This window comes from Nitrosospira briensis, assembly GCF_900115125.1.
Lineage (GTDB): Bacteria > Pseudomonadota > Gammaproteobacteria > Burkholderiales > Nitrosomonadaceae > Nitrosospira > Nitrosospira briensis_A.
In genome coordinates, this window is the sequence record NZ_FOVJ01000009.1 from 1 (window position 1) to 57,671 (window position 57,671).

Consider the following 57,671-nt stretch of genomic DNA (forward strand, 5'->3'; position numbering starts at 1 on the left):
TTCTCTATCTGGTCACGGGGAGTGGAAAGAGTGCTCAAAAAGCTGATCCCTTCTCCTTCGCCCGTCAGGTAGTCATAGCCCCATTTCCACTGGTAACCCGTGGTCTTGATGGTGATGTCCGGGCTCGAGGTGTCCTTCATCGCGATGACGGTCTTGGTGGCGGGATAAGCCATGCCAACCAGGATGAAGAACGGAATGATGGTCCAGATGATCTCGACCGTGGTGCTGTGATGGAAGTTCGCAGCTTTGTAGTTCAGAGACTTGCGGTGCTTCAGCACGGAATAAAACATGACACCGAACACACCAACGAAGATCACCAGGCAAATCCACAATATCATCGTGTGCTGATCATATATCTGCCTGGCTATGATCGTCTGCGGCTCCGGCAAATTCAACTGGTGAGGGTCCGCCGCCGCCATTCCCAGCCCGGAATACAACGCGATCGTCACCATCCCCATTATGCTTGCTGCTGCTTTACTGCTCATATTTTCCCCCACTTGATATCCGAACATCCGTTCCACGACACTGGTCATTCGAGATAATCGGATTTTCTTATCCGGTATGAAATCGTATGACGTACCGGGCTGTGAAACCTTGATAAATGTCAACTTCCGTGCAGTTTCCGAAAGATCGGCAGTTGATCTGCCGGGCAGATGTGCAGTGGCTTGCTACCGTGGAGGGAATGGGTGGGCGGGAAGAACTCGTACCACGCGGCGGGTTTTATGCAACCATCAGTCTCTCCCGAACAGCCCCGGGTCTTGCTTGAGACGCCAGGGACCACGAGGGCTATCACGGCAAACGCCGAATACCAGGGAGGGCGGGAGTGAAGGAAGGGTAAAACGCAAGTCGAAAAACGATACACAAACGGCGTTTCCCGCAAACTCGATTTGATCGAGAACGGGAAAGCTTGCAAACCCGCGAAAACGGGCAAAGACTTCCTGATTCCATGCCTGCCGGGCAAGCATGGCACGAGAGGAGTTGTCGCCAAACTGTTTATACCGCGCCCATGCTGCCGCGGCCGGGGATTGATACCCCGCGTCAATTCGTCCCCACATACCCCGGATTCCGCTTGCCGGTCCGGCTGGCGCGTAGTTTAGCTTACGGCGAAGATTTACCAGCGCGACTTCGTACTCGTCTTTATAGCTGACAATGATCTTCCAGTTGAAAGGCGACAGCGGCTGAGGAAAAGCATGGACTTGCGCGTTTATCAACCCCTTGTTTTCCCTGTAGGCCTCGCCTATCTTTATTGCATCCGAATGCAATACACCCTGAAACCCCACGTAACATCCGAGAACCGCCAAGGACAAGACGGCGGGATACCGGCTATCAGGTCTGGATCTGCCCGCAACCAGGCCTATTGCAATAATCGCAGTGAAATACGGATCGATAATAAATGTAAAAGGAACAGCGAAGGCTTGCCTGGAAAATGGCGCCAGCACCATCGTGCCGTAAGAGGTGATGACGTCGCCCGCAATATGAATGGCAATGCCCAGGGCGGCTGTACCGTAAATTGCCCGCCATGAATAGCGTTGCCGCGAGAGAAAGGAAAGCAGCCAGGCCAGCAACAATGCCCAGCCAGGTAAAAGCAGGATTGAATGGGTAACGCCCCGGTGCAGGGTTACATATGTGAGCGTATCAAACAGGCGCAACACGAAATCACTGTCGGGAAACGCGGCGGCAACGAATCCGACGGTCATGCGCGCGCCTGGGCTCAATGCGCCGGGAACAGGCTTTACCGGGGCAGTTGCCCGCGCCAGCAACGCGCCGCTTAAAGCATGGGTCAAAGTATCCATGCTTCAAGCAATGATGAGATAGTTTGCGAGGTTGAGGGGCTGCGGAGAGCGGACTGCCGCGTAATCAGCTTCAGGTGGATTTGCGCGTGGTTGAGCAGGCCCCGGAACTTCGGGGCTCAAGTGCCCTGTGGTGCTTTTTCGCTACCCTCGCCTTCCCCCGCGTGACGAGCCGTGAATATGGCGCGATCCAGATTTTCCGCCATGGCCAGGCATCCGTCCAGGAATCGGCTGGTCCTGATCGCACCGGCAGAGTTATCGTTCATCCAGTGGATAAACGCGGTCAGATAAATCGTGGTAAGTCCGGTTTCTTCCAGCGCACGCCTGAAATAGGTCGCGTCCCGTCCGGCGGCTTCACGCATCCATTGGACAGTACGGCTGATATGCATCAGGCCGGGAACCTGGATATGGATGTGTCCGGGCTCCAGCTTGCCGTAGATCATCTGTCTCGTTGTCCTGCGGTAAGGATAAAGGGATCCAAGCCACGCCATGATCAACCGGTGCAAACGCTGACGCGGCGTCAGATAGCAAAAATTGGGAGCTTGCGCCACTCGGAGCATGGCGCTATCCGCCCTTTCGAACCAGGCATCAACGATATCCTCTTTTTCACGGAAATGCGCACGCACATCATCCAGGGTAATTCCAAGCGCAGTCGCGACGTCATGCAGGCGCACTGCCTCCCATGATTTCTGTTCGCCTAGTTCAACCGCGGCGTTGACGATTTGATCAGCTGTTGCCATATTCCACCGATGAGTTATTGATTTGGGAGAAAAGAAGGGAAAACCCGGCCCAGTCGAATCGAAAGTAGCGCAAACCCGCGCAAGGTGTCAAGCACATACGGAGCATTATCTCCCCATTGACGTCGAGGGCCTTGCCCGTCGCAGAAGTATCGAACGCAATCTGTAAACCGGTTTTACGGGTTTACAGATTGCAGGCAATTCAAATAGCTTTTCTGCATTTCGTGCTATAGCCTGCCAAGAAAGAGGCTGAGGCCAAAGAAGCAGAGACAGAAGCCAGGAAAGCAGAGGCTAAGGCAGAAGGGAGGTCTGCTGGCGCACCTGACTGATCATTTCAGCAGTGGATCCCGGGGGGTAATTGCTGCCACCGAGGCAGCAGCCGCCGCCACGAAAACAACAGTGAAGGACGGCAACAGCCGAATTGGGCACCTCCCTAATGGTCAGACCGCTCAGTCAAAACGCAAGGTGTAAAGCAAGTCTATCGCATTGTCAAAACCGGCCCTGGTTACGAGGGTGATGTGCGGAGTCAGGGTATAGGTAAGTTTCGTTACGCCGACCACAGCCGTCATTCCTTGCTCGTAGCTGAGATAGGCTCGCTTGGAAAGACGTTTCCCGATAACGCCGATCTGCCCCATCAAGGCATCGCTACCCGCCTGCCGGATGGATAGCTCGTCCACGCCGAGCGCCTGGCTGATTTTGTCCGTGACGCCTCCGGACTGTCCACCTAGAATGGATCCCGCCGCAGCGAGCAATAATGATGCATCGGCTTTGCCTCCAGGGGCGCGGCCGAGCGCAATCCACGACAGCTTCGCCAGATCAGGCACGGCTGGCGTCGATACCAGCCGTACTCTGGGGTGGCGCACGCTACCGGTGACCTCAACGCCAGCCACCACAGGCAATCCCTTGCGCAGGGCCAACACATTCAATCCGGGGTCGTCGATCGGACCCTGGAAATTCACGATACCGCGTTCCACCGTCAAGCGTTGGCCATACGCTTCGAAGTTGGTCTCACGAGCGGTGATCGTCCCGGTGGCGCGGAGTTTCTGCCCAGGCTCGCCGCGGAGATGCAACTGCCCGGCCAGCCTGCCCTCAAGGCCGGAGGCGCGTATATAAAATCTTTCTCCCAGGTCAAGGCTGGCCACCGTGTCGATCCGCAATCCTCGGCGTGCGGGCCGCTGCTGATCCGGCGCGGTCCGGTCCGTAACAATGACATCGTCCGGCAACTGCGGGTGCCCGGCGGCCGGCTGAGCAAGTAACCCTGCATCTGCGGCAAGACCTCCCTTTAAAGTGAGCGTGTTGTTTTCCAGGCTGGCGCCGCCGTTTCCCGAGGCAATAATCCAGCGATCGGGGCGCTGCGCGAGTGGTACAAGATTAGCGGTGATTTCCAAACTGCCGCGCTCGCCCGTCAAGTCCATGACCCCGGATGCCTGCAACCTGCCCGGACCTTTTGCAAGCTTTACGTTTTTCACCAGCGGATCATCAGGCTTAGGCAGGTGGGGTGCGGTAAAGTCCAGGACGTCCATGTGCAGCGATTCCTGATCGAAGCGTGCCGCCAGCTTTCCCTTTTCAAGCCGCACACCCTGGTCCAGCAAGGCTACCGCCAGATCATCGCCTCGTATCTGTCCTTTCAGCCTCGGAGCGCCGTAAGTCCCAATTATATCGGCCCGCAAATGAAGTTCACCTCCGGTTCTGATGTTGTTTTCAAGCGTATCAAGGGCCGGTCCAGCCCAGGAAATATCGTCCATGTCGACTAATATATGGCCTGTCAGAGCCGTATCTGGCAGCACGGTCCACTTCATGGCGGACTCTGCTGATTTGGTTACCGGCATGGTGATATGCGCATTAGCCTCACCGAGACGCTTTCCTCGTGCCTTCAATTCTCCCGTGAAGCGGCCATCCACGGCACGGGCAACAAACTGAAAAGTCTGCAAGCCCAACGGAAGCGGCGGATCCGCCGGCAATACCCAGTCTCCGCTTTCACGCCTGATACTAAGGGCGCCCCTCAATTGGTCGCCGGCTGTTATATCCCATCCGCCGCCCAGACGAAGCGGTTCATTTACCGCTTCAGGCATTTCTTCTCTTTTGACTGCATCGCTGCCAGGGCGCAATCTCACGCCGGAGAAATTCCCTTTGCTACTCCATTTCCGGGAATTCCATTCGGTTTCGCTGATCTGTGCCTTTCCGCCCGCCACCGCAAGCTTTGTCATACCAAGCGATACCTGTTCCGAACTGATCTTCAAGGGTGCAGCTTCTTCCAGATGTAAGGAAAGTCCACCGGTTGCCGACAATTCTGACAACTCTCCAAGCCACTGCGCATCTTGCCATCGCCCAACCGGCCTGCTCAGCCCTCCCATGACTCCCAAGACAAGGTTCTGCCTGTCGTCCAGGCGCGCGTCGACGCGTATATCATGCCGGGACCTGTACCCTTCCACTTCCAGCTTCATGTTTTCCACCCGCTTTCTTGTCTGCATTCCGTAGTCTGTGACCGTTAGTTTCAACTTGATAGCCTCACCCTGCAGGAGACCGTGCGCTGCGAAACCTCCAAGATGATGGTCACCGGGAAAAGCCAGATTTTCCCCTTCAGCGTTAAAGCTCATATCCGGCCACACGAAGCTGCTTTCCTTGAAATTCGCGAACTGACTCGCCAGCAATGCCTCGACCGTAAGCGAACCGCTGTAGCCGTGTCCGATCTGCTCCAGGGCCGGTGCAGCAAGCGCTAGCCGCAGTTGATCGCCTTTGCGGCCGAAGCCGCCGCTTACACTCAATCTGTTGTTACCAAGGCGCAACTCGACTTCTCCCTTGGCTCGGGCCACGGCCTCGAACTCGATTCGGCCGCTGCCGGAAACAGACTGCCCTGCCACGCGGCTGTTTGTCATCGTGAAGTGCGCGGTGCCTGCTGCGCCTCTCGCTGCTCCAGGCTCCAACTCGCCCGCAAGTTTGAGCGTGGCGTTGAGGTCGGTTCGAGGCAGCTGAGCGAGGGCGGAAACATCGAAATGCTGAAGCCTGCCGTCAAAAACAAATGACCTTGGCGCGCTCAGTCCGAGTTTGCCTTTGCCTGCGAGTATGGCCCGGCCATGTTTGAGCTGCATATTTTCCAGCACCAGGCTGTCATTCATTCTCGCAATATGGGCATCTAGATGTAGCGCCCTGTCTTTATCCCGAAGCGACAGGATGCCCTGCTGGTTTTTCGCGTCGCCGCTAAGCTTCACCTTCCCGTTGAGGCTCGCCGGGCGTAAGCGTGTATCCAGCGTGGCTGGGTTGAGCCGGTTGATGAGCAGATCCGCAGACATCGTCCCCTGTTCATGCTGCCAGGCCAAATTTCCGGAGATCGAGCCATCGCCGGGCGCGACTACCGTCAAATCGTCAAGCTGGAGCAATTGAGCCGAGAGTATTGGATGCGCTCGCATCTCAAGCAAAGGCAGTCCACCCTGATCCAGAGCTCCTGGCCTGCTGTTTTTGACGATCAGACTCCCTTCGAGCTGCCCGTCTGCGTTTTCACGTAAATCCGTTTGCAGCGCAAGGCTGGCTTTCGGCGCCGCAGATGAAAAAACATGCGGGTCGAGACCGTTCGCCGACAGCCTAAGCCCGGCGACGATGAAAGGAGCATAGGGATGCAACTCCGCCTCGCCTTTCCCTGACAATCCGGCGCCGTTTCCGTCCAGTTTGACATCGAGCTGCTTCAGATTGCCGGTAATAACGGCGGAAATCTGCGCTTCCAATGCCTCGGACATGTCCGACACCACCGGTATGGCAACCCCCGCCAGCTTGGCCTGCGCAAGCAGAGGGAAAGGCGTGACGCCCTCCAGCTGGCCAGACGCGATCAGTTTGCCGAACTCGAGGTTGGCGCGCAGTTCGGACAACCGGTGCGTCCGGCCGTCGCTTCCCAATCGGGCATGGACTTCCGTGGCGCCGAATACCGGTGCGCCGCCCCTCTCGTGCAATACACGCAGTGCGCCGATATCGACCTTTTGCACGAGCAAGGACAATGGCAATTCCAGGTTATCCGGCAGCGAAGCGGGTTCTGGCGAAGGAGGTGAAACAATCTCCAAATCCTCTGCTGTCAGGTCGACTATTTTTAGCTGCCTGGACAACAGCGCATCCAGTTGCCAGGTCAATTGCACTCCTCGTGCAACGATGCGCAGATCATCTTTCGTAAAATGTACGACGTCCGCCTTGATCGATTGGGACAACTTGCCGTCCAGTCCTTCCAGCACTATGTTGCCCGCGCTCAAGTGTGATGCTGCCGATCCAAGCCATCTGAGTCCGGATGTGCTTGCTGTCAGCCAGGCGCCAATCCCCCCGATGACGACGATGAGCGCCCCAAACAGCAATACGGGCCGCCGCCACCTGATATTCCAGCCGGAATTTTTGGCTTGATGTACGTTTTCAGGTTTCATGTGCTGTCAAAACGCCACGGCAATGGAAAAATGCACGCGTAACTTGCCGTCATTGTGTGCCCGGGCAAGATCCAGGGCGAGCGGCCCGACCGGACTGCGCCAGCGAATCCCGCCGCCATATCCAACGTTGAGGTTCATGCCGCTGACAGTGTCGGCGGCATCGCCAAAGTCGGTAAAAATGGCGCCGCCCCACTCGCGCGTAAACCAGTGATTGTACTCAACGGTGCCGGTGGCCATCACCCGGCCCCCGACTATGGCCGCGCCCTCCCGTACGCCCAGGCGCTGGAAAGCAAAGCCCCGCACGGACTGGATGCCTCCCGCCCGGAACAGATATTCCTGTGGGATGCCAAAACGCGAGGGTGCAAACGTATACCCCGCCTCGCCACGTAAAAACAGCACATGACGGTCACCTACCGGATACCAGAACTGATGCCTTACATAAGTGCGCAGAAAATCCTGATCAGATAGCAGTTGCTTGCTTCCGCCACCGATGCGCACTTCCGTTACGCTGCCGTCGCGTGGAAATAATGGATCGTCCACGGAGCGATAACGCAATTGCCCGTCCAATACGAAAGTTTGATTGACCTGCTGCAACCCGCCTGTTGGTTGCCGGTCTTCACGCTGCCAGTTCAGTGCAAGCCGCGTTTCCATTTTGCCGGAAAGCTGATTACGGCTGACACCTGCTTTCTCACGCAGGGTTTCCAGCTCCTGGATAAAAGTTCTCTCAACCCCTCCCCCCACCGAGAACCATTGGCCCGTCTGATCCGGGATGCTGTCGACCGTAGTGGAGACCGTCTGGCGCTTTTGCTCTATGCGTACCCCGCCGTTCAGCCGCAACGCTCTGTCCAGAAAGTTATTATTCGTATAATTGAGTTCACCCCGCGCGCCGGTATTGGAGCTGTAGCCTGCCCCAACTGATACACGCTGCGCCTGAGCCTCGGATAGCACTACCTCCACTGGCGCTGCCAGGTGGGTTGCCGCGTCCGGCTCGATATTGACGGCGGCTGAACTGAATTGGGGTAAATTCTGTAATTTCGTCTGGAACGAGAGTAACTGGTCCCGACGGTAAGGATCGCCGGCTTTGAACGGCGCCAAGCCGGTAATCAGCGACTGGTCATAGCGATCAAGTCCCTTTATCACCATATCTCCGAATCGGAACGCGGGCCCCGAGTTCAAGACGACCAATAAGCGCGCGCGTGAAGAAGCGGAATCTACCTCTGCCTTGCTTTCCTCTATCTCTGCGGCGGCGTAATTCTCCTCTGCCACGCTGGATAACAATATCGCCTTGGCCTCTTCCCAGATCGGCGAGCGAAATGGCTGCCCGACACCCAGAGACCAGGCAGCGCGCAGCTTTTCGACGCGTGCGTGCCGCCCGGGCTCGTCACTTGCCAGATCTCCCCTGAATTCGATGCTGACCTCACTGACAAAAGTGCGGGGGCCGGGAGTGATCTCCAACACGGGGATTTTACTGGATGGCGCGAGGTTCAAGGTTATCGCAGGCTTGAAATAGCCCTCTGTAGCGAGGAGTTCGCGTATTTCCCGCTGCGCCCGGCGAATGAAAGTAGCACGGGCAGTTTCATCCGCAATTGGTACTGCCGGTAACTTGAAATGACGGGCCAGCAAATCCTGCAATGGTTCCGGAGCAGAAATAATGACATGTGGCGGATTTTTTTTTGCCAGGAATTGCTGTGCCTCAGCCGCGCTATTTCCCAGCCCGGAAAGGACGAGCAACAGGATGAGAATTGATATCCGTATCCGTCCTGAATAAGAATGAGTGAAATATTCTGCGACAGACATAGAAAAATGAGGGTTTACCGGGGGAAACCACCCCGCGATCCCGCTGAATTTTGCCGGCTGCGGTTAGATAGATACCCGCACCACCGTCATTTGGCTGCTAAGCGGAAGAAATATCGGGATTCACAACTGCTAGCAGGCAATAGCCTGCAACGGGATATTGAAGTCAGTGAAAGTGGCTACCGCAGCGATAGCAACAGGACCGAATGCGCAGACTACCGGATGATACCTAGCGACGGCCGCCACCGCAACTTGCCGCAGGTCAGATTTGCAGCTTACCCGCGCAGTCTGAGATCACCTTTTCCAGGAACGCGCTATAGTCCATTTGCTTCATTGCATTCTCGTTATAACTGAAGTATCACTTACTTTTCTGGATGAGCTTGACTAAATGGACTTGAATGAAACTCCCGTAAACTGCCACCTCAGAAAGCTGCTGGCAGGTATGGCAATCGTTCTGGCAATGTGCTTGCAATCAACGGCGTCCGCGGCTTCGCCCTTGCTTCGATGTGAAATCAGCCAAGGTGGCGAAGCCTATACCGTGGATTTCCTGCCGCGCACTGATCCGTACACTGTTGAAGCAAAAAATATCAACGGGAAGTTTCGGTTCAAGGCCATCGTGCTTGGAAATGAGAAGCTTGTTGAATCCGTCAAGATTTATACCTATTATCAGGAACAACATCAGATGGTGTTATTGCATGAAGCCAGGTACATACCGCCATTCAGTCAAAGCGCATCTTCACCTGCAGCCCTGACCGGCATAAATTATCTTTATTCTCCAAGACTGGAGGAAGAATTGCAGTACGGCTGCGCACTTCTGGAAGTTGACTTGTAAGGGATGCCCGGATTTCGGTCTGGGCGCTGGCGGCACTCAGAGGTTCTTGCCGCTTTGGGAAGTCCTGTCTGACGGTTCCGGCGATTCAGCCGTGATGAACCGCTCGCTCGCCCGCCCACGAGCTTACCCTGTTTGATCCCGGTTTATTACCTCCGAGTTAATCTCGGTACAATTTGCAGGTTGCGGCGTGACTTGTATCCAGTTCGATCAGATTCTTCGAAATATCCTCTACCACCCTTGAGACAACACGCCGAACGCCTTGTACCACCCCATCGATGCCGCCATTCACCGATTCGGAGATCGCTGCATAACAAGCAGCGCTACGGCCGTCGGCCGAACGGGTAATCACCCAGCTAAACCTTGCCTGTACCCTCTCGCCCACCACCGCGTCGAATTGACCGAGCTCAATCGCAACGCGATAGCCGCGGTAATCGGGCGCGTGGATTCCGCTGGCTCCGCGCGTCTCTCTTATCGCCCCGGTCTGATTCGCGATGCCGGTAGCAAACGCATCACGCAGTTCATCGTTGAAATGCGATGACCAGCGGCTTTCCTCAAGGATAAAAAGCTGCGATTCCTCGCCCCCGGAGCGCACGACCAGTTGTGGCCGGGCGAGCCGTTCCGGGACAGTTACCGGCAACACTTCAATATAAAACGGCGTCGATGCATCCGGCAATGCCTCCTTCATCCGCTGGGGCGTCGATGGCACTGACAGCGTATAAAACCGCGGTTCCTGGACAGATGCACAGCCATTCAGCAATAATGCCAAAGTCATCCCCAGAACGGCGCGGGACAGCGATGTCATGGGTTATCCTTCCGTTTACCCCGAAGCACCGCTTCAGGATGACGTTCCAAATAATCGGTTAAAATTCTCAATGAAGCAGCCGCGCGCGTCAACTCCTGTAAGGTCTGGCGCAAATCCTGCTGTAGCGGCGCGTCTTCCGCCAAGGTTCGCTCCGCGGCAGTCAAGGTTTTACGCACATCCTTCATCGCCAAGGTGATTTCCGGCGCCACATCGTTGTTCAACTTCTCCGTCAACTGTCCGGCACTATCAAGTGTTCCCTTGAATGATTTTAACGATTGCTGTAACTCGATGGCAATTTGATCGAAGGGCACCTTGCTTAACTTGAGTGCTATCTCTGACACCTGTGTCTGGATTTCGTCGGTGCTACTGGGAACAGTGGGCAATTGCAGTAATGAGCCCGTACCCTCCCTTCCTGCCATGTTTCCAGAGCCTGTTTTTCTCGCCGGGACAAGTTTAGGAAAAAAGTCGAGGGCGACATAAACCTGCCCGGTGATAAGATTGCCGGTGCGTAACTGAGCGGACAAACCTCGATCAATCATGAATTGCAAACGCTGTTGCGGCGTGAATTTTGACTGCCTTTGGTATTCGATAAATTTACGGCCCAGACGTCCAGGATAAATTTCGACCAATACCGGCATACTGAATTCCTGCTGTCCTGAATCATACTCAATCCCTACCGATTTAACCTGTCCCAACACGAGTCCGCGGAAACTGACTTCTGCCCCGGGCGCCAGTCCGCGCACCGACTGCTTGAAATCAAGCAAAACGATCTGCGCCTCCGTGTCTTGCTCCTTTAACGCTTCGGTCTGGCTTTCCGCGAGAACAAAGGCTGTGTTCTCCTTAGCAGGAGGACCGGAAATTTCTTCCGGCGCCTGAAACGAGAGCCCGCCAAGTATAACCGTAGCCAGCGATTGCGTATTCAGCGTAAATCCACTGGCATTCATTTGCATGTCAAAACCGCTTGCATGCCAGAAGCGGGTATTAATGCCGACAAATTTTTCGTACGGCGCATTCACAAATATGCGTACGGTAATGCCTTTGCCATCATCATCCAGATCATATGCGGTCACCTGCCCCACCTTTATGCGGCGGTAATACACGGGCGAACCAATATCCAGGGAACCGATATCCCTGGCATGTAAAACATACTGCCTGCCAGAGGCGTCGCGTGTAATGATCGGGGGCACCTCCAGCCCGGTAAACCGGTCTGCTTTCTCTTTTTGAACCCCCGCCTCGGCTCCAACATAAGAGCCGAATAACAGCGTGCTCAGTCCCGATACGCCTGAACCCACCACACGCGGACGCACAACCCAAAAGCGGCTATCAGCGGCGGTAAAACTTTTTGCCTCTTTCTTCAATAGCACCGTAACCAGTACGTAGGCGTGATCTTCGCTAAGCGTAATGGATTGCACTGTGCCGATGTCGACTTCTTTATACTTGACCTTTGTCTTGCCCGGTTCCAGCCCTTCCGCGGAGCTGAATGTAATGGTGATCTCGGGTCCTCGCTGAATCCAGGTGTTGACCGCAAGGGAAATACCTATCAGTGCCGCAATTATGGGAATCAGCCAGATTAGCGAGGGGATCCAGTCTCTCTGCTTGACCTTTACGGGTTCGGGTATTGCCTCCAGGGACTCACCCTTATTCCCGGTGTTCCCCGTTGTCTCCGTCATGCACGTTTCCCTGCTTTCGTTTTGGCCGCATCCCAGATCATGCGGGGATCAAAACTGAGCGACGCAAGCATGGTCAGCACGACCACCGCGGCGAAAGCTGCTATTCCCGGCCCCGCGTATACCGTGGCAAAACCTTTGATCTGTACCAGTCCCGTCAATAATGTCACGACGAAAACGTCGAGCATCGACCAGCGTCCGGTCACTTCAACAAGACGATATAGCTTTGCGCGCTGGAGGAGACGCCATTTACTGCGCCGTTGCGCCGTTATCAAAAGCAGAATCAGGGCTGCCAGTTTGAATAGAGGCACCAGAAAGCTGGCAATAAAAACGATGGCTGCCAATGCCCAGGAACCCGAAACCCAGAAATAAATGATACCGCTCATGATGGTGTCTTGCTGCTCTCCGAGCAGGGAGGCCGTAGTCATGATAGGCAATGTATTTGCCGGAATATACATTATGCAGGCAGCAATCACGAGAGCCCAGGCACGGTTGGCGCTATCGGGCTTGCGGGCATGCAGTCTTGCGTCACAACATCCGCAACGATCATGGGCTTGCACCTCCTTCCATAGAGTGGCGCAGTGATGACACGCTACCATGCCCAGGTCTGCCGCGGTCTTTGAGGATGGCCCGGCCTGTGCGGTTTGCGAGGCTGATCGCAGTGAATCGGCGGTATTCGCAGTATCGGTTGTTGACATCGTTTTTCTCTACGCTTGCTTCAATAAAGCGATCCGCCAGATATAGCGGGGATTGAATGAAGATACTGCCGCAAGAAGAATGGTAAGCGCACCAAAAGCCCATAGTGCGACTCCCGGTACCACGGTTGCCATGTTTGTCAATTTAACAAGCGCAACAATGACACCTAGCAGAAACACTTCCACCATACCCCATGGCCGGACGGTTTGAAGCAAGCGCGTCAGCAAGTTGAAGGCAGGGTGATATCCGGACCGGGTAACCGCGACAAGTAAATAAATCAGAGCCAGAAGTTGTAACAATGGAAACAGAACCGTTGTGGCCAGGACGAGCGACGCGACGAAAGGCATCCCCTCCGAGTTCAGGAAAAAAACAGAGCCTATGAGCGTAGTTCGACTGGCGATGCCCTGGAGTTCCATTTCAACAATGGGAAAAACGTTGGCAATGACGTACATGAACAGGCTGGCAACAGCCAGCGGTAAAACGCTCGTGCGGTAAGCACTCATATCGCGCTCCAGTTCCGCACCGCAACAGCTACAGAAGGCAACTTCGTTGCGGCCCAGGGTCGGCCGGCGGTGAACCGCATCGCACTCCTCACACGCGAGCAAGTCTGGTACTTCCTGCATTCAGGGTCCTCGGGGTGATTTTCAAGATATCAGCATGCCGGAATTCCCCTATATAGTATCGTTTAAATCATGACTCGCCGCAGGGAAATGGACGAATAAATCCTCGCTTCTTTTGTATCGCCGCGCCGCGCGCGTGCTTGCCGCTTGATTGGGATGTGCTACGCTGAAACAAACAGCTTGCCCAACTGTCTTTAAAGGGAAACTCAGCAAGGATATGCAATGGACAAGAAAACTCAAATCAACTTCTGGTACGTCATTATTGCGGTATTTGGTATTTTGCTGATACAGAATTTGTACTCGCAATATACAAAAGTCGAGCCAATCCCCTACAGCCGCTTCCATACGTGGTTGGACGAGGGCAAGATCGCGGAAATCGCAATAACCGAAAACCATATTTACGGCACGCTCAAGGGAGACGGCTCGGATGGGGTGAAGAATTTCGTTACCACCCGTGTGGAACCCGAGTTGGCCGAAAAGCTGGATGCGCACAACGTTACCTACACGGGAGTAATTCAGAGCACCTGGATTCGCGACCTGCTGTCGTGGCTGCTGCCAATGGCCATTTTTTTTGGCATCTGGTTGTTTATTATCCGGCGCATGAATCCGGGCGGCGTCAGCGGAGGCCTGATGTCGATAGGCAAAAGCCGGGCAAAGGTATTCGTGGAGACGGAAACCAAGGTCACCTTCGCGGACGTGGCAGGGGTCGACGAGGCAAAAGAAGAGCTGATGGAAATCATCAACTTTTTGAAGGACTCCGCAGGATATAGCCGTCTTGGCGGGCGCGTACCCAAGGGAATTCTGCTGGTGGGTCCGCCGGGCACCGGTAAGACTTTGTTGGCGCGGGCTGTGGCGGGCGAGGCAAATGTGCCATTTTTCTCGATCTCGGGTTCCGAATTCGTCGAGATGTTTGTCGGCGTAGGCGCGGCCAGGGTGCGCGATCTGTTCGAGCAGGCGCGGCAGATGGCCCCGGCCATCATTTTTATCGATGAACTGGATTCCCTTGGGCGGGCTCGCGGCGCGTATGGACTGGGCGGCCACGACGAGAAGGAGCAAACGCTTAATCAGTTATTGGCTGAGCTAGACGGCTTTGATCCAAAGAGCGGCGTAGTGCTGCTCGCCGCTACCAACCGGCCAGAAATCCTCGACCCGGCCTTGCTGAGAGCCGGAAGATTCGATCGGCAAGTGCTGGTGGACAGGCCGGACAAGTTGGGCCGCGAGCAGATTCTCGCAGTGCATCTGAAAAAAGTCAGGCTGAATACCGATGTAAAGCCGGAGCAGATTGCGGCATTGACTCCGGGCTTCACCGGCGCGGATCTCGCAAATCTCGTTAACGAAGCGGCACTGCTTGCGACCCGGCGTGGCGGGAAGTCAGTAACAATGGATGACTTCAATAACGCAATTGAGCGCGTAGTTGCCGGTCTTGAGAAACGCAACCGCCTGCTTAATCCGGAAGAGCGCCGCGTTGTCGCGTTTCATGAATTAGGACATGCAATGGTAGCACTGGCATTGCCGGGCGCTGATGAAGTGCACAAGATTTCAATCATTCCGAGGGGGATCGGGGCTTTGGGGTACACGATTCAACGCCCGACGGAGGACCGGTTTTTGATGACGCGGGCGGAACTGGAAAATAAAATGGCGGTACTGATGGGTGGACGCGCGGCAGAGCGTGTGGTGTTCAACGAGATATCGACGGGCGCGACGGACGATCTCGCCAAGGCCACCGATCTCGCGCGCGCCATGGTGCTGCGCTACGGGATGAGCGACGCGCTGGGCAACGTTGCCTATGATCGGGAGCGTTCCGCCTTTCTCCAGCCTGGCGTACCGATGCCCCAGAGCCGGGACTATAGCGAGGAAACCGCAAACGAAATAGATGGCGCGGTGCGTACGCTCGTGGATCATGCTCTGGAGCGCGCAGTTGGCATCCTGAAAGTCAACCGTGCATTGCTGGACAGGACGGCGACGAAATTGCTTGAGGCGGAGACCTTGAACGAGCCCGATATAGAAGCGCTGAAGCGTGAGGTAATCACCGGTTCAGAGCTTCCGGCGATGGCATGACGTCGAAAAGAGCGTAAAGTCGCAGAGTCCGCCGGTTCGGCCTGCGCCTGTGTTTTTATTTTTGTAAAAAATCTTCCTATACGGACGGCGGTTCCTGTATACTCCGCGCTTCGATTAAAATCCCTTATATTTAGTAGGGCTTTTTTTCGGCTCATCGTTCCTGACCTCTCTTCGATTTTCAAGTCTCCAACGGAAATTGTGCGGTACCGTGGTTAGCGGCGATGTTTTATGTGTGCGCCAGCGGTACCTTGCCCATTCGTTTCAGGGGATTCATATCCTGCTTGCGCGCGTAGGTCGCATCTAAAGTTCAGAAATTCCAGACAGACAGGCAGGTACAACATTGGAGGATTTGGACCCAATGCGTATCTCGCGAAGAAGCGTTAGACGGTCGCATTATCTTTCTGATGCAATCGGCAAAATCTTTTGAGCGATGCTGTCAACCGCGGAATCGGGAATTCGGGATGCACCATTTTTTTCATTTAATAGGAAAAAACACGTGTCTTTTGAAAAACTCAATCTTCATCCTCTCATCCTTAAAGCCATTGTCGACTCCGGCTATACGTCACCCACGCCGATTCAGGAACAAGCCATTCCCGAATTACTCGACGGGCACGATGTCATGGCTTCGGCACAGACCGGCACAGGTAAAACTGCGGCCTTCATGTTGCCGGCGCTGCACGGCCTTGCCACACCTGCCAAGGTGCAGAGTCGCGGCCCTCGCGTACTGGTATTGACCCCGACCCGGGAACTTGCTCTCCAGGTATCCGAAGCCGCGGCCAAGTACGGCAAGCATCTGCCCCGCGTCAAAGTGGTGAGCATACTGGGCGGAATGCCTTATCCGCTGCAAAACAAATTGCTTTCGCAACCAGTCGACATTCTTGTAGCAACACCTGGCCGTTTGATTGATCACATCCAGCGCGGGCGCATCGATTTTTCGCGCCTGGAGATGATGGTGCTGGATGAAGCCGACCGCATGCTCGACATGGGTTTCATCGATGACGTGGAGCGTATCGCATCGGCGACGCCAGCAACCCGCCAGACCTTGCTGTTCTCAGCCACCCTGGATAGCGCAATCGACAATGTTGCGGCGCGGCTGCTGAAATCGCCAAGGCGCATTCAGATCGCAGCCCAACAGGCAAAACTGGATAACATCGAACAACGGCTGCATTATGTTGACGACATTTCGCACAAGAACCGGCTGCTGGACCATCTGCTTCGCGACCTGGCGTTGAAACAGGCCATTGTCTTTACCGCCACCAAGCGCGACGCCGATACGCTGGCGGATAACCTTTCCGCCCAGGGACATGAGGCCGCCGCCTTGCACGGGGACATGAATCAGCGCGACCGTACACGTACGCTGACCAAACTTCGCGGTGGCGGGCTGCGCGTTCTGGTGGCGACTGACGTCGCCGCCCGGGGAATTGACGTGGCCGGCATAACCCATGTCATCAACTTCGACCTGCCGAAATTTGCCGAAGACTACGTGCACCGCATTGGCCGTACCGGCCGCGCCGGCGCATCAGGAATTGCGGTTTCATTCGCTTCCGGCAAGGATGGGATCAACCTGAAAAAAATTGAGCGCTTCACCGGTCAGCGGATCGCTTCGCATGAAGTGCCCGGTCTGGAGCCGCGATTCAAGCCGCGGCCCGGTACCAGTGGCCCGTCCAGAAGCGCACCCAGCGTCGCACATAAACGTACCCGTACATGGTCAAACGATGGCCCGCGCCATGCCAATAGCGCTAACAGCTCCAACGGAAACTGGGGCGATAGTGGCGGCCGTTCGGTTGGCGCGAGCCGCGGCGATACATGGGGCAGTAATACACGAGGCAACGCAAGGGGCAATAGCGGCGGTAATACCCGGAGCAGTTCGTTCGGGAACAGCGGCGCTAGCAGTCCTTATATCAGAACGAAGTAAGTAGTCAGTCCATTCTGCAAGCGGCCACATTGCCCCTGAGAGGGCAATGTGGCCGCTTGTTTTTATTCAGGGTGGCAACGCGGGTGGGTGGAGCATAGCAAGGCGCAGGATAGATGTAGTGCAGTGTAACCGATCAAAATGGACGCGATAGTCGCTTATAGCTTTAATTCGCGCCTTTCCAAACATCCAGGTACGTGTGAGAAGAAAAGACCGCGGAATCCGGGATTACTCTATTCCGGCTGATTACGCATGAAATCTGCAGTCTGATCAAACGCCATGTCAAGTTTTTTGCGTAATTCATCATCCAGGCCGATATCCGCCATGGCCCGGCTCATACAGGACAACCACTGATCGCGCTCGGAAACGCCAATAGGAAAAGGCATATGACGGGTGCGCAGGCGCGGCTCCCCATATTTTTCTGTATATAAGGACGGACCGCCGGTCCAACCGCAAAGAAACATGAACAGTTTTTCCCGGGAATGGGTTAAATCCTGTGGGTGAAGCTTGCGGACGCCGTAGTAATCCGGATCCTCATCCATTAGATCGTAAAAATGGTCCACCAACCGGCGTATGACTGTTTCGCCACCTATCCGCTCGAATGATGTCGCGACATGCATTTGACTCTCCTTATTTCTTCCATGCCCCTATACTAAGCCATATCAGGTCATGCGGGAGAAACATGGCCTTATTTACAGTAATGGTGTGCGTTTTCTCAACATGCGCAGGACCCAGTAGATAGCTCCAGCGGCTAGCAAATGCTTTACCGTATGGCCGCTTATCACCTGTCCGAAGTCATAAATTGCCCGATCCGCGATTTCCGCCAATTTGGCAACGGCATAAATTGCAAGCGCGATATAAATATCGGCTCCGCGGGCATATCGCGACCGAAAATAAATCGCCAGCAGAATAATCAGCAGAATCGAGTAGAACTGCGCGACGATATAAAAATTCAGATTGCCGTCGCCGCGCTGTTCGCTCCAATGCCAATGCATCACGCTTCCCAAGCCGATCGCAATCAGAACAGGCAGTAACCTCAGTCCTACCTTTGGGCTGACACGTTCGCTGAGCGTTGCGGCAAGCAGAGCCATTATGCCGATCGCTATTGGCAGCCTATCCCACATTAATCGCTCATTGTCTGGCGCGAGGTGATAATAAGCCGAGCCAATGCACACCATCGTAACATTGAGGAAGAGAACCAGGTAAGGCCAGCGTTCCGACGGCTCGACGAAAGCGTTGGCTGCATGCGCACCGCGGGAGTGAAGTAAAAACCCCAGCCCCGCCATGCCCACAAGCAGAAAAGCGCCATTGGAGACAACATTGAAAAAATTGGGAATATCGAAATAGGAGCGCTGATCCGCAAACTGATGATATTCCACAGGCTGGGGAATAGGCGGAACAAGGGCTGCAAGCAGCAGCATGCCTACCGAGAGAATGCTCAGCATCCATAAGCGGTGCCTGTCACTCATATTTAACCCCGTAAAATCAATTGAACTTGCATATAACATGATTATAGGAGGTGATATGAGAACAAGTATTTCAAAGCGCGTGCAAAATTATCGGGTTGCACGCCTTTGGTCTGCGTTCCGTACAGATTTGGGTCCCGGACACTCGCCGCCCCGGCTTCGCGGAAGAATGCGCCCTCAGTACCGCCTGTTACGCAAGCGACTCGGAAGAGCCGCAAACATCAGCATGGCTATTTACCATTGCTGACATAGACGACGGGAGTGAAGCGGAGGCGATCCAGTCGCAATCGCGGTAGTTCATCGCATTTTTGCAACCGCATCATCCACCCGCTCCACCGCAATAATCTCGATGCCGGCAATTACCTGCTTCGGCTTGTTAGCCTTGGGAACGATGGCCTGAACAAAACCCAGCTTGGCCGCTTCTTTCAGCCTTTCGAGACCGCGCTGGACGGGACGTACTTCTCCAGCCAGCCCCACTTCGCCAAACACCACCATCTTTTCCGGCAGCGGCTTGTTCTTGAGGGAGGAAACAATAGCGAGCAATACCGCGAGATCCGCGCCTGGCTCTGTTATTTTCACGCCACCGACCGCATTGACGAACACATCCTGATCAAAACAGGCAATCCCGGCATGGCGATGCAATACCGCCAGCAACATCGCAAGCCTGTTCTGTTCCAGTCCCACGCTTAGCCGGCGTGGGTTTGGCGCATGGGCTTCATCTACCAAGGCCTGAATTTCAACCAATAGTGGGCGGGTGCCTTCCTGTGTCACCATTATGCAGGAACCCGGCACCTGACCTCCGTGGTGAGAAAGAAATAGCGCCGAAGGATTGCTCACTTCTCTCAGGCCTTTTTCAGTCATGGCAAATACGCCCAACTCGTTCACCGCGCCAAAGCGATTTTTGAAGGCCCGTATCAGGCGAAAGCTGGAATGGGTGTCCCCTTCGAAGTAAAGTACCGTATCTACCATGTGCTCAAGCACGCGCGGTCCGGCCAGTGCTCCCTCCTTGGTAACGTGGCCCACCAGGATAATGCACGTACCGCTGGCCTTGGCGAGCCGCGTCAGTTGGGCTGCGCACTCGCGCACCTGCGCCACCGAACCTGGCGCCGATTGCAATGCTTCGGAATAAATGGTCTGGATGGAGTCGATTACCGCTATATCAGGTTTACGCTCGGTGAGCGCTGCCTGAATCTTTTCCAGCTGGATTTCCGCCAGCAAATGCACCGCCTTTGCGTCCAGCGCCAGGCGTTTTGCCCGCAGCGCCACCTGCCGCGCCGATTCTTCACCGCTCACATACAGCACCTCGCGCACAAGGGACATGTGGCACAGCGCTTGCAGCAGCAGTGTTGATTTGCCGATTCCCGGATCTCCGCCCAGCAATACCACTCCGCCATGCACCAGGCCGCCGCCCAATACCCGGTCAAATTCGGCCACGCCCGTGGAATAACGCTCTTCCTCCCCCGCCTCCACCTCGCTCAGATTCTGTATCTGACCAGTTTCGGCTACGGAGGTGAAGCGTGAAACCACTTTGTCCGCAATGATTTCGACCAGCGTGTTCCAGGCCTGGCAATGCGGACACTGCCCCTGCCATTTCAAGGTCTGGCCGCCGCATTCGGTGCAGGAATAAGTGGATTTGGTTTTTGCCATTCTCAAGAAAATAACCTGTCGTAGTCCGCACAGTTGCCCATCCAGAGCTTCATCAATCCTTTTTCGGTTTCTGAGGATGAGTCCGGAAACGAGTTGATGTGAGATGCTTCAAGCTGTCCCAAGCGGAGCCGTTTTTTCATTTCAGTGTTCACGATACTACAAGCGTCGACGCTCTTCTACCTGGAAAACTTGTTTTGAATAAGAGCTTGCTATTTGGAGTGGATTGTTTATAAATGAACCACAACGCAGGAAAAAGTGAAAGCGTTAAAAACCATCCCTGTCAGCAGCTAAAAGCCTCATCTTTAAACGGTCAGAATCTTTAATGAGCAAGCCTGCGGGCGATACTGCATGGAACCCCTCGATTCCCGGCGCTTACTCGCCTCTCAAGGTTCCAATTTTCCGTGCTTTCTGGTTTGCCTCGTTCGGTTCCAATATCGGCACCTGGATCAATGTGGTGACGTCCGGCTGGGTGATGACCGACCTGTCCCCTTCGCCGGTCATGGTATCGCTGGTGCAGGCGGCGACTTCGTTGCCGATGGTACTGTTCGCATTGGTTGCCGGCGCGCTTACCGACATTGTCGATCGCCGCCGCTACTTGATGGCAACGCAAATATGGATGGCGGTTTGTGCCGCGATGCTGGCTGTTCTTGCCGGCACCGGCCAGATCGATGCATGGAATCTGCTGATCCTGACCTTTGCGCTGGCCGTTGGCGCATCGATGGCGACTCCGGCACTGAACGTCACTGCACCCGAACTCGTACCGAGAGCGTTGCTGCCGCAGGCGGTTGCCCTTAGTTCGCTGTCAATGAATCTCTCGCGCTCCGTAGGCCCTGCCATAGGCGGCCTGTTGCTGGTGCAGCTAGGCGCATGGGCGGCCTATAGCATTAACGCAATATCGTTTATCGGCATGATATTGATGCTGTGGTACTGGAAGCATGAACCGGCTGAGCGATCGCTGCCGCCGGAGCGGTTCTTCCAGGCCTTGCGTGCCGGCCTGCGCTACGCGCACATGGCATCCCCTTTCCGTGCCGTGCTGATTCGCGCAACAGCCTTCATTGTCTTCGCGACCTCAGCATGGGCGCTGCTTCCGCTGATTGCACGGGTTGAACTGGCGGGAGGACCTGGAACGTACGGACTTCTCCTGGCTTTCGTCGGCATCGGGGCGGTTACCGGTATTCTTGTTCTCCCGCGGCTACAGGCTTATATTTCCCGCGATAGCCTGGTACTCGTCGCGAGCATAGTTTACGCGTTGACGACCGTGGCACTGGCTACCATCCGCAGCGAAATGATCTTGTATGGCGTCATGGCTGCTTGCGGCGCAGCGTGGGTCAGTGTCCTCTGGTCGCTGCAAGTGGCTGCGCAAATTTCTGTTCCGGCCTGGGTGCGGGGACGCGCATTGTCCCTTTATATCATGGTCTTCTCCACAGGCATGACGATTGGTAGCCTGCTGTGGGGCTGGATTGCCGGGCAGACAGGCATACCGTTCGCATTGTTGCTGTCAGCTGCCGGTGCTGTAGTAACAGCAGTGCTTGTCCGTAAATTCAGCCTCGGTACGCAGGAAGCGCCCGATCTGGCGCCCTCGAATCATTGGGCACCTCACCCCCCTGCAGCGGAGGGGCTGCAGGGGGACCGGGGCCCCGTACTGGTCACTATCGAATACGAAGTTGCGCCAGGCCAGCGTGAAGCTTTCCTGGAGGCAATCCAGCCGCTCGGCGCAATCCGGCGGCGAGATGGAGCATTTGCCTGGGGCGTCTTTGAGGATATTGCCGTGCCCGGACGTTATATTGAATTCTTCCAGCATGATTCCTGGCTCGATCATTTGCGTCAGCACACTCGTGTCACTCGCGAAGACCAGCGCGTCCAGGAAAATGTCCTCGGTTTTCATACAGGCAGCTCGGCACCCAAAGTATCTCATTATGTCGGTGGCGCGCCGGCCGCGACCATGGTCAGTTCAATGACAACCGGCTCATGAAACGGCACGACTATACTCTCGCTTCTTGCTTCCAGGTTCCCGACGAGTCTGCAATCTCTGCTCTTGCCTCTTTTTTGTTATTCATACAAGGAGAACACCGATGATGGAAATACGTCGAGCCCAGGAACGCGGCCATGCCGATCACGGCTGGCTGAATTCCTGGCACAGCTTTTCTTTTGCTGATTACTACGACCCTGGACATACCCGGTTTCGTGCGTTGCGCGTCATTAACGATGATACTGTCGAGCCTGGAGGCGGTTTTGGCACCCATGGTCACCGCGATATGGAGATCGTCAGTTATGTGCTGGAGGGAGCATTGGCGCACAAGGACAATATGGGTAACGGTTCCGTTATTCGTCCAGGCAGTGTGCAGCGCATGAGCGCGGGTACGGGTGTTCAGCATAGCGAATTCAACGCTTCATCGGATGAGCAGGTCCATTTTTTGCAAATATGGTTTCTACCCAATGAAATCGGCATTTTGCCCGGCTATGAGGAAAAGTACTTCGATGATGAGGAAAAGCGCGGCAAACTGCGGCTGATCGCCTCGCCCGATGGAGCGGATGGTTCTGTAAGAATTCACGCTGACGCGAAAATGTTTGCCGGTTTGGTGGATGGCGGCAACCGCGTAGAGCATGATGTTGAGAACGATCGTTATATTTATGTTCACGTCGCGCGCGGAAAAGTATCTCTTAACGGCAACGTTTTGCAGGCAGGAGATGGCGCAAAAATTACCGGCGAAAACCACCTGATTCTTGATCAAGGCCAGAAAGCAGAGGTGCTTGTTTTGGAGCTGTGGTAAAACTGCAGTATCAGATCCGGCGGCCTCGGCTTTGGTGTTTTTTCATTTATTCGCCTGCCATTCCACCATCAAACCCGGCTCTTCTGCTACCGCCTGAAAGGCGCAGTCGACACCCATTCCCGGCACGCATACAAGTTGATTTCCGCTGAATATCAACGGTAACGTTTCCCGCTCCCACGGCGGTAGCGATGCCTCCCTGAGGAGGTTTTTAACACTACGGCGCGGACGCTTTTGGTCTGGACGCAAACGCTCTCCGCCTTGGCGCGGACGAATTGTGACCGGATTCTCGGAAAGCTTTCGCAGGCTGATCCCCGCGCCTTTGCGTGGAATGAACTCCAGGGTGCCGCCGAGTTCGTCGATAACGAGCCGTTTTTCACCATGCCATGCCAGTTCCCACTCCCTCGAACGCGAGCCAAGCGCCCGCTGCTCGTCTATATGACGTACGTGAACAACGCCCTGAAAGCAGCGAACTTCGGCATTTCCGAAACTTATGTTCAATTTGGCATCCTGGCGAGAGGACAGCAACTGTCGCAGAATTTCTTCCAGTCTTGTTGTGCTGGGCAATATCGCGCCTTGCTGCACCAGAGTGTAGCGCAACAGATTTTTAGCCCGCGGAAAACTCAGTTTCCGCAAATCTTCAACGTGGAGCTTTCCCTGGACTAGACAGGCATTGCCATCGGCCTCGGCCAACTCGTCCAGCAGGGTGGATGCCTCCGCCATGTGCCGGCTTGCACGCAGGAAAGTCGTGCGATACGAAGGGAAACGCTTTTCCAAAAGGGGAAAAAATTCATGACGCAGGAGATTCCGGTCGAAAGACAGGTTGTCATTGCTCTCATCAGTAATCCACTTCAATGCATGTTCTCTGGCGTAATCCTCGATTTCGCGCCGCGACACCTCAAGCATCGGCCGCAGTATTCGCGGCAAGCTTCGGCTTGTAACCAACTGTGTTTTGACTTCAATCGCCAGGTTGCGAACTACCGGCATGGCTCCCAACCCCTTCACACCCGCGCCGCGCAGCAATTGAAGCAGCAGTGTTTCAGCCTGGTCGTCGAGATGTTGAGCCAACACTACGTAATCGGTTTTCAGTTCTCCGAATACGCGGTAGCGCTCATCTCGGGCCAGGGCTTCAAGACTGTCTCCCGGTTCCCGGCTGATTTTCAGTGTGACGATTGTGAGCGGAATGCTTCTGGACCGGCATAGATCGAGGCAGAATTCGCTCCATTTATCTGCATTTCCGCTAATGCCGTGGTTGACATGAATAGCAGAAAGCGAGAACTGCATTTGAGCCGACAGTTGATCAAGTAGATCCAGCAGCACTACCGAATCCACCCCGCCGCTGAGTCCTGCGGTCAGATGCGCGCCTGCCTTGATCTGTTCACGCAAAACACTTTCGGCCTTGCGGAAAATGCTACCTGATTTTGACTTCCTTGAATTTGCCATATCCCATCAGCCGCTCAAAGCGCTTCTGCAGCAGCAACTCTTTGGAATGGTCTTGCAACTGCAAAAGCGAATCCTGCAATGCTTTCTTCACGGATTGCATGACGCCCGGGTAGTCTCGGTGGGCGCCGCCCGGCGGTTCGTTGATGATCTTGTCGACCAACCCCATTGTCTTGAGGCGATGCGCCGTAATGCCCATTATCTCGGCGGCTTCCGGCGCCTTGTCCGCGCTTTTCCATAAAATGGAGGCGCAACCTTCGGGAGAAATGACGGAGTATGTGGCATATTGCAGCATTTGTACCGCGTCGCCCACTGCCACCGCCAATGCTCCACCAGAACCGCCCTCGCCAATAATGGTGCAGATAACAGGCACTTTCAATTCCGCCAGAACATAGAGATTTCTTCCGATTGCTTCGGATTGGCCGCGCTCTTCAGCGCCGATTCCGGGGTACGCGCCCGGGGTATCAATAAATGTCAATAGCGGCACCCCGAATTTTTCCGCCAGATGCATCAAGCGCAACGCTTTGCGATAACCCTCGGGCTTGGGCATGCCAAAATTACGGTGAATTTTCTCTTTGGTGTCGCGGCCCTTCTGCTGGCCGATAACCATTACCGTCTGGCCGTTAAACCGCGCCAGTCCGCCGATGATCGAGTAATCGTCTGCAAAATTCCGGTCACCATGAAGCTCTTCGAAATCAGTAAACAGGTGCTGGATATAATCGAGGGTATAGGGGCGTTGCGGGTGCCGCGCGACCTGGGAGATCTGCCAGGGTGTCAGCTTTGCGTATATGCTGTTCGTGAGCGACTGACTTTTCTTCTGCAAACGCAGGATTTCGGCTGAAATATCCACCGCTGAATCGTCCTGCGCAAAACGCAATTCTTCTATTTTTGCTTCAAGCTCAGCGATGGGCTGCTCGAAATCCAGAAAAGTGATCTTCATGGAACACGGGCGGAATTGAAACCCGCAATCATACAGGAATACCGAATCTCCGCGCGACTCTATCTGGAACCGATCAAATTGCACGTGTCGGCATCCCAATTGCGGAACCTCGCAGGCTAATGATGATCAATAGCTGATGCTCGCTGCAAGTCTTGCTTTCCAGCGAACTGGCGGGCGCCGTGGAAATGAATTCGGAATCTGACCGAAGAAACGTATAAAATAGAGGGTTTTTCCAAATCCTTTTTGAGGAAAAAGTTTTGATCACCACAGCCAACATTACTATGCAGTTCGGGGCCAAGCCCCTGTTCGAAAATGTCTCCGTCAAATTCGGCGATGGCAACCGCTACGGCCTGGTAGGCGCCAACGGTTCCGGCAAGTCCACGTTCATGAAAATTCTGGGCGGCGATCTGGAGCCGACCTCCGGCAATGTCAGCGTTGACACAGGTGAGCGCGTGGGCAAGTTGCGCCAGGATCAGTTTGCCTTCGAGGATTGTCTCGTGATCGACACCGTGATGATGGGGCATGAGGAACTGTGGCGGGTGAAACAGGAGCGCGACGCGATTTACGCCAATCCTGACGCCACCGAAGCCGATTATATGCACGCTGCGGAACTCGAAGCGCACTTCGCCGAGTTGGACGGATACTCCGCTGAAGCGCGTGCCGGAGAACTATTGCTGGGCGTGGGTATTCCGTTGTCGCAACACCAGGGGCCGATGAGCGCGATCGCGCCCGGATTCAAGCTGCGCATCCTGCTGGCGCAAGCGCTATTCGCCGACCCGGACATTCTCCTGCTGGATGAACCGACCAATAATCTGGACATCAACACGATCCGCTGGCTGGAAGATGTAATCAACGCCAGTAAAAGTACCATCGTCATCATTTCGCATGATCGCCATTTTCTGAATAGCGTGTGCACGCACATGGCCGATCTGGATTATGGGGAAATACGCATCTATCCCGGCAACTATGATGACTACATGACCGCGTCCACGCAGGTGCGGGAGCGCATGCTGGCGGACAACGCGAAGAAGAAAACCCAGATTGCGGAGTTGCAGTCCTTCGTCAGCCGCTTTTCCGCCAATGCTTCCAAAGCGCGGCAAGCTACCAGCCGGGCTCGCCAGATCGAGAAAATAAAACTGGAGGACGTAAAACCTTCAAGCCGCCAGTATCCATACATTCGGATTGATGTGGACGAGCGTGAAAAGCTGCATCGTCTGGCGGTGTCCGTGCAAAGTATCAGCAAGCATTTCGATGGCATGGAAAAACCCTTGCTCCAAAAATTCAGCCTTAACGTTGAAGCGGCCGAGAAAATTGCCATCATTGGGCCGAATGGCATCGGCAAAACTACTTTGCTACGCTGCCTGGTTGGCGATCTTCCGGCAGATGCAGGAGAGATAAAATGGGCGGAAAAAGCACGTCCCGGCTACTTTGCCCAGGACCACGCCGCAGATTTCGAAGCAGACATGACTCTCACGGACTGGATGACGCAGTGGCGGCGTGAACACGATGACGATCAGGCTGTACGGAGCGTTCTCGGAAGACTGCTTTTTTCCGGAGATGAAGTAAAAAAGTCGGTGAAGGTCATTTCAGGCGGGGAGGAAGGCCGCATGCTGTTCGGCAAGCTCATGCTGCAACGAAACAACGTGCTGCTCATGGACGAACCAACCAACCACCTGGACATGGAATCCATTGAATCCCTGAACGCTGCGCTGGAAAAATACAACGGCACGCTGATTTTCGTTTCGCATGACCGGGAATTTGTGTCGTCACTCGCGACGCGCATCATAGAAATGAAACCGGACGGAATTACCGATTTCAAAGGTAGCTATGAAGACTATCTCCGGGGTCAAGGGGTCGTTTCAGACAGCGTTGGCGGTCGCAGCGGTAATTCGGCACCATCGAAGGAAAAACTCCGGGCGTCGTCCCGGTAATCTCGTCCTTCTCCCTGATAGTACGTCTCGCAGAAAGAACCGAAATCATTCCAAAGCTGTGCGATAACGGTCCCAGTCGAAACAGGGTCCGGGATCCGTCTTCCTGCCCGGTGCAATATCGGAATGCCCGACAATATCATTAATGGGATAGGTCTTCCGCAGTGCCCGAGTGAGCGCCACCAGCGCCCCATATTGAGCATCGGTAAAAGGCGCGGTATCACTGCCCTCAAGCTCCACGCCGATGGAAAAATCGTTGCAGCGGGTCTTGCCTTGCCAACTGGATTCCCCGGCATGCCAGGCCCGCTTCTCGCACGGGACGAACTGGATCGTCTCCCCATTCCTGCGGATGAAAAAATGAGCGGAAACTTTGAGGCCGCAGAGAGTCTGATAAAACGGATGAGCTTCGGGATCGAGCCTGTTGGTAAAAAATTCGGCCACCCCATCGCCGCTGAACTCCTGCGGTGGCAGGCTGATGTTGTGGATCACCAGCAGGCTTATCTCACACCCGGCGGGGCGTTCATCGCAATTGGGCGAAGAAATGACGCGGATGTTGTTCAGGCAATCTGCTGCATCAACTTGCATTGATCGCCCTTCTTATTCTCTGCTGCCCAGTGTTCGTACGCTGCCTTCACGCTGCTTAAATCGCTCTCTGTTTAGTCTGCTTGCCCTGTTTGTCCCGTTTGGAGGAGGGAAAATTTAGGGCTTTAAATGCAAACGCCTGTGCTCATCGCTACAAAAAAAATTGCCTTCCGACGTGATGCTCTCACTCCTGGGTAAATGAACGCCGCAATGGATGCACCGTACCATATCCTCACCCTCAAGGGATGACCGCTCCCTGTGCGCCTCTTCCTGCCGCTTTTTGAGCGCGCGCGTATAGCCCCTTATCACCCAGAAAGCCACTACGGCAAGAAGGGCGAAGAATAACAGTCTACCCAATGTATCGACTCCATTGCCGCATCAGAACGGGCTCCATAATATTTAACCCCATGCGTACATTCTACTACTTGGGGAGCGCCGCAAGTCATGAGTTCCCGCCTTCGCGGGAATGACGGGGGAGCGGTATCAGTTGTTCGTGAGGGGGATGAGTACGGGCTGATCCTGGCCGTGGATCGGGATTGTCCCGACTTTTGCCTACCCGGAGTCTCTTAGGATCGCCTGTCAGACAACCTGGAAATCGTGAAAGATCTATGCGAACAATCAATGGTCGGGGTGAGAGGATTCGAACCTCCGACTCCTGCGTCCCGAACGCAGTACTCTACCAGGCTGAGCTACACCCCGAAAACCACATGATTGGATCACGTGTTACTTAAACAATTGCTGCCCAAGCACGTGGGCAGCAATTGTACGCAGGAAGGAAGGGCCGAGCAATCCGAAATTTTTGTAAAACGATCCGGAAAACGTTCGGTCGCGAAAATAAGGTGAGCGGAACGCCGCTCACGCGGTTGCGTCGGCCGAGGATTCCGATTTCCTCAGAAACCTAATAGTTCCGCGCAACCGCAAATATACTCAGTTGCAACAAGCTTTCCTTGTATTCCGAATCCGGCAGCGAGGAAATTGTTCTTGATGCCGTCTCGGATTCGACTTGGGCCCGTTCCCGAGCGTAATCCAGTGCGCCTGTCTGCTGAATAACGTCCAAAACCGGCTGAAATCCGCCCTCTCCCCCTCGTTCAATTGCATTGCGTATTATTCCGGCTTGAGCACTTGATCCTGTTCTCATCGCGTAAATCAGGGGCAGCGTAGGTTTGCCTTCAGCCAGGTCATCTCCCAGATTCTTGCCGGTTTCGTGGTAGTCCCCCGAATAATCCAGCATGTCGTCGGTCAATTGGAACGCTGTGCCCAGATGCATGCCATAAGCCGCCATTGCCTCCTCCTCAGCCGACGTTGCGTTGCCAAGGATTGCGCCAAGCCGCGTCGCCGCTTCGAACAGCTTCGCTGTTTTATAACGGATCACGCGCAGGTAATTTTCCTCGTCAACGTCGGGATCGCGACAGTTGAGCAATTGCAATACTTCACCTTCCGCAATGGTATTGGTAGCATCCGCCAATACCTGCATGACGCGCATATTGTCCACTTCCACCATCATCTGGAAAGCACGGGAGTATAAAAAATCCCCGACCAGTACGCTGGCGGCGTTCCCGAACAAGGCATTCGCAGTTGCCTTGCTGCGTCGCAATTCAGAAGCATCAACAACATCGTCATGCAGCAACGTCGCGGTATGAATGAACTCCACGATTGCGGCCAAATTGTAATGATATTTTCCGCGGTAGCGGAATGCGCCGGCGGAAAGGATTACCAGCGCGGGCCGCAGGCGTTTCCCGCCGCTGTTGATGATATATTCGCTTACCTGCCGAATGAGTGCTACTTCGGAGTGGAGTTTTTCGCGGATAACGTTATCCACCGCGCCCATATCCTGGGCGATAAGGCTTCTGATACGTTCAATTGACACAGGGGTTCCTGCAAAAAAGATGCCATGGTAGAAACGTCCTTGCCAGTATGTCAAGTTCGGCAAAGGAGACGCTCCCGCATTTTGGCACAAAACTCATTCGCAACAGTCCTTTGACCTTGGAGAAGGGACTATGTATAATTCGCGGCTTACCTCATTTCAGGGTGCTTTCACGAGAGAGCAATAGGGAATCAAATATGTATGCAATCATAAAAACCGGCGGGAAGCAGTATCGAGTCGAGGCCGGGCTAAAACTCAAAATAGAACAGATACCCGCAGACATCGGGAGCGAACTCTCCATTGACCAGGTACTAATGGTCGCCGATGGCGACAATATCTCCGTGGGCAAGCCTCTTCTAACCGGCGCTTCGGTCCAGGCGACGGTACTGGAACAAGGCAGGCACGACAAGATACGCATTTTCAAGATGAAGCGGCGCAAACACTACCAGAAACATCAGGGCCACCGGCAGAATTACACTCAAATTCAGATCACCGGCATTTCCGTCTAGGAGAGTTTACCATGGCACATAAAAAAGCAGGCGGCAGCTCCAGAAATGGCCGCGACTCAAACTCCAAGCGATTGGGTGTAAAAAGTTTTGGCGGGGAATTGATCCCGGCCGGAAGTATCATTATTCGTCAGCGGGGCACCAAGGTTCATGCCGGTGAGAACGTTGGGATGGGCAAGGATCACACGCTGTTCGCCAAGATTGACGGCAAGGTAAGCTTCAGCACGAGAGGTGCACCACAACGTAAAATGGTGAGCATCATCCCGGTATCGGTATAGTTTTTTTACTGATCTCCGCAAGAAGCCCTGTCGTTACGATAGGGCTTTTTTGTTTGTATCGTGATAAATTGAAAAACTATGAAATACATAGACGAAGCGATTATCCATGTAAGCGCGGGTAAAGGCGGCGATGGCGTCGCAAGTTTCCGTCGGGAAAAATTCATTCCCAAAGGCGGCCCTTCGGGAGGCGATGGCGGGCGCGGGGGCAGTATTTTTGCCATTGCCGACCGCAACATCAATACTCTGGTCGACTATCGTTTTGCGCGCATGCATCGTGCTAAAAAGGGAGAAAACGGGCGGGGCTCCGACTGTTACGGGAAGGGAGCGGATGATATTGTCTTGCGTATGCCCGTAGGCACCGTTATTGCGAACGCCGCCACTGGAGAATTGATCGCTGATCTGGAGCGGCATGAGCAAAAGGTGCTGCTGGCCAAAGGCGGCGCAGGCGGACTCGGCAATCTGCATTTCAAATCCAGTGTAAACCGCACGCCCCGTCAATTTACCCTGGGAGAACCAGGAGAAGAACTCGAGCTGAAGCTGGAGCTCAAGGTTCTGGCGGACGTGGGGCTTCTGGGCATGCCCAACGCGGGCAAATCCACGCTGATTCGCGCGGTTTCAGCCGCTCGTCCAAAAGTGGCCGATTACCCCTTTACTACGATGCATCCGAACCTGGGCATGGTTCGCGTGGATCAAAACCGCAGCTTTGTGATGGCGGATATCCCCGGGCTGGTAGAGGGCGCAGCGGAAGGTGCAGGACTGGGGCATCAATTCCTGAAACATCTCACCCGCACCCGTCTGTTGCTGCACGTTGTGGATATAGCGCCGCTGGATGAAAACGTTGATCCAGTGCGCGAAGCAAAGGCAATTGTTGAAGAGCTCAGAAAGTACGATGAATCCCTCTATAAGAAGCCCCGCTGGCTGGTGCTCAATAAGGTCGACCTGCTACCTGAGGATAAGCGGGAGAAAATATGCAAAAAATTCATTCGCAGTGCCGGCTGGAAGGGAAGAAGCTTTACCATTTCCGCATTGGCTGGCGAGGGGTGCAAAGAGCTGACGTATGCGGTCATGGCGTATCTTGAGCAAGCACCCGCGGATGAAAATCAGGAGCCGGCAAAACTTGCAAGCCCGCCTGCTGAGGAACCTGGCGACAGGTGAGACACCTGACCTGGAAATGAGCTTTACCCAGAGCCTTTACTCGGTCTTTGCGAGCATTTTCTTTCGCACCCAGCGTTTCTTCTGCCAGATAATGACCCCGGTGATGGAGAGCATCGCTACCAGCAGCCCCATTGCCGAAATGAAAATGCGCCCGGGCAGGCCGATAATACGGCCGGAGTGCAAAGGGAATTGGGCCTGCAGGAAGATGTCCCCCGCACTGCCCGTGCCGGGTATTTTAAGCCCGGCGAGATTTCCGGTCTTGCCGTCGAAGTACAGAGATGGGTTGCCCAGCCCGACATCGCCATGCTCATGCCCTGGTTCAAAGAACGTTACTCCATAGATTCCGTGCTCAGGCACATAAAATATACCGCCTGGAGGTGTACTCCAGCCAAGCTTTCCAGCTTCAGTAATGGCAAGCTGGAGGATATGTCGTCGGCTGACTACCGGCTCGATGGGTTGATCAGGGGGACTGGGCGTACCCGTAAAAGGACTCGGTGTCAGCGTCGAGAACAGCGATACCAGTGGCCGCATTACCTGCCGATCGAGGTTCATCGAGACAGCGGTGACCGCGAGAAGCAGCAGAAATCCCCACACCCAGACTCCACCGGAGCGGTGCAGGTCAAAATTCAGCTTGGAACGCCCCTGCCGCCAACGGAATGCAAATGATTTAGGCCATGCGTTCGCGTTGGGAAATGAAATCCACAGTGCGATGAAGCAATCCAGAGCCCAGACCATTGCGAGAATACCCATGAACAAAATGCCAAGCTCAACACCGAATCCATCTGGGATGTGCATGCTGTAGTGCAGCTTGTACAGAAAAGGAAGCAGGTTCTCACGGCTGAGCGAAATCTCCCCCCACATCCGCTTTCCTCGCACCTCCCCATCCACGGGATCAAGCGCAATATTATTGAAATCAAGCTCGAGCGCCTTGCCCGTGACCGGGTCGAGGCGCGGGCTCACTGCGAGGGCGAGATTATGCCCGGGCTCAATCGCCAGCGGCAGCCACGTTATCAGCAACCGCGGATCAGCCGCTTCCAGCTGTTCGGCAAGCACTAACGGGGACCGGGGAACACCTTCGCTTTGTGATTCAAATAAATCCGGATTGAGCCACTCATCCAGTTCATGGTCCCATGAGATGATCGCACCGGTAAGACCGGAAATGAACAGGAATAAGGCCAGAAAAAGTCCGGTCCAACGATGCACCACGACGAAAATATTGCGGCCAATGGAAAGTTTACCGGCAGATTGTCTCGCTGGTGATCCGACTGAATCAGGCATCGCAGATGCGATAATTCGTTTCACGGCGTTAAACTATGCTGCCGAGCGCAAGCGGAGGCGCCGTGCCGCTGTTTTTTGTCGCACTGTCTTTCATCGGTCCCCGGCTATTGAAGGTCAAGCATCCGCTTTCCATGCGTACAAGGCGGTCGGCGAGGTGAAAATAACGGTCATCATGCGATATTACCAGTATCGCTTTGCCCATGGCACGCAGTTCGGGAAGCAGCTCACGGTAAAACACTTCCTTGAATACCGGGTCCTGATCCGCCGCCCATTCGTCGAACAGAAAAAACGGACGATTTTCGAGATATGCTATCACCAGGGCAAGACGCTTGCGCTGCCCTTGCGACAGTGCCAGGGTACTAAAAGCGCCATTCTGCACTTTAACCTTATTTTGCAAGTGCAGTTTGGCTAGAAGCCGGTTACCTTCTCTATCAAGATCGGCCGTGCCTACTTCAAGCAAGCGATCGAAAAGATGAAAATCGGAAAAAACCGTCGAAAAAAGCTGCCTGTAACGGTCACGATTGCTCTCATCCACTACGCTGCCGTTCAGAACTATCCGGCCTTCCTCCGGCGGGTAGAGTCCAACCAGAAGTTTAGCCAAAGTGGTCTTGCCGCTTCCATTACCCCCAACCAAAAACGTAATCTCTCCCGGACGAAAATCCAGATCTATAGGGCCTAATGTAAACAATTCATCGCTCTGTTCGTGATAATACCGGTGCAATACTCCCTGAAGTGCGATGGATTGCAAAGCAGGGGAAGATGAGCCGTCGGTCTGCACCTCGGAGGTAACCATTGCCTGTGTTATTTCATCAATCCGCTCAGCAGAAACCTGAGCCATATTAGCTCGTGGAATGCTTAGCAGGAGCGCTTCAAGCGGCCCTATCATGTAAACAAACACAAGCGCGTAACCCGTCATGATGAGCACCCGGTCGGGGCCGTCGCTTACCAGAGCGAATAATACCATTCCAATAAAGGCATATAGCAGGAATTGTGCCCAACCACCCGAGGCGACGAAGACCGACATGCCAAAGGTTCTTTCGCGACGCACGGTTTCGATCGAACTGGAGAGCACCTCGTCATAAAATGCCTTCCGTTTGTGGCGGTTCAACCGAAGCTCCTTTGCCCCGTCCGTTAGTGAACGAAAATAGGAAAATAATTGATCCTGCTCGTTAGCCGCGATATCCAGGTGACGTATTGCGCGCAAATGCGCGAGGTGATACCCCACTGAACCCAGGCCAACAACCACGAGGGCAAGCAGAAACACTTGCCAGGAGAGCCACGCCATATAAAGGAGGCAACCGGCAACAATCACCGCATTCATCAGGATGACCGGAAAGCTGACAAAAAACTCTGCAACTCGCGTGGAATGTTCGGCAAGTGCTGATTGTATACGCGCGGACCCAATTGACTCAAGCTGCCGGTAATCGGCGGCCAGTACGCGTTGTGCCACAAACCTGCGCAATTCCGCATTTGCGCGCTGGCCCAAACGCTCGAAAAGAATGGCCGCACCGACATAGCTCAGCATTACTGCAATGGCAGTTGCAATAAAGATTAGCGCCATTGTTCCACGTTCCGGTTCTGCGGCGGTGAGCGCGGAACTGATTTGCGCAACCAGAAGCACGCTGCACGCGCCATGAAACACGGTCACTAATGAAGCGCCAGCTAATGATACCCTGGACTGGTTGATCAGATACTTGAGCATGTTTATCCCGCAATAAAGATGATATGAGAGAGACGAATGAGAATCATAGTTATTCACGGTTTACCGATTTCTTAATAATCATCGAACAGACATCCTATTGCGACCCAGCTTTCGGATTGCTATTGGATGACCGGTCTATCCATTGCAGCGTCCCAGCTAAATCGTACATTTCCTCAAAATGGCATCCAACTTACTTCTCTTCACTTCCACGTCTCGCACGAATACGCATTAAATGCGACTGCAATTGTAAAAAATAATGTTTCTCATTCGTCTTAAGCAGAATAGCAGCGGTTCTAAAAATACTTGCATTGAGGAAACCATAGATGGGACATATACACGAGCAAGGCCAGCATCTGTTAGCTCGTGCTACGTCCGTTAATTGCCGTCCCGACAGGATCGGGTATGTGGCGACGCTCGATGGGAATACATTGCTTTTACAACCAGTGAGCGGTGCCGAAATTTCGCAGTGGCAACTTGATCATGAAGCGGGCCATCTAACATTGGCATCGATAGGGTCTCACGCTGAAAAACCGAAGCACGTGGAAGTGTTGGCGGCAATTGAAGCCGCCTTCGTGAATTTTCCTGCTGCAGGTAAGCTGGATATCCTGACCCCTTTCGACCAGGTTGAGGAACTGCTTCGGTCCGGGCTTCTAATTCGAGACAAGAGCAATCAGCTCGGGGTCAACATTGAGCTTTTCTGGCAACAGCCCAGGATGTGGCTGGCTTCGCCCCAGTTATATGCTTTTCCCCTGACCTATTTGTTCAGTCACGGCCGTCGGCATCCACTGCGGCCTCCCAAACCGGCCGGCGTGGTCTACCAGCGCCACATACCCTGGCTTGACCGCACCCTATCATTCCGAACAGTGGATCTTCACCGCGACCTCGAGCGCTTCAACCGGTGGATGAACGAACCAGTGGTGGCAGCCTCCTGGCGCGAAGAGGGCGATCCTGCCAAACATCAAGCCTATCTGCAGAATATCGATGCAGATCCTCACGTTACAGGACTTATCGTCAGCCTGGATGAAGAGCCATTTGGTTATTTTGAGGTCTACTGGGCAAAAGAAGATCGAATCGCTCCTTTTTATGATGTGGATGACTTCGATCGCGGCTGGCATGTACTGATCGGAGAACCTCGTTTCCGCGGCAAGCCCTTTGTAACCGCCTGGCTGCCGTCGATCTCCCATTACCTGTTTCTCGACGATTGCAGAACGCAACGCATCGTCATCGAACCGCGCTCTGATAATCACAAAATGATTCGCAATCTTGCAAAATGCGGCTATGCGAACTTGAAGGAGCTCGATTTTCCCCACAAACGCGCCATGCTCGGCATGTTATTGCGGGAGCGCTTCTTTGCAGAACGGCTGTGGGTTCCACGCGATGTCATCGTAACATCCTGTTCCACATCTTCTTTATCCTGAGGATATCGCAATGCAAATACATGATCTGATCGGTATCGGCTTTGGCCCCTCCAACATTTCGCTTGCCATTACGCTGGAGGAAAAGAAGCAGGAAGGGTACGACATAAACTCTTTCTTTATCGAGAAACAGCCCAGTTTCGCCTGGCATGCCAATATGATGCTGGACAATACGCATATGCAGATTTCCTTTTTGAAGGATCTGGCAACCATGCGCAACCCGTCCAGCCATTTCACGTTTATCAATTATCTGCATCAAAAGCAGAGGCTTCAGGACTTTATCAACCTGAAAACCTTTTTTCCCAGCCGCCACGAGTTTAACGACTACCTTGCATGGGCTGCGTCGCATTTCAACGATCGGTGTGCTTATGGCGAAGAAGTTCTGGAAGTGCTGCCTGAGAAGCGAAATGACGAGGTTACGCTACTGCGCGTTCGCTCGCGGGATGCAAATGGGATGATCCGGGAACGATTGGGGCGAAATCTTATTGTTAGCGTCGGCGGGGTACCAAGTATACCTGAGTGCTTCCGTCCACTGAAGGGTGACGTCCGAGTTTTCCATTCGAACAGCTACCTTCGCGAGATCGAACGACACAAGGACGCCAAAAGAATAGCGGTAGTAGGCGCCGGCCAGAGCGCTGCGGAAATTTTCATGGATTTGCACAATCGCCCAAGCGCCCCTCACGTCGACCTCATCATGCGCGCCCGCGCCATCAAACCTTCTGATGACAGCCCTTTCGTCAACGAAATTTTCAATGCCGATTTTACTGATTTCGTTTTCAGCCGCTCTGAGCGGGATCGCGCTGCTCTTCTGGAGGAATTCTGGCATACCAATTACGCCGCACCCGATCTCGTCCTGATCGAACAGATCTTCAATGCATTCTACCAGCAGAAAGTGACCGGTGATGCCCGTCACCGCTTCCTCCGACGCCACGAGGTCGTCAGCGTCCAGGCTTTACCGGAAGAAGGCATTCAGTTGCTGCTGCGGGACCTCAACGCGGGCCACGAGCATTGTGCGACTTATGATGCAATTGTGCTTGCAACCGGCTACCGCCGGGATTATCACAAATCCCTGCTGAATCCACTGTTGCCCTATATGAATAACTTTTCTGTCGATCGCAACTACCGGCTGAAAAGTACCCCGAATTTCAGGCCTGCAGTCTTTCTCCAGGGAGCCTGTGAATCGAGCCACGGCCTGAGTGACACATTGTTGTCGGTAACTGCCGTCCGAACCAATGAGATAGGGCACGCCCTGCTTTCTGAAGTCAATCAACCTGAGATTAAACAAACAGGAACACCCATACGAGCGGTCGCAAGTCGCTAAATTGCCCTTCTAAATCATCTTCCTTAAATGAGAATTATTCCTTAAAATAACTGCGCCCACCTCATCGATATGGTTAAATAGCCAGTCACGTCGGAAATATTTAAAAAAATTTTTCAACTACAGCAACTTCAAAAAATGAAAGCCTATAAAAAAACTATTAAAGGGCGCTGTCCACTTACCCACCGCATCCAACGCACCAAACTCGCAACCGCGCTACAGTATGCCCTCCTTAGCTTGTCCATGGCAGGATATGCCCATGCGCAACAAGCTTCTCCAGAACCGGCCAAGGCTGGGCAGCAGTCCGAAAGGAAAACTCTTCCGGAGGACGGTAGCACCGGACAATCCGCTATAGAACCACCATCTGAATCGAAAGAACAAACCTCTGGAGGGAAGGCCGCACCGGCTGCAAAAGATACTCAAAGGCCAGCTGAATTGGGCAAGCAGGAGGAAACCGTTTTGCCGACATTGGTTATCAAGGATACAGGACTTGATAAAATTGAGTACGGTACGAAAGATACCATGACGGCGACAAAGACGAAGACCCCGATTCTCGAAATACCCCAGTCGATGACCGTCATCACCCGCGATGAGTTGACCATGCGCGGCGTGCAACTCAATTTCACCGAAGCACTGCGTTACATACCGGGCGTAACCGCGGACCAGTTTGGATTTGAGGGGCGAGGTTTCGAGTATGTAAGCATGCGAGGCTTCAACTCCTTGAGCACTGCCAACTTCCGGGATAATTTAAGCCAGCAGGGAAGAGGGCTTTATTTCGCCGACTTCATCACCGATCCCTATTCCCTCGAGCGGGTGGATGTATTGCGCGGCCCCACTTCAGTCACGTTTGGGCGAGGCGACGCCGGGGGTATCGTGAACAGGATAACCAAGCTTCCCACTGCCACTCCTATCCGCGAGATCGAACTCCAGTACGGCAATTTTGACCGCAAGCGAATTGCCGCGGATTTTGGCCTGGCAAATGAAGATGGAACATTGATGTTCCGCCTTGTTACCTCCGCGCTCGATACGGACACCCAGGTACGCTTTCCCAATACAGGCGGGGACCGGGCCCAGATCAGGCGCTTTTACATCTCACCATCTCTGACCTGGCGCCCCACCAACAGAACATCCATTACTCTTTTTGGTGACATCCTGAACAACCGTAGCCAAGCGTCTGCCTTTTACCAAGCTGCGCCAGATGGCCGCCCTACCAACACGCTTCTGGGTGACCCTAACTTTACGCGGTATTCCACCGACCAGGCCTCCGTAAGCTACAAACTTGAGCACCATTTCAATGACAGCGTCACGGCGCGGCAAAACTTCCGTTTCATGGGGCTCAATGGCAGGTACAGGGAGATTGATCCCGGTTTCGATCCTGACACAGAAACCCGATTTGCCGCGGATGGGCGAACTCTGCGTCGCAGTGCATTCGGCACCCGGGAACGAGTGGATCAAACGGTGCTCGATACACACATCGAGGCTCGTGCTCGCACAGGTCCTTTCAATCATACCGCTTTGGTCGGAATCGACTGGAATCGCGTTGAGTCCACCCTCAAATATTTTGCAGCCAGTGCTCCAACCCCTTCCATTGATATTTTCAATCCCAACTATAACCAGCCGATGCCCACACCGGATTTGCTGGCCATCGATGGCGTCCAGAAGATAGACCAGGTTGGCTTTTACGTACAGGATCAAATCAAGTTTGATCAGCGCTGGGTTTTGACTCTAAGCGGCCGCCACGATAAGGTGTCGAGCGTTACTGACGTTAATGTTTTCAACCCCCAGCATACCGCGAGCAAAGATTCAGCGTACACCGGCAGGGCCGGCCTGACCTACCTTTTCTCCAACGGTGTCGCGCCTTATTTCAGTTATTCGCAATCTTTTTTGCCTCAATATGGGCTCAATTTTTTTAATAACAGTCCCTTCGAACCTACGCGCGCTTCGCAGTATGAAGTGGGCATCAAGTATCAGCCTCCCGGCACCAGAAGCCTGTTCACGGCAGCGTTGTTCGAGTTGACCAAAACCAACGTTCTGACTTTTGATCCTCGCTCACCACGTGGTCTTACGGAAACAGGCGAGGTTCGCTCCCGGGGCGCGGAACTGGAAGCAAGGACAGAGGTTTTTCGAGGCCTGAATGCGATTGGTGCTTTCAGCTATGTCGATGTCAAGATAACCGAAAGTGCCGAGGGCTTCGCAGGCAAAATGCCACTCCGCGTCCCCAACCTGACAGCCTCGGGCTGGCTCGATTATAACCTTGGCACGCTGAATGTCGACGCGTTGAGGGGATTCTTCATCGGAGGCGGCGTTCGTTATGTGGGCAGGGTATTCAATGATGATGCAAACACAAGCACCACCCCGTCGTTCACCCTGTTCGACGCGGTCCTTCGATATGATCACGGCCCCTGGCAATTTCTAATCAATGCGAATAACATATTTGATGAAAAATACTTTACTGCAGGTCCTGGCCCAGGCGGCGGGAGCTTCTTCCTGGGGTCGCGACGTACTGTTGTAGGGACATTGAAACTGAGGTTTTGATATGCTGGTAAAACCTTACTGCACGATGGCTGGGAGAACTCTTGGTGGGACTTGACCCTGATCTTGCCGCGTTTCTCGAACTGGTGGAAGTGGGCGCCAGCAATGGCGCCCCTCCCTTGCACGAACTGTCGCCCATGAAGGCTCGGGAGCAATACGACATGTCAACTCTAGTGCTGGACGGCGCCGGCATGGAGGTGGCGAGCGTCAATGCAATCAGCATCCCCTGCCGGGACGGCAGCAGGATCACGGCAAGACTTTATACTCCTATGCTGAGCGAGCCTCTGGAGGTGGTATCCTTTTCTGCCTTGCTTTACTTTCACGGCGGGGGATACTGCGTCGGCAGCCTCGATTCCCACGACTCCCTCTGCAGGGCTTTGGCGGCACTCACGCCCTGCTGCATAGTAAGCGTTGGATACAGGCTCGCGCCCGAATACCCATTCCCGACTGCTGTCCATGACGCCCAGGATGCCTACCAATGGCTTCTTTCTAACGGCTCCGCTTATGGTATCGATACGCAACGTATTGCTGTGGGAGGCGATAGCGCCGGTGGGACTTTGGCAACTGGATTAACGATTACGGCGCGCAACGAAGGCTGGCCCCAGCCCGTGCTTCAGGCGTTGCTCTACCCCTGTACAAGCGCCTGGCAAGATACCGATTCCCACCGCCGCCTGGCAAAAGGGTATCTGCTCGAAGCGCCGACGCTTCAGTGGATGTTCAACAATTATTTACGCGGCGAAAAAGACCGGAAGGATTGGCGTTTTGCGCCGCTGGAAGCATCCGATCTTACAGGCCTCGCTCCCGCATTTATTGCTTTGGCCGAATACGACCCCTTGCTGGATGAAGGTGTGGCGTACGCGGATAAGCTCAAGGCGGCAGGGGTGCCCACCCAACTTAAAATCTATGAAGGAATGACGCATGATTTCGCCCGCCTGGGTAACATCGTAAGCGAAGCGAGCAAGGTGCGTGAGGATATTGCTCGAGGGCTTGCAAGCGCATTTCATAATGGATCATATTAAATAGAGCTGACAACCCTTTCAATTCAATAGCCATCTACATGCGGCCGCGATTTTGCCAGTCTTCCGATTCGTCTTGGCCGTCTTTGATTGATCGCAGGAAGAAACAAGGAAATAGCCTCTCTTTCTAAACGTACCTCTCCGCCTGACCTATCTTTCCAGAAAATCACCCAGTTGAATAACAGGGGACAGACCTGCCTATCCCTTATTACTCTTTGATCAGCCCAGCAGGCAGGTGGGAATAAATCTACGTCGGCAAAAAAGTGCTTTGCGAATAAAGATCCTCCAAAGCCGATTTTATTCCCAGCAATAAAGGGCTAGCTCGCACAATCGCAAAGTGGTCCGTATTGATCTCGTTCGAAACCGGTTCAACCTGATCTATTTGCCGGGCAAGAGCCGATCTGTCCGACAATGGGCGTGCTGCGACCCACCAGCACGAGGGCGGAATGTTCAAGCGACTCAAGCTGGGCGCCTGTGCCGCGAGCGCTTTTAAATGCCGCGCGACAGTGAAGATACGGGCTAACTCCCCCGCTCCCATGTCCGCATAACCGCCAACCTCTGCACTGCTTGACCCCCCTGTGCCTCTTCGTGCCTGCTCCGCTAAAATCAGGGCTTCCAGCAGGCTTGATATTATTTGCTCCGATGGCTGCTCCACGCCGGTCACGTTGTCATTGGAGTAAACGCTACCCACGCCCTCAATTTTCGCCCCAGGCAACGCCACTGAAACAAAATCGAAAAAGTCCTGCCGCCAATCGTCGGGCTCAGGCTCGTCCACATCAGGGATAAAAGGATCGATGAGGCCGAGAAATGCAACCGTTTGAGCCTCCGCCTCAAGCGATGCAGCAATCATGGCGGCAAGGGTGCCGCCCAAGGACCAGCCAAGCAAGTGGTATGGCCCTTCCGGCTGCATCTGGCGGATGATTTGGCAATAATCCGCGGCCATTTGAGCCAGAGAAGTGTCACTATGCGCCGGGTTTGCCAACATGCGGCTGGGTAGTCCGTAGACTGTCCGTTTGCCGTGCAGCTGTCGCGCCAGGGGCTGATAATCAAACACGGTCCCAAATCCCGCATGAATACAGAATAACGGCTCGGCTTTCGCTTTCTCGCCCGGCTGGTTTAATAATAGCAACGTTTGTGTTTCCGCCGGAGCTTGCATGTCCAGGCCAAGCAAATCCGCGATCGAGGGACGCTGCATCAAATCCCGCAGTTTGAAATCGAACTTCGCGCCCGGCACGTTGCGCATACGAGCCATCACTTTCAGGCTGGAAAGCGAATCTCCACCAAGCGCGAAGAAGTTGTCCGTTTCACCTACGCGTTCCACGCCCAGCACTTCCTGCCAGATTTGTGCGAGCAGTCTGGCCTCAGGAGTAGAAGGCACTCGATAAATATCGCTGGCAACAGCACCCGGTTCGGGCAATCCATCGCGGTTCAGCTTGCCGCTTGGCAACCGGGGCAATGTCTCCAGCATGAGAATATGCGCGGGCACCATGTAGTCAGGTAGCCGTTTGGCGAGTTGCTGCTTCAGCTCAGCAGAAAAATCATGCGTGGCTTCGCCTTGAACCGGCGCAGCCGATGCAGCTGCAACGGGAACGACATAAGCAACCAGTTGAGGGCCTGTCGGGCCATCGTAGACCACAACCGCAACGTCCCCTGTTTCGTGGAGTTCGCGTATACATGCCTCGATTTCGCCCAACTCGATTCGAAACCCGCGAATCTTCACCTGGTGGTCGGCACGGCCGATGTACTCGATATTGCCGTCATCCAGCCACCGTACCAAATCACCCGTGCGATAAAGCCTCCCCCCGTTCGCATCAAATGGATCGGCCACGAAGCGTTCAGCGGTCATCCCTGTCCGTCCAAGGTACCCGCGCGCCAGTCCGTAGCCGCCGATATACAACTCCCCGACCACGCCCACAGGTACAGGCTGCATGTCTACATCGAGCACATACGCAGTACGTTCTCCTACCGGCCGGCCGATGGGCGCGTAGGCGCAATCGAAGCTGTTGCTCGCCTCCGTCTTCCAGATCAATGGTGTAACAACCGTCTCGGTCGGCCCGTACCCATTGATGAGAATGCGCGGCCGTAAGGTCTTCCGCACAAGGTCATAGGAGGCCTTGGGCATGGCTTCACCTCCGAACACATAAAGCTCTACCGGCGGCGGATCGCTGCGGGGCGCCGCCCATTCGGCAACTTGCCCCAAATATGCGGGTGGAAACGCAGCATTGGTAATGCCATAATTGTGCAGGGCATCGTACGTCTGTTCCGCCGTCCACAGTTCCTGGTCACGAACCGCCAGCCCTGCACCCACTGTCAATGCCGTTAACCAGCGCTCATGCGCTCCATCGAACGAAAACGACATGAAGAGCAGTTCGCACGAGTGCGGCGTCATGCCATATATCTCAGCCGTAGCGCGACAATGCATGCTTAACGGGCCATGCGCCACTGCTACACCCTTGGGAAGCCCCGTCGAGCCCGATGTATAGATAATATAGGCCAGGTTATGTTCATGGAGGGGAATGCTTGGGTTTTGGCTAGATTCAGCGGTTACGTCCAGTGAATCCAAGGCCAGTGGCCGCACCTTGGCATCACTGCCAAGCTTGCGCAACAATTTCTCTTCAGTCAAAAGGAGCGACATGCCGCTGTCCTTAATCATGAAGGAAAGGCGCTCGGCCGGATACTCAGGGTCAAGCGGCACATAGGCTCCGCCGGCCTTGAGCACGGCGAGCAGCGTGACGATCACCTCGAGTGAGCGCTCCATCGCCACGCCTACCCTTACGTCCGGGCCCATCCCCATACTAACCAGCTTATGTGCGAGTCGATTTGCCCGCATGTTCAATTCGCCATAGCAGAGCTCCCGCTCCCCCATCAGCAGGGCTATCGCTTCGGGTTGTTCAACTGCATTCTGTTCGATCAGGCGATGAACCGGCAGATGCGGGAGTTGAGAAAGTCCGGGAGTGCGGGTAGTCGATCCTAGCGAGAAAAGGTGATCGGGTTTTACTCCTTCCATCCAACCAAGCTCTCCAATCACCCGCTGCGGATGAGCCACCATTTCCCTCATCAGGAATTCCATATGTTCGCGAATCTCCAGCGCGAATTCGTCTGGAATGTTGGCTTGTCCGTAGCAGTACTCAATCTCCAGCATCTCGCCCACAACGACTTGCAAATCCATCGCATACCCGGTAAGCCCCTTGCCCTCTACTTCACCGAAACGAAGGCCATAAAGTTCATTACCGCGCATCGCCTCGTCTATGGGGTAATTTTCAAACACGACAATGCTGTCGAATAAAGACTGTCCAGGCGAGCCCGCCCAACGCTGAACCTCGGCGAGCGATGCATGCTCATGCTCACGCAGTCTTGCATTCGTTTTCTGCAGCAGGCTAAGATACTCTACTACTGTCAGCTCACTGCGGCGCTCGACTGGAACTGGAATCGTATTGATGAATAATCCCAGGATCTCGTCAGCTTTTGGCAGACTCGGCGGGCGGCCCGCTACGGTTGCGCCGAATACAACAGTATCCTTGCCCGTATAGCGCTGCAAAAGCAGCGCCCATGCCGCCTGGATGACCGTATTGAGCGTCACCTGGCGCCGTTGCGCAAATGCTTTCAGTTGGAGCGTTTCCTCCGGATTCAGACGAGTGTAGATCTGCGCAAACCCTGATCTCTTATCTCCCTCCTTCCTCTTGCCCAACCTGTTCGTCGCCTGAGCTAGTATAGTGGCGCCTTCGATCCCTCGAAGTTCAGTTTGCCAAAAAACTTTGGTTGCCTGTACATCCTGTCTTGCAAGCCAATGTACATAATGACCGTAGTCCGGCCCGGGCGCGACAAGCGTTTCGCCGCCGTAGCAACGCAGCCACTCGCTGATCAGCATGGAGTCACTCCAACCGTCCAGCAGGATGTGGTGCTTTGTCCAAACCAGGTGATAGCGGTCGTCAGCAATACGTATGAATGCAAGCCGGACCAGCGGTGGTGCAAGAAAGTCAAATTCTCGCGTCAGGTCTTCCTCAGCGTAAACAGCAATCCGGGATTCCAGTTGATCCAGGCCACGCCAGTCCAAGTGAACAACAGGTACATCGACCTGCTTGAATATAATCTGCAGCGGACGGGCCAACCCGGCTTGCCACAGAAAACCAGTACGCAATACCGGGTGTCGAGCAACCATTGCCCGCCACGCATCTGCGAGCCGCTTGGGTTCAAGACCTTCCACTTCGACACTGATCTGATTCACATAGAGGCCAGTACCCGTCGCTTCTAATGTATGAAACAGCATTCCTTCCTGGGTGGGGGACAAAGGATAAATGTCCTCAATTTCATCATCTGTGAAAGCAAGCATGCTGATTGCTTCGGTTCTCAGATAATCGCGCAGATAACCGCGCTGCCGCCTGGCCACCACTTCGGCTGGTTCCTGTATGGCTTCGGTCACTTTCGATAGTGACGTGATGGTCTGCCGTTCAAACAATTGCCGGGGAGTGATCTTCCAGCCAGCACGGCGGGCTTTGGTGACAATCTGAAGACTGAGTATGGAGTCTCCCCCCAGTTCGAAGAAGTTGTCATTCCGCCCCACCTGCCCCACGCCCAGCACTTGCGCCCAGATCCCGGCCAGCGCTTCCTCCACTTCCCCCTGCGGCGCCTCGTAATCAACCGTACCCACAAATTCCGGCTCAGGCAATGCCTTGCGGTCCACCTTTCCGTTCGGATTGAGCGGCAGGCTCTCCAACACCACAATTGCCGACGGAATCATATAGTCAGGCAAAACTTTCGCCAGCGCTTCGCGTAGTCGCACAATGTCCACATTCTTGCCTGCATGCGGGGAAACATAGCCCACCAGCCTTGCACCGCTTGGCCCTTCTCCAGCGATTACAACAGCTTCCCTGACATCAGGCTGAATAAGCAGTTGTGCCTCTATCTCGCCCAACTCTATGCGGAAACCCCGTATCTTGACCTGATGATCCAGTCGCCCAAGGTATTCAATCTGCCCGTCTGCCCGCCATCTTGCCAAATCCCCTGTGCGGTAAAGCCTCCCGCCCTCCTCATCAAACGGATCAGCAATGAAACGCTCTGCCGTCAGGCCCCCGCGGTTGAGATAACCCCGTGCCAGTAGATCTCCTCCAATGCACAGCTCACCTGGAATCCCCGATGGGACAGGAGTGAGATTGGCATCCAGCAAGTAAATATTGCGGCCCGCAAGCGGCTTGCCGATGGCCACTTTCGTCAGTACTGCCTCGTTACCACGCGAATAATTGCTGCAATCGCAAGCGGTCGCTGTCACGGCTGCCTCGGTGGGTCCGTAGGTATTAAGGAGGGTGACCCCGTCAAATCCAGCATGCTTCCAAGCTATAAGCCCTTCGGGGGACATCGCTTCACCGCCTGCGTGAACCTGCCGCAATAAGCCATAGTCACGCGGTCCGATTCTGGCGAAGTCCTGCACCAGAAGAAACCAATATGCTGTAGTCAGATCCGCCACCGTTATCCGCTTATTGATCAGCTCGTGGTAGAAGGTATCGCTATCCCATAGCATAGGGCCGCGCAAGACAACCCCTGCGCCGACACATAGGGGCGGAAAAAGCTGTTCGATAAAGCCGTCAAAATTGATCGTCGAAAATTGCAGCATCCGGTCCGAGGAAGCGAGACAAAAAAACCCAACCGCAACCTGAGCATGTTCGGCAAGGGCATGATGGGGCACGCCGACGCCCTTTGGCTTGCCGGTGGAGCCTGAGGTATAGATGACATAGGCGAAGTTGTCTCCATGCAGGGATACCGCCGGGTTGCGTTCGGACTCGCCATCGAGGTCCAGCACGTCCAGTTCCAGCACCTCGCATTGCGCCGACTGCGGAATGCGTCCCCTAATATGGCTTTGCGTCAGCAGCAAACCGAGCGCGCTGTCTGTCACCATGTAATCCAGCCGCTCCCGCGGATACTCCGGGTCCAGCGGAACATAAGCACCGCCAGCCTTAAGTATCGCCAAAAGCCCAACAACCATCTCGATGGAACGCTCCACCGCAATGCCCACCCTGGTCTCGGGCTTGACCCCCAGGCTCATTAAGCGGTGCGCCAAACAGTTGGCCCGCCGGTTCAATTCAGCATAGCTCAGCTCGGTATCCCCGAAGATCAGCGCCACCGCTTCCGGCCGCGCTTCAACCTGCCGCTCAATCAGCCTGTGTACAGGCTCAGTATCCCCATAACGCCGATCATTGACACCCCAGGCCCTGAGCTGCCCCCGCTCCGCCTCGCTCAAAATGTCAATGTCGCCAAGTTGCAAAGTCGGGCTTTGTGCGATCTGGCGGAGCAATCTGATGACCTGGTCTCCAATGCAATTCACTACATCCGCAGAGAAGTGCCTGCGGGCATAGCTGTAATGCAGATAAAGCGTGTCGCTCTGCATCACCGATATCGTCATCGGATAATTGGTCGTTTCGCGATTTCTGATTCCAGAGAAAACGAGCCCGCCAGGAGCGGATTGCTGCAAGACCTCGTCAACCGGATAATTCTCAAATACCAGGATACTGTCGAACAGCCCCTGCCCGCTCTGCCCCAGCCAGCGCTGAATCTCGTACAACGGCGTGTGTTCGTGCTCCCGCGAAGCCAGATTCTGCGCTTGCAAATCGCGTAACCACGTACCTGTCTCTTGCTCCGGCTGGAGCATTGCGATCATCGGCAAAGTGTTGATGAAGAGCCCCAGCAATCGCTCGGCTCCTGGCAGATCGGCTGGCCTGCCGGCAACAGTCACGCCGAAGCATACTGTTTTGCGCCCTGTATACCGATTGAGCAACAGCGCCCAGGCTGCCTGCACCAAGGTATTGACAGTAACACGCTCGCGTTTGGCGAACTCGATCAAACCCTCGGTAACAGTTCGCTCAAGTGCAGTAGCATGTTCGCCATAAGCGGTGTTTCCTGCAGAAATAGAGGGGGCTGGCAAAACATCGGCAAGCCGGGTTGGCTCTGCCGCCTCGCGTAATCTTTCCCTCCAGTACGCTTCCGATACCTTCGCATCGCAAGCATGAAGCCATTCAATAAAATCACGATAGCGGCCCCCTGATGCTGGCAGCGCGCTGCCAGCATAGTGCCGAAGTACTTCACCCGTGAGTTGGGAAGTGCTCCACCCGTCCAGCAGCAGATGATGGATCGTCCAGATGAGATGGTGCCTGTTGTCCGCAATGCGTACCAATGCCAGACGCATGAGCGGCGGCTTTGCCAGATCGAAACCGAGAGCATGCTCCGACTGGGCCAGTACCTCAAGATCCCGCTCCTGGTCCCCAGGGAGGCCGCTCGCCTGATTCCACCAGTCGTACTCCACAAACGGCACCTCGACGGTCTTCGCTACCCATTGCAGAGGTACGTCGCCCTGAGCCAGGAAACCTGTTCGCAACACTTCATGGCGATCCATCGCAGCCTGCCATCCAGCTTTGAACCGTTTTACGTCCAGCCCTTCAATATCTACCCTTAACTGGTTAAGGTAGATGCCGGCGTCGGCATCGAATACGCTATGGAACAGTATTCCCGATTGCATCGGAGAAAGTGGATAAAGGTCCTCTAGCTGGGCCGGGGGTACCGGCAAGCGATCCAACTCCTGCTGGGTGATCCCAGCCAGGGGGAAATCCGACGGGGTGACACCGTGAACATCACCGGTGCAATGCGCAATCAGCGCTTCGAGTTCGGCCCGGTAAAGGTTTATAAATACTTCAATCGTCGCTTTCTCGTAGCGTGCCTCGCTGTAGCTCACATCCAGGCTAAGCTCACCTCCATAAACGCTTCCGTTTATGGAGATTTCGTGTTCAAGCGGGGCAGCCTCATCCATTGAGTCCCCGACCGATTCGTCGGCCAGCATCCACAAGGCCTTCTCGTCGAAGCTCGCGTCGAATTGCCCCAGGTAGTTGAACACCACCTCGGCCCTGGGCAGAGATGCCAGCACTTTGCGCTGTTCCGGCGTTCCATTGTATTTAAGCACGCCGTAACCCAATCCCCTGTTCGGGATCCTTCTCAGGCTTTCCTTGATGCGCTTGATTCTCTGATCCAGATTCCCGGAAGGATCGAGCGCCACTGGATAAAGACTGGTAAACCATCCGACTGTTTGAGAAAGGTCGATATCGTACAGATCCTCGCGTCCGTGACCTTCAAGGTCGACCAGAATCTTTTTATGCCCGCTCCACCGGCAGAGAGCGCTTCCCAATGCGGTAAGCAAAAGATCGTTTACGTGAGTGCGGTAAGCCGCGGGCGCCTGCTTGAGGAGTGTCCGGGTCAGTGTCCGGTCCAGCCTGAGCGTTGCGCTGATCCGATGCCGAACAATGTTTGTGCCTTGAGGATTGTCGGCAGGCAGTACAACCGGCCAATCCGCCAGGCTTTGCCAGTAGGCCAGCTCTTCCGTATACTCGCGCGCGCAGCCCTGCAGCCGCCTGGTCCATTCCTCATAGCCGGCAGTGTGCGCAGGTAGCGTGATTGCGTTACTGGTTCGGGCCTGGCTGTAAGCAGTCTGCAAATCCTCGAGCAGAATGCGCCAGGAAACCCCGTCAATTACCAGGTGATGAATAGCCAGTAATAGTCGCTGGCCGCCATCAGGCATATCGATGAGCAAGGCGCGCAGTAGCGGGCCTTCCGTCAGGTCCAGGCTGCGCTGAGCCTCGGTACATAGCGCTTCCAAATCTACCTCGGTGGCAGCCCGGCGAATCCATAGGAGATCACACGCCGCCGATTCTCCAGGAAACTGTTGCCAGTTGCCGCTCTCGTTTTGCGTATAGCGAAAACGAAGCGCATCATGATGGCGCACCACGGCTTCCAGTGCTCGATCGAGATGGCCAGGATCCAGAGGCTGTCGGCTTTTTAGCAGCGCAGCCTGGTTCCAGTGATGTCGTGCAGGAATTTCCTGTTCAAAGAACTCAGCCTGGATGGGCAGCAGCGGCACAAGTCCATCAGCACTGCCTGTGCCTGCTCCTTCTTTCCGCTGCACACTTGCAGCCGCTTCCTGTACGGTTGCCGCAATTGTGGCCAGCGAGGCGATGGTCTGCCGTTCAAACAATTGCCGGGGAGTGATCTTCCAGCCAGCACGGCGGGCTTTGGTGACAATCTGAAGACTGAGTATGGAATCTCCCCCCAGTTCGAAGAAGTTGTCATTCCGCCCCACCTGACCCACGCCCAGCACTTGCGCCCAGATCCCGGCCAGCGCTTCCTCCACTTCCCCCTGCGGCGCCTCGTAATCAACCGTACCCACAAATTCCGGCTCAGGCAATGCCTTGCGGTCCACCTTTCCGTTCGGATTGAGCGGCAGGCTCTCCAACACCACAATTGCCGATGGAATCATATAGTCAGGCAAGGCCTTTGCCAGCGCCTCGCGCATCAGCGCAGCATCCACACTCGCGCCACAATGCGGTGAAACATAGCCCACCAGCCGTGCCCCCCCTCCCGCACCCTCCGCTTCCCGCGCGATCACCACCGCCTCCCGGATTTCAGGCTGCGCCAGCAGTTGCGTTTCGATCTCTCCCAACTCTATGCGGAAACCCCGTATCTTGACCTGGTGATCCAGTCGCCCCAGATACTCGATCTGCCCGTCTGCCCGCCATCTTGCCAAATCCCCTGTGCGGTAAAGCCTCCCGCCCTCCTCATCAAACGGATCAGCAATGAAACGCTCCGCCGTCAGGCCCCCACGGTTGAGATAACCGCGAGCCAGCCCAACCCCACCAAGATACAACTCTCCAGCCACGCCCCCCGGAACCTGGTTAAGATGAGCATCGAGAATGTACGTTTGTGTGTCGGTTATTGGTTGCCCGATCGGCACGTTGCTGTCACCCTTATCAACACATTCCCATTGAGTTACATCAATTGCCGCTTCTGTCGGCCCATAAAGATTGTAGAGCCCGACTCCCGGAAGTTTCCCGAATACCTTTTTCTCCATCTCCGCGGGTAACGCTTCACCGCTGCAAATGATCCGCCTCAAGCTAGTGCAAACCTCAATACCTTCATGCGCCACGAAGGCCTGTAGCATGGAAGGTACAAAGTGCAATGTCGTTACGTGGTGTCGCTGGATCAATGCAAGCAGTCGGGCTGGATCACGGTGATCGCCCGGCGACGCGACAGCCAGCCGCGCTCCATGCATCAACGGCCAGAAGAATTCCCAGACGGATACGTCAAAACTAAATGGGGTCTTCTGCAGCACGGTATCGCCGTGATTTAGGACATGAGCTTCCTGCATCCAGACCAGGCGGTTGTACAGAGAGCAATGGCGATTGCCCACACCTTTTGGTTTTCCTGTGGAGCCTGAGGTATAGATGACATAGGCGAGGTTTTGCCCGTGTAGAGAAACTTGCGGGTTGCTCTCTGGCTCATCCTCAAGATCAAGTACGTCCAGTTCCAGAACCTCACACCCTGACGAATGCGGGATGCGCGATTTGATGTGGCTTTGCGTCAAAAGCAGTCCAATGCCGCTATCCCCCACCATGTAATCCAGCCGCTCCCGCGGATACTCCGGGTCCAGCGGAACATAAGCACCGCCAGCCTTAAGTATCGCCAAAAGCCCAACAACCATCTCGATGGAACGCTCCACCGCAATGCCCACCCTGGTCTCGGGCTTGACCCCCAGGCTCATTAAGCGGTGCGCCAAACAGTTGGCCCGCCGGTTCAATTCAGCATAGCTCAGCTCGGTATCCCCGAAGATCAGCGCCACCGCTTCCGGCCGCGCTTCAACCTGCCGCTCAATCAGCCTGTGTACAGGCTCAGTATCCCCATAACGCCGATCATTGACACCCCAGGCCCTGAGCTGCCCCCGCTCCGCCTCGCTCAAAATGTCAATGTCGCCAAGACTGCGCTCGGGATGCCCGGCCAGTTGCTCAAGAAGATGAAGGTAACGCTCGCCTAACCGCTCGATGGTAGCTGACTCAAACAGCTCAGCGGCATAAGTGAAGATTGCCTCCAGCCTGCCATCAGGGTACTCAACCGTATCCAGGGTCAGTTCAAACTGCGCCGCCTGCTTGCTTAACTCATGGTCTTCCACTGTGAGCCCGGGTAACCGCTCCAATGCCCGGTAGTCTTCGCGCAGGTGGTTGTACATAACCTGAAATAGCGGGTTCTGATTCAGATTGCGTTCAGGTTGCAGGGCCTCAACCAGTTGTTCGAATGGAAGGTCCTGGTGAGTCTGTGCGCCAAGCGCGGCTTCACGGACTTCATTCAGTATGGCCTTCAGGGACATGCGTCCATCAATACGCGCGCGCAGCACCTGGGTGTTCACGAACAGGCCGATTATGTTCTCTATCTCAAACCGGTGGCGGTTGGCAACCGGCACGCCAACACGAATATCATGCTGTTCGCTATAGCGGTGCAGCAAGGCTTGAAAACCAGCCAACAATGCCATGAAGAGCGTCGCCCCCTGGCTTTGTGCCTGGCGCTGCAGGCCTACAACCAGGCCGGCCGGCAGCATGAATATGTGTCTCCCCGCTCGGTAGCTCGCAACGGATGGCCGGGGGTGGTCAGTGGGCAGCTGCAATACCGGATGCTCTTCCCCCAATTGGCTGCGCCAGTAGGCTAACTGCCGATCTTTTTCTCCCGCTTCCAGCCAGTTGCGCTGCCATACCGCATAATCGGCATACTGGATCGTCAACGCCGGCAAGGAAGGTTCCTGCCCCTCTCCCTCCTGCTGCACGCGCAATCGATAATGTGCGGCAAATTCGTCAATGACAATGCGGTTGGACCAGGCATCCGAGATGATGTGGTGCATCACTACCACAAGAAGGTGTTCTTCCGGCGCAATGCGGATAAGGGCTAACCTAAGCAGTGGGCCTTGTGTCAGGTCAAACGGCGTGGCGTTTATCCGGTTCGCTTCTTCGTACCCGCGAACCCTCCCCTGTTCTGCTGATAGATTAGAAAAATCAATCAGCAAAATATCGAGCCCGGACTCATCCTCAATAATCTGCTCAGGCAGCCCTTCCGCGTTGGCCCGAAATACCGTGCGCAGCGATTCGTGCCGCCTTCCCAACGCCTCAAAGCTCGAACGCAACGCTTCAATGTCGAGCTTGCCCACCAACCGCAATCCACCGCTTATATGATAGGCCGTACTCAACGGCTCCAATTGCCATAAAAACCAGTGCCGCTGCTGAGCGTAAGAAAGCGGGGCGGGCCCGGTAGAATCGCGTCGAGGAATGTTTGGTTGCCGTGCCGGAGCATTGGCACCAGTCAAACGTTGCGCCAGCTTCTTCCGTTGTTCGGGGGTCAGGCGTGCACGCCTTTGCGTAAGATCGCTACTATTCATGATGAAGCAAGTGGAACCTGGGAGACACCCCTTGATCTATTGGAGGAAATTACTTCAATAAACCCGAAATTTATGAGCATTCGATCTCGTCCAATAGTTTCGTTTCAACCAATTCGGCCATGCTTGCAATAGTAGGAGATCTGAAAAGATCCGCAGGGCCTATATCGACTCCAAAAGCCAACCTCACCCTGGAAAGCAGTTGAATACCTAGCAAGGAATCCCCCCCTAGCTCGAATAAATTGTCACGAACGCCCACGGCATCCACGCCAAGGAGGCTTTGCCAGATTTCTGCGATACTCTTCTCCAGTTCGCTCTCGGGAGCGACAAAAGCGGTCGGCAATACGGGGCGCGGATAGCGCTGCTGGCCACCCTCCTCAAACTGTCCGTTCTCCGCCAACACGGAAGGCCGCCCGACTAGATCTAACAGGTCTTCCTGGGTTTGGTCGAGCCGGGCATGCAAATCGAGGGTGGACAAGATCACCTGTGGTCGAGCCATGCTGTTGACAATACGCTCGAAAGCACTGGCACCTTCTTTCGGCGCAATTCCCATCCCTTGAGGCATCGCCATATTCGCTGCCATCCCCACTTCTCGCCAACCGTCCCAATTGACGGATATAACGGGAAACGTAGATTCAGGATCCTTCGTACGAGCAGCAGCGCTGGCAAAAGCGTCGAGATAAGCATTAGCGGCGCAGTAGTCTACCTTGCCAAGACCTCCTGCAACTGCTGCCAGCGACGAGCACAACAGCATGAAATCCAGCGGCTCGTCCTTGAATACAGCATGCAATGCTAGTGTTCCCTGTACCTTTGGCGCAAATGCCTTCTCGACCATCTCTTCTGTTTTCTCCGAAATGAGCCCACTGCCGACTTCGCCCGCTGAATGGATAACGCCATGAATGGCACCAAAGCGGCTGCGTGCCTGCGCAACGACCGCCTTCAGCCGGGCTTGAATGGCAACGTCGGCCTGCAGCACCAGCACTTCCGCGCCCAGCGCCTCCAGATGCATCACCTTCTCGATCTTGATGCGGGTTGGATCCGTTTTTTCAACTGTCGAGACCACTTTAGGCCAGTGCTCGCGGGAAGGAAGTGCGGAGCGGCCTAACAACACGAGTTTTGCCCGATGGTTTCGCGCGAGATGCTCAGCCAGCGTCAGACCGATTCCCCCCAATCCACCGGTGATCAAATAAACTCCGTTGTCTCGAAGAGACGTTTTCGTCGGCTGAGGGCAGCGGATGGGCTCGAAGGTTTGAATCCAGCGGTGTGGCCCTCGATAGGCGACCACGGATGTAACAGGATCTGCTTGCGACTCAGCGAGAATCTGCCTGACCATCCGGTTTTTCGCGACGCTGCTTGCCGAGGGCAGTTCGACATCGACAAGGCGGCATGTAAGGTACGGGTACTCTTGGGGAATAACTTTGCATGGTCCCAGCAGCAGCGCTTTATCCGGTCGAAGGGACTCACTGCCGGTGACGTCTTCTAGTTGATTGGTGATAACCGTAATTTCGACACTCGCATCCGTGGGAATAAGTTGCCTGGCGCTTTCCAGCGCTTGTGCAAGGTAGAACAAGATGAAGAAGTTCCTTGCCTGACCTCCCATGTTGACGCTCGGCTCGTCATCGCTGGTCAAGCTCCACAGGTGAAAGATATGACCGATGCTTCTGCCGTCGTTGCGCATGTTGCGCAACAGAAGATCATAGTCGTGCCGTTCTCCTGGCCGCAGGACATAGTGATCCTTATCCTGCCGGCGAAACGCGGCGCCTGTGGAAACGACGATGGGTTTTATTCCGAGGGTAAGCAAATGCCCGATCAGCGCAATGCCGAGATGGCGCTCATCTTTGAAGATGACCAGCGATCCGGCCTGATGAGGAAGACTGCCGTCTAACTCCAGGGTGTCGCCGCGACGCCATGAGGATGTGTAAAACCAGTCGTCCAGCGATCGAGCGGCCGGCATATCTTTTATCTGCAATCCTGAAGTTGCGACGTAGCCGGCAGGGCCGGCGCCCGCGCTTCCGCTCCCAGCGTTCTCGGTCCTCTCTTCGTTTTTGGCCTTGACCCAGTAGGACTGGCGCTCGAATGGGTAAGTCGGCAATGGGATACGGCAGCGACGCTCGTCGGCGTAAAAATTTCCCCAGTCGATACCTGCCCCACTGAGCCACAGGCGCCCCAGGCAAAGATAAAAGTGCGGTTGAGTCAGGTGCGCTCTGCCGGGATGAGGTAAAGAAGAAAGGATGAGTTGCTCCGGTTTTGCCTCCGGGTGCCGCTTTGCGAGGGTGCTTAACGTTTCGCCGGGGCCCACCTCCAGCAAAACCCGATCGGGATTGGTCAATAGCTCGCGCAGGCCGTCATCAAAACGGACTGTCCCGCGCAAATGACGCTTCCAGTAGTTTGGGTCAGTTGCTTCCTGGGAGGTAATCCAATCGCCGCTAAGATTGGAAAGGAAAGGAATCTTCGGCTGGCCCAGCTTGATTCTGGAGACCATATCCATAAATGCGGGCAACATCGGCTCTACCAGTGCAGAATGAAATGCATGGGAGACATGAAGGCGGCGAGTCCCGATACCCTGATTCCCTAGATCGCCTTCCAACGCTTCAATGGCTGTCACCGAGCCCGACAAAACGCACAGCTCAGGTCCATTGACTGCTGCAAGACCGCAGCTTTCGGTCAAATAACGGCTTATTTCCGCTTCAGGCAACATAACCGCGAGCATCGCGCCCGTGTCCATGCCCTGCAGCAAACGCCCTCTCAAGGCCACCAGGCGCAATGCGTCTTCAAGCGAGAATACGCCCGCCAGGCAAGCGGCAACATATTCGCCGATACTATGGCCTATCATTGCGGCGGGTTGGATGCCCCAGGACATCCACAACCGCGCCAAAGCATATTCGACTACGAAGAGTGCGGGCTGTGTGAGTTCGGTTTGCTCCAGCCGCGCTGACAACTCCGCCTTCCTTGCTTCATCCAGCTTTTCATCCGATACTTCGTCCCAAGCGGGGTATAAAAGCGTCCGCAAATCGAAATCAAGGTACGGCTCCAGCAGTTCGAGACACCGGTCGAATTCCCGACGAAAAACAGGCTCGTCCTGGTAAAGATCCCGAGCCATATCGACATACTGGGCGCCCTGCCCCGGAAAAAGAAATGCCACGGGGCGATTTTCGGATGTTACTTGTCCGGTAATAAAACGGTCTGCTGACCGGGTTTCCAAAACATCTATTGCATCACCATTGTCCCGGCAGAGCGCGATCGCCCGGTGGGCAAAACCTTTTCTTCCCGTCTGAAGTGTATAAGCTGTGTCCGGCAGCGATAAATCGCGATGCGTTGCCAGATGGTCATGCGAATGGGCAACCATCGACTCGAGAGCCTTGCTGCTGCGCGCCGACAGCGTGAGCAGTTGCCAGGGGCGGGAGGGGCCGGATGGCTCTACCGCCGGCGCTTCTTCCAGAACCACATGGACATTTGTACCCCCGATGCCGAACGAACTCACACCGGCGCGGCGCGGTGTCGATCCGTTCTGCCAATCCTGGCGCGCGGTGTTGACGTAAAAAGGACTGGCGGGAAAATCGATTTGCGGGTTAGGCTGCTCGAAATTCAGGCTGGGCGGGAGTATGCGGTGTTTCAGCGCCATTACCGTTTTGATCAAGCCGGCGACCCCTGCCGCTGCATCGAGGTGGCCCACATTCGTCTTGACTGAGCCGATGGCGCAGAATCCGCGTCCGTCCGTGCTTTCGCGAAATGCTTGCGTCAATGCCGCGATTTCGATGGGATCCCCTATCGTCGTCCCGGTGCCATGCGCCTCGATGTAACTGATCGTATCGGCAGACACGTCTGCGATAGCCTGAGCAGCCAGAATCACTTCCGCCTGGCCTTCGACGCTGGGTGCCGTATAACCCACTTTGGCCGAACCATCATTGTTGATTGCCGATCCTTTGATCACTGCATGAACCGTATCGCCGTCGGCCAGGGCGTCCGCCAGCCGCTTCAGCACAACAATACCCACTCCACTGCCGATCACCGTACCCGCAGCTCTTGCGTCAAAGGCACGGCAGTGGCCGTCGGGCGAGAGAATGGCGCCGGGCTGGTAACGGTAGCCCCCGTCATGCAACAAATTGACCCAAACGCCTCCAGCCAGCGCCATATCCGCTTCGTGGTTGAGCAGACCGCGGCAGGCCACGTGTACGGCGGCAAGCGAAGTCGAACAGGCGGTTTGCACAGTGATCCCGGGCCCGCGCAGATTGAGCTTGTAGGAGACGGTCGTCGTCATGGAATCCTTGTTATTCCCGTTCATCAGGCCCTGCAGGGAAGAAATATCCT

35 protein-coding genes and 1 tRNA gene (1 of these 36 running past the window's edge) are annotated in these 57,671 nt (G+C 55.0%); 14 read left to right on the forward strand and 22 right to left on the reverse strand.

Annotation, left to right across the window (positions count from 1 at the left end; genetic code table 11):
* The 5 genes from BMZ14_RS13285 to BMZ14_RS13305 form a co-directional block, all read right to left on the reverse strand.
* Positions 1-452: cytochrome c oxidase subunit II transmembrane domain-containing protein (locus BMZ14_RS13285; RefSeq protein ID WP_442756350.1), on the reverse strand; the 452-nt coding region annotated here is incomplete at its 3' end.
* A 279-nt stretch (positions 453-731) separates the two neighbouring features.
* Positions 732-1,793 carry a metal-dependent hydrolase gene (locus tag BMZ14_RS13290; RefSeq protein ID WP_074798417.1) on the reverse strand — a complete coding sequence of 354 codons (1,062 nt, stop codon included), beginning with the start codon at positions 1,791-1,793 and terminating at the stop codon, positions 732-734.
* A 116-nt stretch (positions 1,794-1,909) separates the two neighbouring features.
* Positions 1,910-2,530: a TetR/AcrR family transcriptional regulator gene (locus tag BMZ14_RS13295; RefSeq protein WP_074798419.1), complete on the reverse strand. Its 621-nt coding sequence runs from the start codon at positions 2,528-2,530 to the stop codon at positions 1,910-1,912.
* Between the two features lie 446 nt (positions 2,531-2,976).
* Positions 2,977-6,924 (reverse strand): translocation/assembly module TamB domain-containing protein, encoded by a 3,948-nt coding sequence (locus BMZ14_RS13300; protein WP_074798422.1) that lies wholly within the window; start codon positions 6,922-6,924, stop codon positions 2,977-2,979.
* A gap of 6 nt (positions 6,925-6,930) precedes the next feature.
* Positions 6,931-8,721: an autotransporter assembly complex protein TamA gene (locus BMZ14_RS13305; protein WP_074798424.1), complete on the reverse strand. Its 1,791-nt coding sequence runs from the start codon at positions 8,719-8,721 to the stop codon at positions 6,931-6,933.
* A 385-nt stretch (positions 8,722-9,106) separates the two neighbouring features.
* On the opposite strand from BMZ14_RS13305, the gene BMZ14_RS13310 reads away from it, so the two are divergent.
* Positions 9,107-9,550, forward strand: a complete 444-nt coding sequence (locus tag BMZ14_RS13310; RefSeq protein ID WP_083396799.1) for a hypothetical protein — start codon at positions 9,107-9,109, stop codon at positions 9,548-9,550.
* Between the two features lie 157 nt (positions 9,551-9,707).
* Here the strand turns inward: BMZ14_RS13310 and BMZ14_RS13315 are convergent, their stop codons facing one another.
* From BMZ14_RS13315 to BMZ14_RS13330, 4 genes are read right to left on the reverse strand one after another with little or no spacing between them, the layout of a single operon-like run.
* The gene (locus BMZ14_RS13315) at positions 9,708-10,352 is read right to left on the reverse strand and encodes a PqiC family protein (RefSeq protein ID WP_074798426.1); all 645 of its coding nucleotides are present in this window, start codon (positions 10,350-10,352) and stop codon (positions 9,708-9,710) included.
* The gene (locus BMZ14_RS13320; RefSeq protein ID WP_074798428.1) at positions 10,349-12,022 is read right to left on the reverse strand and encodes a PqiB family protein; all 1,674 of its coding nucleotides are present in this window, start codon (positions 12,020-12,022) and stop codon (positions 10,349-10,351) included. Before BMZ14_RS13320 ends, BMZ14_RS13315 begins: the two co-directional genes overlap by 4 nt.
* On the reverse strand, positions 12,019-12,717 hold the full coding sequence (locus tag BMZ14_RS13325) for a paraquat-inducible protein A (RefSeq protein ID WP_074798429.1): 699 nt from the start codon (positions 12,715-12,717) through the stop codon (positions 12,019-12,021). The genes BMZ14_RS13320 and BMZ14_RS13325 overlap by 4 nt, the downstream gene beginning before the upstream one ends.
* 9 nt (positions 12,718-12,726) lie before the next feature.
* Positions 12,727-13,338 carry a paraquat-inducible protein A gene (locus BMZ14_RS13330; protein WP_074798432.1) on the reverse strand — a complete coding sequence of 204 codons (612 nt, stop codon included), beginning with the start codon at positions 13,336-13,338 and terminating at the stop codon, positions 12,727-12,729.
* Positions 13,339-13,557: 219 nt separating this feature from the next.
* Between BMZ14_RS13330 and ftsH the strand changes: the two genes are divergently transcribed.
* Positions 13,558-15,393: an ATP-dependent zinc metalloprotease FtsH gene (ftsH, locus tag BMZ14_RS13335; protein WP_074798434.1), complete on the forward strand. Its 1,836-nt coding sequence runs from the start codon at positions 13,558-13,560 to the stop codon at positions 15,391-15,393.
* A 496-nt stretch (positions 15,394-15,889) separates the two neighbouring features.
* Positions 15,890-17,308, forward strand: a complete 1,419-nt coding sequence (locus BMZ14_RS13340; protein ID WP_074798512.1) for a DEAD/DEAH box helicase — start codon at positions 15,890-15,892, stop codon at positions 17,306-17,308.
* Between the two features lie 230 nt (positions 17,309-17,538).
* Here BMZ14_RS13340 and BMZ14_RS13345 read toward each other — a convergent pair whose 3' ends face one another.
* Positions 17,539-17,925: a group II truncated hemoglobin gene (locus BMZ14_RS13345; protein ID WP_074798436.1), complete on the reverse strand. Its 387-nt coding sequence runs from the start codon at positions 17,923-17,925 to the stop codon at positions 17,539-17,541.
* Between the two features lie 72 nt (positions 17,926-17,997).
* A complete protein-coding gene (locus tag BMZ14_RS13350; RefSeq protein WP_074798514.1) occupies positions 17,998-18,774 on the reverse strand; it encodes a ceramidase domain-containing protein in 777 nt (258 codons plus the stop codon).
* Positions 18,775-18,869: 95 nt separating this feature from the next.
* Between BMZ14_RS13350 and BMZ14_RS15665 the strand changes: the two genes are divergently transcribed.
* On the forward strand, positions 18,870-19,067 hold the full coding sequence (locus BMZ14_RS15665; protein WP_218145042.1) for an antitoxin MazE family protein: 198 nt from the start codon (positions 18,870-18,872) through the stop codon (positions 19,065-19,067).
* A 1-nt stretch (position 19,068) separates the two neighbouring features.
* Here BMZ14_RS15665 and radA read toward each other — a convergent pair whose 3' ends face one another.
* Positions 19,069-20,418, reverse strand: coding sequence for a DNA repair protein RadA (gene radA, locus BMZ14_RS13360; RefSeq protein ID WP_074798438.1), 1,350 nt, complete (start codon positions 20,416-20,418; stop codon positions 19,069-19,071).
* A gap of 322 nt (positions 20,419-20,740) precedes the next feature.
* On the opposite strand from radA, the gene BMZ14_RS13365 reads away from it, so the two are divergent.
* Together BMZ14_RS13365 and BMZ14_RS13370 are read left to right on the forward strand one after the other, a co-directional pair.
* Positions 20,741-22,390 carry an MFS transporter gene (locus BMZ14_RS13365; RefSeq protein WP_074798440.1) on the forward strand — a complete coding sequence of 550 codons (1,650 nt, stop codon included), beginning with the start codon at positions 20,741-20,743 and terminating at the stop codon, positions 22,388-22,390.
* 100 nt (positions 22,391-22,490) lie between these two features.
* Positions 22,491-23,189 carry a pirin family protein gene (locus BMZ14_RS13370; protein WP_074798442.1) on the forward strand — a complete coding sequence of 233 codons (699 nt, stop codon included), beginning with the start codon at positions 22,491-22,493 and terminating at the stop codon, positions 23,187-23,189.
* A 42-nt stretch (positions 23,190-23,231) separates the two neighbouring features.
* Here the strand turns inward: BMZ14_RS13370 and tilS are convergent, their stop codons facing one another.
* Both tilS and BMZ14_RS13380 read right to left on the reverse strand, forming a co-directional pair.
* Positions 23,232-24,572 (reverse strand): tRNA lysidine(34) synthetase TilS, encoded by a 1,341-nt coding sequence (gene tilS / locus BMZ14_RS13375; protein ID WP_256208639.1) that lies wholly within the window; start codon positions 24,570-24,572, stop codon positions 23,232-23,234.
* Positions 24,573-24,597: 25 nt separating this feature from the next.
* Positions 24,598-25,566: an acetyl-CoA carboxylase carboxyltransferase subunit alpha gene (locus BMZ14_RS13380; protein ID WP_074798516.1), complete on the reverse strand. Its 969-nt coding sequence runs from the start codon at positions 25,564-25,566 to the stop codon at positions 24,598-24,600.
* A gap of 257 nt (positions 25,567-25,823) precedes the next feature.
* Between BMZ14_RS13380 and BMZ14_RS13390 the strand changes: the two genes are divergently transcribed.
* Complete coding sequence (locus BMZ14_RS13390; RefSeq protein WP_074798447.1) at positions 25,824-27,497, forward strand: ABC-F family ATPase; 1,674 nt, start codon at positions 25,824-25,826, stop codon at positions 27,495-27,497.
* Positions 27,498-27,542: 45 nt separating this feature from the next.
* On the opposite strand, the gene ampD is transcribed toward BMZ14_RS13390, so the two are convergent.
* From ampD to ispB, 4 genes are all read right to left on the reverse strand, one after another.
* Positions 27,543-28,079, reverse strand: coding sequence for a 1,6-anhydro-N-acetylmuramyl-L-alanine amidase AmpD (gene ampD / locus BMZ14_RS13395; RefSeq protein WP_074798448.1), 537 nt, complete (start codon positions 28,077-28,079; stop codon positions 27,543-27,545).
* A 114-nt stretch (positions 28,080-28,193) separates the two neighbouring features.
* A complete protein-coding gene (locus BMZ14_RS15535) occupies positions 28,194-28,433 on the reverse strand; it encodes a PP0621 family protein (RefSeq protein WP_074798450.1) in 240 nt (79 codons plus the stop codon).
* Positions 28,434-28,698: 265 nt separating this feature from the next.
* Positions 28,699-28,775: transfer RNA gene (locus tag BMZ14_RS13405), tRNA-Pro, on the reverse strand.
* Between the two features lie 199 nt (positions 28,776-28,974).
* Complete coding sequence (ispB, locus tag BMZ14_RS13410) at positions 28,975-29,943, reverse strand: octaprenyl diphosphate synthase (RefSeq protein WP_074798518.1); 969 nt, start codon at positions 29,941-29,943, stop codon at positions 28,975-28,977.
* Between the two features lie 194 nt (positions 29,944-30,137).
* On the opposite strand from ispB, the gene rplU reads away from it, so the two are divergent.
* The 3 genes from rplU to cgtA all read left to right on the forward strand — a co-directional run bounded on the left by rplU (position 30,138) and on the right by cgtA (position 31,879).
* The gene (gene rplU, locus BMZ14_RS13415; protein ID WP_074798452.1) at positions 30,138-30,449 is read left to right on the forward strand and encodes a 50S ribosomal protein L21; all 312 of its coding nucleotides are present in this window, start codon (positions 30,138-30,140) and stop codon (positions 30,447-30,449) included.
* An 11-nt stretch (positions 30,450-30,460) separates the two neighbouring features.
* Positions 30,461-30,724, forward strand: coding sequence for a 50S ribosomal protein L27 (gene rpmA, locus BMZ14_RS13420; protein WP_074798454.1), 264 nt, complete (start codon positions 30,461-30,463; stop codon positions 30,722-30,724).
* A 78-nt stretch (positions 30,725-30,802) separates the two neighbouring features.
* On the forward strand, positions 30,803-31,879 hold the full coding sequence (gene cgtA, locus BMZ14_RS13425; protein ID WP_074798456.1) for an Obg family GTPase CgtA: 1,077 nt from the start codon (positions 30,803-30,805) through the stop codon (positions 31,877-31,879).
* Between the two features lie 36 nt (positions 31,880-31,915).
* On the opposite strand, the gene BMZ14_RS13430 is transcribed toward cgtA, so the two are convergent.
* Positions 31,916-33,157 carry a PepSY-associated TM helix domain-containing protein gene (locus BMZ14_RS13430; RefSeq protein WP_074798458.1) on the reverse strand — a complete coding sequence of 414 codons (1,242 nt, stop codon included), beginning with the start codon at positions 33,155-33,157 and terminating at the stop codon, positions 31,916-31,918.
* A 28-nt stretch (positions 33,158-33,185) separates the two neighbouring features.
* The gene (locus BMZ14_RS13435) at positions 33,186-34,859 is read right to left on the reverse strand and encodes a cyclic peptide export ABC transporter (protein WP_074798459.1); all 1,674 of its coding nucleotides are present in this window, start codon (positions 34,857-34,859) and stop codon (positions 33,186-33,188) included.
* A gap of 323 nt (positions 34,860-35,182) precedes the next feature.
* On the opposite strand from BMZ14_RS13435, the gene BMZ14_RS13440 reads away from it, so the two are divergent.
* The 4 genes from BMZ14_RS13440 to BMZ14_RS13455 all read left to right on the forward strand — a co-directional run bounded on the left by BMZ14_RS13440 (position 35,183) and on the right by BMZ14_RS13455 (position 41,143).
* On the forward strand, positions 35,183-36,277 hold the full coding sequence (locus BMZ14_RS13440) for a GNAT family N-acetyltransferase (protein ID WP_074798461.1): 1,095 nt from the start codon (positions 35,183-35,185) through the stop codon (positions 36,275-36,277).
* A gap of 10 nt (positions 36,278-36,287) precedes the next feature.
* Positions 36,288-37,595, forward strand: coding sequence for a lysine N(6)-hydroxylase/L-ornithine N(5)-oxygenase family protein (locus tag BMZ14_RS13445; protein ID WP_074798463.1), 1,308 nt, complete (start codon positions 36,288-36,290; stop codon positions 37,593-37,595).
* A gap of 456 nt (positions 37,596-38,051) precedes the next feature.
* The gene (locus tag BMZ14_RS13450; protein WP_256208642.1) at positions 38,052-40,127 is read left to right on the forward strand and encodes a TonB-dependent siderophore receptor; all 2,076 of its coding nucleotides are present in this window, start codon (positions 38,052-38,054) and stop codon (positions 40,125-40,127) included.
* A gap of 44 nt (positions 40,128-40,171) precedes the next feature.
* Entirely contained in the window at positions 40,172-41,143 is a 972-nt protein-coding gene (locus tag BMZ14_RS13455) for an alpha/beta hydrolase (RefSeq protein WP_074798520.1), read from the forward strand.
* 244 nt (positions 41,144-41,387) lie between these two features.
* On the opposite strand, the gene BMZ14_RS13460 is transcribed toward BMZ14_RS13455, so the two are convergent.
* Both BMZ14_RS13460 and BMZ14_RS13465 read right to left on the reverse strand, forming a co-directional pair.
* Complete coding sequence (locus tag BMZ14_RS13460) at positions 41,388-53,366, reverse strand: non-ribosomal peptide synthetase (protein ID WP_143072005.1); 11,979 nt, start codon at positions 53,364-53,366, stop codon at positions 41,388-41,390.
* Positions 53,367-53,436: 70 nt separating this feature from the next.
* Positions 53,437-57,671, reverse strand: the 3' portion of a protein-coding gene (locus BMZ14_RS13465; protein ID WP_074798470.1) for a type I polyketide synthase. It continues 448 nt past the right edge of the window; 4,235 of the gene's 4,683 nt are visible here — the last part of the coding sequence; the start codon falls outside the window, past its right edge — the gene reads right to left on this strand; the stop codon is at positions 53,437-53,439.

Coding starts and splice junctions, on each gene's coding strand:
- BMZ14_RS13325 (WP_074798429.1), bottom strand. CDS start 12,717: ATGTCAACAACCGATACTGCGAATACCGCCGATTCACTGCGATCAGCC.
- BMZ14_RS13440 (WP_074798461.1), top strand. CDS start 35,183: ATGGGACATATACACGAGCAAGGCCAGCATCTGTTAGCTCGTGCTACG.
- BMZ14_RS13345 (WP_074798436.1), bottom strand. CDS start 17,925: ATGCATGTCGCGACATCATTCGAGCGGATAGGTGGCGAAACAGTCATA.
- rpmA (WP_074798454.1), top strand. CDS start 30,461: ATGGCACATAAAAAAGCAGGCGGCAGCTCCAGAAATGGCCGCGACTCA.
- BMZ14_RS13365 (WP_074798440.1), top strand. CDS start 20,741: ATGAGCAAGCCTGCGGGCGATACTGCATGGAACCCCTCGATTCCCGGC.
- radA (WP_074798438.1), bottom strand. CDS start 20,418: ATGGCAAAAACCAAATCCACTTATTCCTGCACCGAATGCGGCGGCCAG.
- BMZ14_RS13295 (WP_074798419.1), bottom strand. CDS start 2,530: ATGGCAACAGCTGATCAAATCGTCAACGCCGCGGTTGAACTAGGCGAA.
- BMZ14_RS13305 (WP_074798424.1), bottom strand. CDS start 8,721: ATGTCTGTCGCAGAATATTTCACTCATTCTTATTCAGGACGGATACGG.
- BMZ14_RS13350 (WP_074798514.1), bottom strand. CDS start 18,774: ATGAGTGACAGGCACCGCTTATGGATGCTGAGCATTCTCTCGGTAGGC.
- BMZ14_RS13330 (WP_074798432.1), bottom strand. CDS start 13,338: ATGCAGGAAGTACCAGACTTGCTCGCGTGTGAGGAGTGCGATGCGGTT.
- BMZ14_RS13380 (WP_074798516.1), bottom strand. CDS start 25,566: ATGAAGATCACTTTTCTGGATTTCGAGCAGCCCATCGCTGAGCTTGAA.
- BMZ14_RS13430 (WP_074798458.1), bottom strand. CDS start 33,157: ATGCCTGATTCAGTCGGATCACCAGCGAGACAATCTGCCGGTAAACTT.
- BMZ14_RS13460 (WP_143072005.1), bottom strand. CDS start 53,366: ATGAATAGTAGCGATCTTACGCAAAGGCGTGCACGCCTGACCCCCGAA.
- BMZ14_RS13315 (WP_074798426.1), bottom strand. CDS start 10,352: ATGACATCGCTGTCCCGCGCCGTTCTGGGGATGACTTTGGCATTATTG.
- rplU (WP_074798452.1), top strand. CDS start 30,138: ATGTATGCAATCATAAAAACCGGCGGGAAGCAGTATCGAGTCGAGGCC.
- BMZ14_RS13310 (WP_083396799.1), top strand. CDS start 9,107: ATGGACTTGAATGAAACTCCCGTAAACTGCCACCTCAGAAAGCTGCTG.
- cgtA (WP_074798456.1), top strand. CDS start 30,803: ATGAAATACATAGACGAAGCGATTATCCATGTAAGCGCGGGTAAAGGC.
- BMZ14_RS13320 (WP_074798428.1), bottom strand. CDS start 12,022: ATGACGGAGACAACGGGGAACACCGGGAATAAGGGTGAGTCCCTGGAG.
- BMZ14_RS13435 (WP_074798459.1), bottom strand. CDS start 34,859: ATGCTCAAGTATCTGATCAACCAGTCCAGGGTATCATTAGCTGGCGCT.
- BMZ14_RS13290 (WP_074798417.1), bottom strand. CDS start 1,793: ATGGATACTTTGACCCATGCTTTAAGCGGCGCGTTGCTGGCGCGGGCA.
- BMZ14_RS13445 (WP_074798463.1), top strand. CDS start 36,288: ATGCAAATACATGATCTGATCGGTATCGGCTTTGGCCCCTCCAACATT.
- ftsH (WP_074798434.1), top strand. CDS start 13,558: ATGGACAAGAAAACTCAAATCAACTTCTGGTACGTCATTATTGCGGTA.
- BMZ14_RS13300 (WP_074798422.1), bottom strand. CDS start 6,924: ATGAAACCTGAAAACGTACATCAAGCCAAAAATTCCGGCTGGAATATC.
- ampD (WP_074798448.1), bottom strand. CDS start 28,079: ATGCAAGTTGATGCAGCAGATTGCCTGAACAACATCCGCGTCATTTCT.
- BMZ14_RS13370 (WP_074798442.1), top strand. CDS start 22,491: ATGATGGAAATACGTCGAGCCCAGGAACGCGGCCATGCCGATCACGGC.